Genomic DNA, 41644 nt, shown 5'->3' with positions numbered 1-41644 from the left:
GATAGCGCAAGCACGTCTACAAGTGATTCATTGAGTACTTCTGTCTCCGATAGCACGAGCACTTCTGTAAGTGAATCAACTAGTACTAGTACATCTACTTCGCTTTCTGATAGTGCAAGCACTTCGACAAGTGACTCTACTAGTACAAGTACTTCTACGTCTGATAGTACAAGTGCTTCACTAAGTGATTCGACTAGTACATCAACATCACTCTCTGATAGTGCAAGCACGTCGACAAGTGACTCTACTAGTACAAGTACATCGACGTCCGATAGTACAAGTACTTCTCTAAGTGATTCTGCTAGTACTTCTGTCTCTGACAGCACGAGCACGTCTGTAAGTGATTCATCTAGTATGAGTACTTCTACGTCGCTTTCTGACAGTGCAAGCACGTCTACGAGTGACTCATCTAGTACAAGTACGTCTACGTCTGATAGCACAAGTACTTCTCTAAGTGATTCTACTAGTACTTCTACGTCACTCTCTGATAGTTCTAGTACGTCATTGAGTGATTCTGCTAGTACAAGCACTTCGACATCTGATAGTGCAAGTACGTCTGTAAGTAATTCTACTAGTATGTCTATTTCTGCTAGTACGAGTACGTCTGTGAGTGATTCATCTAGCATGAGTACTTCTACGTCACTTTCAGACAGTGCAAGCACATCGACAAGTGACTCAGCTAGTACAAGTACGTCGACTTCTGATAGCACAAGTACTTCTCTAAGTGATTCTGCTAGTACAAGTACTTCGCTTTCTGATAGCGCAAGTACTTCATTAAGTGATTCATCTAGTACGAGTACGTCGCTTTCTGATAGTTCTAGTACTTCTATGAGTGACTCAGCTAGTACACAAACGTCTCTTTCTACTAGTACGAACGAATCAATGAGTGAATCATCTAGCATAAGTTCTTCATTATCTAATAGTGTAAGTACTTCTACTTCAGGTAGTACTAGTACATCATTGAGTGGTTCATCTAGTACGAGTACGTCACTTTCTGACAGTTCTAGTACGTCATTGAGCGACTCATCTAGCGTGAGCACTTCTACTTCGGTTAGTACGAGCACTTCTCTAAGTGGTTCGACAAGCACGAGTACGTCGCTTTCTGATAGTTCTAGTACGTCATTGAGCAATTCATCTAGTGATAGCACTTCTATTTCAGATAGTACAAGTACTTCGTTAAGTGATTCTGCTAGTACAAGTACTTCACTTTCTGACAGTACGAGTACTTCATTGAGTGGATCAGCTAGCACAAGTACTTCTACTAGTACGAGCACTAGTACATCGCAAAGTGATTCTACTAGTACGAGCACGTCACTTTCTGACAGTACAAGCACTTCATTGAGCGGTTCGACTAGTACGAGTACGTCACTTTCTGACAGTTCTAGTACATCATTGAGCGACTCATCTAGTGATAGTGCCTCTACTTCGGATAGTACAAGTACTTCATTAAGCGATTCATCTAGTACGAGTACGTCGCTTTCTGACAGTTCTAGTACGTCGCTAAGTGGTTCATCTAGCACAAGTACTTCTACTTCGGTTAGCAAAAGCACTTCACTAAGTGATTCTACTAGCACGAGTACGTCGCTTTCTGACAGTTCTAGCACTTCTCTAAGTGGTTCAACTAGTACGAGTACGTCGCTTTCTGATAGTTCTAGTACGTCATTGAGTGAGTCTTCTAGTGATAGTGCCTCTACTTCAGATAGTACAAGTACTTCATTAAGCAGTTCTGCTAGCACGAGTACGTCACTTTCTGATAGTACAAGCACTTCTCTAAGTGGTTCGACTAGTACGAGCACGTCACTTTCTGACAGTTCTAGTACGTCATTGAGTGAATCATCTAGTGACAGTGCCTCTACTTCGGATAGTACAAGTACTTCATTGAGTGGTTCGACTAGCACGAGTACATCACTTTCTGATAGTACAAGCACTTCTCTAAGTGAATCATCTAGTACGAGCACGTCACTTTCTGACAGTTCTAGTACGTCATTGAGCGACTCATCTAGTGATAGTGCCTCTACTTCGGATAGTACAAGTACGTCATTGAGTGGTTCGACTAGCACGAGTACGTCACTTTCTGATAGTACGAGCACTTCGTTAAGTGAATCATCTAGTACGAGCACGTCACTTTCTGACAGTTCTAGTACGTCATTGAGTGGTTCAGCTAGCACGAGTACGTCACTTTCTGATAGTACAAGCACTTCGTTAAGTGAGTCATCTAGTACAAGTACTTCTACTTCGGATAGTACAAGCACGTCATTAAGCGGTTCTACTAGTACGAGCACATCACTTTCTGACAGTACGAGCACGTCATTGAGTGGTTCGACTAGTACAAGTATTTCTACTTCGGATAGTACAAGCACGTCATTGAGTGGTTCGACTAGTACAAGTATTTCTACTTCGGATAGTACAAGCACGTCATTAAGCGGTTCTACTAGCATGAGTACGTCACTTTCTGACAGTACGAGCACGTCATTGAGCGGTTCTACAAGTGCAAGTACTTCAACATCAGAGAGCACGAGCACTTCTCTAAGTGGCTCAACTAGTATGAGTACGTCACTTTCTGACAGTACAAGCACGTCATTGAGTGGTTCTACAAGTGCAAGTACTTCAACGTCTGATAGCACGAGCACTTCTCTAAGCGGTTCTACTAGCACGAGCACGTCACTTTCTGACAGTACAAGCACGTCATTGAGCGATTCTACTAGTACAAGTACGTCACTTTCTGATAGCACTAGTACTTCATTGAGTGGTTCTACTAGCACAAGTACATCGCTTTCTGGCAGCACGAGCACTTCTCTAAGTGGCTCAACTAGCACAAGTACGTCACTTTCTGATAGTTCTAGTACTTCAACTAGTATGTCTATAAGTGAAAGCTCATCTATCAGCACAAGTACGTCTAATAGCGACAGTACAAGCACTTCTGTTTCAGATAGTACTTCCACATCTAATAGTATGAGTACTTCCATAAGCGACTCTGCTAGTACAAGTACTTCGATCTCTGACAGTACATCTACGAGTGATAGTACGAGCACGTCTATAAGCGATAGTGCAAGCACTTCAACGTCTGATAGTACTTCAACATCAACATCTATAAGTCAGTCACAAAGCCATACAAATAGTACTTCATTCAGTGATTCAACAAGTGCTAGTACGTCTACGTCTGAACCAACAAGTCATAGTGATTCAACTAGCGATAGTAGATCAGCAAGCAATAGCCATAGTACGTCTGAAACACCAAGTCATAGTGACTCATTCAGTCATTCAATGAGTGGTAGTAACTCAACTAGTAGTAGCACATCAACATCTTCGTCTATTAGACCAAGTGAAAGTGCATCTACATCTCAAAGTCAAAGTATGAGTACATCAACATCAGACAGTACATCTCAATCTAACTCATCAAGCATGAGTACATCATCTAGTGAGGCAAATATCATTGATCCAACACACCAATCATCTGAAACACAACATCACAATACTAAAGATGATTCAGAAGCATTACCTAATACTGGTGAAAATGATAACCAATCTAAAGGATTATTATCTGGACTATTGTCATTGATTTTTGGTCTTGCTATATTTAGAAAATCTAGAAAAGATAAAAAAGATCGTAAAGAAGATAAAAATAACTAAGTAAAATAAAATAGAGGCGAAAGCATTATTATTTCAAAGTACTTTAATGACTACTAAATAATGAGCGCTTTTGCCTCTTTATAATCATTTTAAGAAGAGGATTATTATGGGAAATAAGATGAACTTCAAAAACATTAAAAATATTGAATATAAAATTTTATATAAACGGATTCTTTTCACCCTAATGATTATTTTCATATACATATTGGGCAGTAATATTAAAATTGCTGACATGAAATCATCACCACATTCACAAGGTTTTTTGAATCTAGCCATTTCAAATGTTGGTGGCGATATTACAACTCTAAATCTATTCTCATTAGGTTTAAGTCCATGGTTAACTACAATGATTATCATGACTTTACTCACATATAGAGATATTGAAAAAGGTCAAAAACAAACTCGCCTAGAACGTAGTTACAAAGAACGTTTTTTCACTATTTTATTAGCCATTATCCAAGGCTATTTCATTTTAAGCGAGTATATTAATAAAGGTATGATATATCATGCAAACTTTGCTTTATTGTTACTTATCCTATTAACAGGAACAATGTTACTTGTATGGTTAGCTGATCAAAATACAGTTTATGGAATTGCCGGGCCGACGCCTATTGTATTAGCAAGTATTATTAAATCTATTTTTCAAAATAAACAATTCGAGCATATTGATGGAATAACCATAATCATAGGTGGCATTATGCTTTTTATCGTACTTGTACTTTTATTATTTATAGAGTTAATTGAATATCACATGATTTATAAAGATATTATGAATATTAGTACTTCTCAAAAAGATACTTACGTTTCTTGGAAGTTAAATCCCGCTGGAAGTATCTCAATCATGTTTAACTTTTCATTATTTTTCTTAGTAGGCGTATTAGTCCATTTAGCTGGTAGATGGATAACGGGTAATGCTAAATATCGTCCTTCATTTTTGGAATTGGATAATCCATTAGGCGTTATTATTTTCATTGTGATGCTCATTGTTTTAAATTATTGTTTATCAAGAATGATGTTAAATGTGAAACGTATAGCTAAAGATTTCCAGAAAAGTGGTAACTATTTTGAAGGTATTTATCCTGGTAAAATGACCCAACATTATTTAAATCATAGAGCTAAGCGAATTAGTGCAATTGGTGCATTTGTCATTGGATTTATTATTAGTTTACCTTTAATCAGTTCGATTTTTATATCTGGTATTTCAGCACAAATTTCGATATTCACTCAATTTATTATTTTGATTTACATTACGATTAATATTGTAGAAACAATACGAACATATTTATATTTTGATAAATACAAATCATTTTTAAACAAATATTGGTAAGGAGTAAGGTATGAAATATTTTGTTCCAGCTTGGTACAACGGAGATAAATGGTGGCGTAATCTTAACCAGCCATTTTACTTAAAAAGTGCAATGATTGAATTTGATGATTCTATTAGTTTAATGTCTATGCACGAAAAAAACGACGAACCTTTCAAACTTTTACATTTAAGTTTTAACCCAAATTTGCGTTTATTTTTGCATAAATATGATTTATATGAAGCGAATGTTTGGTCACTATTTGATGAGATTCAAGATTTCGATCAACTACCATCTCGATCATTTCAATTTGAAGATTTAGAGTGGCCTGAGAATACAGAATTCTTTTATTCACCTTATTTAATACAAGCTATGAAAGATAACTATGAATCTCGCATTTATTTCAATCAAGATGGCTATCTAATAGTAGTAGATGATTATGAAAACAGTATACGTGTACGCAGATATATATTCGATGAACGTGGTTATTTAAGTGCTATACGTTATTACTCAGAAGGTAAAGAGGCATTTCAAGATTATCTAACCGCTTCTGGTGACGTGATTCTACGCGAGAATCTCGAAACAAACCATGTTGAAGTTATGTCCAACCACCAATATAAGTTCAATTCAAATTCCTATCCATCAATGGTTGAGTTAATCGAAGAACGTTTTAATGCATACTGTAATGATGAAATGAATTCGAACGATCAACTTATTGTCGCATCAAATACTTTGCATAATAAAATATTCAACACTATCAGACCTGACGTTCGTGTATGTTATTCCGTTTTTAATAAACGAAATCATACAATTGATGAATCCTTTATTCAAACTATGGCTCACAGTAATAAATGGATTGTTGATACTAAAGAAAATGAAAAAGCATTGAAAAATCTAATTACGAATCAATCATTAAGTCCTGAAATATTAAGACTCACCCCCTTCGATACTCAAACATTATCCAATCTTAGTAGTCAACTAAATGAAACTTACATTGGTCTTTGGATAGATGACATGAATGATAATGATTTACAAAACGTATTACATCATATAATTACGTATCTTAAACGCCATACATCATACAGATTAATCATTTTAACTAAAAAGGATGCTACGCAACTTGAGCAATGGTTATTGAATTTAATTAATGATGTTAACGAAAGCTATAATGAATCTGATGACAATGACCTTGCCAAATCAGAATTAGTACAAGCAAAAGAACCTGAGGAATTTGAAGAACTGATTCAAATTCAATCAGTCCCATTTGAAGAGGATTTGATTAAACTATTATCACGTCTAAGAATTGTGATAGATTTAAGTGATGAACCTAATTTATACTTACAAATTTCAAGTATCAGTGTTAGAATTCCTCAAATCAATATTCATCAAGGTAGTTATGTCATACATCTTGAAAATGGCTATATCATTCATCAATATGATGATGTTCCATTTGCATTAGATTACTTTTTAAGTACATTAAAGCATTGGAATCACGCTTACACTTATAACACTAATATGATTAATGACTTAGGATCTGGTCATATTATCCAACAACTTGATCGATTTTTAGAAGGTGAGAAATAATGCCACGAAAATTTAAAGCATTACAAATTGGTGGTTCTGATTTAGAACATTTATTTAACCATAGTCCAGAAGTATCTTGGGATTACTTTGATCCGAAGTTGTTCGAATTTGAAAGTAACTATATTGAAAGTATTGAGGAAATTGTTGAAGAGAATGGACAATTCGATCTAGTCTTTATCCAAACCAATTTAACTGATCATTTAGCTAACTTAATTAACATTGTTAGTCGTCCTTATAATACGCTTGTAGATGAAATTTATTGGCCAAGTGGATATGAAGAATTAGATTTAGTACAAAAATATCTTATCCGCCCTATTCATTACAATACAACTGATGAATTACACGATAAACTATTGTCGATTTCATTTCCTGGGCAATATGGGGATAAGGTTAGTCCTGCTCTTACCCATGTGTTTTCACCTAAACATATAAATGTGACTTACTTTGGAAATAAAGAAATACAATTCCAAGGTGATTTTGGTGACCATTTCATACCTATTCTTAATTGGCAACAAAATCTTATCTATGATAAAGATAAAGTCATAGAAGTATGGCCAGAATTTCATACTGAAGGCGATGTATCACTAGAATATACCTTTAGATTAGTATCATTTAACCCAGAAGAAGGTATACTTGAAACATTTGTACTGAGCGAAGAAGAACTTGAAACGCCATTTTATCTAAGACGAAGACCATACTCTGCTTATATTTCAACGTCTGTCAAAGCGAAAGGTAATGGCACTATTCATATTGGTGCAGTTCATAAACGTCTGTCACATATTGAATTTGGTCATCTCCTTCTAGGTAGCCAACGTTTTGTTGATGAAAAGCGAGAAGAATTCTTTTATTACTTTAATCCTGGTGATTTTAAGCCACCACTTAATGTTTATTTTAGTGGTTATCGTGAAGCAGAGGGGTTTGAAGCTTTCTACCTAATGCAACAATTAGGTGCACCCTTCTTATTAGTCAGTGATCCACGTATTCAAGGTGGCGCGTTCTATTTAGGATCTGAAACCTATGAAAAAGGTATAAAACAAGTCATTAATGATACATTAAATCAACTCGGTTTCAATAAAAGTGATTTAATCTTATCAGGATTATCCATGGGTTCTTTTGGCGCTTTATATTATGGTGCACAGTTAAATCCTAAAGGTATTAATGTCGGAAAACCATTAGTCAATGTTGGTACAATTGCGGAAAATATGAAGTTATTGCGACCTAATGATTTCGAAACGTCTTTAGATATCGCCCTATCATCTGACTACCAATTGTCTGACTCAGATGAAATAAATCATATAAAACAATTAGATAATAAATTTTGGAACATTTTTTCAAATAGTCATATTAGTGATACAACTATTGCAATCACCTATATGGAAAACGATGACTATGATCAATCTGCGTTTGAAGACTTGTTACCTATATTCAGTCAACAGAATGTCCATTTAATGAATAAAGCTGTGCCAGGACGACATAATGATGACACACCTACCGTAGTTAATTGGTTTATGAACTTTTACCATATATTACTTAAAGATCATTTTGGGAGAGACAGTCATGCAGAATAATCAAAGATTAGAAGTAAGATGGCGAAAAGTAACACGTCATACTTATCAACACGGCGCTACAATACAATTCCATGATAATTACACATATTATGAGAACCAATTGATGCCCTCAGGATTGCAAATCAATTTATGGGAACCTTCAACGTTATTTGATAAAGATGGACATCCGCCTAAACTTCCCATGTTAAAAAGGGGCTATCATTATCATATTTCGTTAAATATCGCAGCAGTTCCTGAGCATAGTGTGTATGTTATTGTGACTTTTTATTTAAAGAATGGCACTCAACTTGAACAAGTCATTATCAAAGAAGATGAAAGTGAATTTAAATATACTAATGAAGCATATAGTTATGACATTCGACTTATGAACGCAGCATGTCATCATCTTAAATTTAAAAATATTATATTAACCGAATTAGACCATGCAACCGCGATAAGTGATTCTTCAAAGGAACCTCAAGAAAATATTAATGATAAAAACAATGACAATCAGACTTTACTATCACATCAAAACGTGACATTGGTCAATCAAATTATGCGACATACTCGTATGAATAGTGATTATAATTAATCTTCGCAATATCACTAAATGAAAGGAGGATAACTATGAATCTCAATGTAAATACCGCCATTAACCATATTAGACTAAAAAAACTATACAAATTGTTGAATCAAATCAATAGCTATAGTGAAGAAATGAAGCAACTCACTGACAGCCAATTACAACAAAAAACACTAGATTTTAAACAGCGTTTAAATAGTAAACAGAATACACTCGATGATTTATTACCAGAAGCCTATGCCGTTATACGTGAAGCTTCACAACGTGTATTAGGTATGTATCATAAAGACGTCCAAGTATTAGGTGCCATTGTGATGCACCAGGGCAATATTTCTGAAATGCAAACTGGTGAAGGTAAAACATTAACAGCTACCATGCCTTTATACTTAAACGCTTTATCAGGCAATTCTGTTTTTCTTATTACAACTAATGATTACTTAGCAAAACGTGACTATTTAGAAATGAAACCATTATATGAATGGTTAGGTCTCAATGCATCATTGGGATTTATAGAGAATCCTCAAGGTCCTATATCTAACCAAGAGAAGCAAGCGTTATATAACCATGATATTATTTATACTACCAACGGAAATTTAGGGTTTGATTATTTAATCGATAACTTAGCAGATACTAAAGAAAGTAAATTTTTACCTAAATTATACTTTGGCATCATTGATGAAGTAGATTCAATTATATTAGATGCAGCTCAAACACCATTAGTCATCTCTGGTGCACCAAGAGTTCAATCTAACCTATTCGAAATAGTTAAAGCATTCGTCGCAACACTTGAAGAAGATAAAGACTTTAAAATGAAAAAGACCAAACGTGAAATTTGGTTAACTGAAGAAGGCATTGAGAAAGCAAATACTTACTTTAATGTACCAAATATATATGGAGGTCCATATTTAGATTTAGTAAGGAATATTAACCTTTCCTTACGTGCTAAATACCTGTTTGATATTAATCTAGATTATATTGTTATGGATGGCGAAATTATGCTGATCGACCGTATAACAGGTCGTATGCTACCAGGTACAAAAATGCAAGCTGGACTCAACCAAGCATTAGAGGCAAAAGAAAACTTAGATATTTCAGATGATATGAGTGTCATGGCAACTATCACCTTCCAAAATCTCTTTATGCAGTTTCAACGATTTTCAGGCATGACAGCAACTGGGAAACTAGCTGAAAAAGAATTTTTCGATTTATATTCAAAAATTGTTATCCAAATTCCAACTTCCAGACCAGTTATAAGAGAAGACTTGGCTGATAGAGTATTTGTTAATGAAGACATTAAAAATGATGCCATATTAGAAGAAGTGATTAATTATCATAAAGAACAACGACCTGTCCTTTTAATTACAAGAACTGCAGAGGCAGCAGAATACTTTTCAACTGAATTATTTAGTCGTCATATTCCAAATAACCTATTAATAGCACAAAACGTTGCTCGTGAAGCACAAATGATTGCTGAAGCAGGTCAATTAAGTGCGGTAACCGTTGCAACAAGTATGGCTGGTAGAGGTACTGATATCAAACTTTCAAAAGACGTACATGCTCTTGGTGGTCTAACCGTATTAATTAATGAACATATGGAAAATAGTCGTGTAGATAGACAATTAAGAGGACGTGCTGGACGACAAGGTGACCCAGGACAATCACAAATTTTTATCTCTTTAGATGATTACCTAGTACAACGTTGGAGTGATTCAAAATTAAAAGACAATCCAACATTAATGAAACAAGATACAGACTATCTATCTGATAGCCCTACTTTTAATAACAAAATCAAGCGCATCGTTAAAAAGGCTCAACGCATTTCTGAAGAAGAAGGAATGAAAGCACGTGAAGCTGCAAATGAATTTGAGAAAAGTATTAGTACACAACGTCAGTTAATTTATAGCGAGCGTAATCGCATATTAGAAAGTGAACATTTAGATACATTAGACTATGACAGTATTGCACGAGACGTATTCAATCATCACTTTAAAAATTATAAAAATATAACTGAAAACGACATCACCAAATATATTTATAAAAACTTAAGTTTTAGCTTTAATAAAGATGATTTTGAAATTCATAACCATGATTATGAAGCCATTATCGAGTTATTAATTTCTCAATTTAACCACCAACTAATGCTAAATAAAAATAAGATAAATGATGAGGAATTATTCCAACAATTTCTTAGAAAATCAGTACTCAAAGCGATAGATTCTGCGTGGATAGAGCAAGTAGACTACTTACAACAATTAAAATCAAACGTAAATCAACGTCAAAAAGGTCAGCGAAATTCCATTTTCGAATATCACAAAGTAGCCTTAGATTCATTCAAACAAATGGAAGATATCATTAAACATAGAATCATTAGAAATTTATGTTTAAGTATTATTGATCAACAAAAAAATAATGATTTAACAATTCATTTCCCATAGAAAGGAGGTCTATTGATGACAATATATAATATCAACTTTGGTATAGGTTGGGCGAGTAGTGGTGTTGAATATGCTCAAAGTTATCGTGCCAAAATGCTTCGCCACTTAAAAGATGATGCAAAATTCATATTTTTAGACTTTATTTCATCAGAAAACATACAAACGTTAACACAAAACTTAGGATTTAAAGATAGCGAAGTTATTTGGATGTATCAATATTTTACAGATATTCCAATCGCCCCTACGACGTATACTTTAGAACAGCTCAAACATGATATTGGAAATACCATTACACGAATTGAAGTAGATGCTCAAGGTAAAATCCAACGTCTTTATTTAGATCATCAATCACAAACTTTTGTAACTTGTTATATGAAAAATGCAAATAAACCTTATGTTGATCGTGCTGAATTTGTAGTTAATGGCATGCTTATTCGTAAAGATTTCTATAGCTATGTGCGTGTCTTTTCTGAATACTACGCACCATATGACAACTATGCGAAACTATATATGCGACAATTTTATAATGAAAATGGCACTATTGCTTATCAAGAAATCATAGATGGCGATGCGCGTTCTTATATATTTAAAGATGCACGTTTTTATAGTAAAGAATCCTTTGTTGCTTATTTTATTCAACAACTGAATTTAACTAATCAAGATATAGTAATATTAGACCGAGCCACTGACATTGGACAAGCTGTTCTACAAAATAAAGGAGAAAGTCATGTAGGTGTCGTCATACATGCTGAACATTTCAGTGATAATATCACAGATGATACTAATATATTATGGAATAACTATTATGAATATCAATTTACCAATGCAAAGTACATTGATTTCTATGTCGTTGCTACAGACCTACAAAATCAAATATTGTCTGAACAGTTTCGTCACTATACTGCAGACCGCCCTCGTATCAGAACAATACCTGTCGGAAGTCTCAATCAATTAAGTTTACCGAACGGACATCGTAAACCATACTCAATACTAACCGCTTCCCGATTAGCATCTGAAAAGCATGTGGATTGGATTGCACTCGCAGTTATTAAAGCGAAACAATCTTTTCCACAATTGGAATTTGATATATATGGTCATGGTCCTGAAAGTGATAAAATTCAAGAAATCATACATGATTATCATGCTGAAGATTTTATTCACTTACGAGGTCACGTTAATCTTGATGACATTTATTCACAATATGAATTATTTGTATCTGCTTCACAAAGTGAAGGATTTGGATTAACACTTATGGAAGCTGTTGGTTCTGGATTAGGTATGATTGGATTTAATGTTAATTATGGAAATCCAACTTTCATTGCAGATGGTCAAAATGGTTACTTACTAGACAAACCGTCTAAAGACGAGTCCATTGAGGAGATTACTGATCGTATGGCTGCTAAAATAGTTCAATACTTTAAAAATGGTCCCAAAGACCCTCATCAGAAATCATATGATATTGCTACGCCATTTGAGACCAATGAAATGATTAAAAGATGGCAACATTTAGTCGACGAGGTGCTATATGATTAATTTATTTGAATACTATAATCAACCAACACAATTATTACACCAAACATTAGAATTATCGGGTAATCAACATTTTACTATTTGTATCGAAGATGATGGATTCTTACCTGATGAAGTCACATCCCCATATCAATTCTTTGCGGCTAATCAACTTCATGATAATGATCGTCCTAAATTCTTTAACGAAGTGAGTGTTCCCCCATTTTGGGAAATTAACGGTGATGGTCAATCAGCTCAAATTAAAGATATGGGTCATATTAGAGGTGAAATCGTTTATCGTCCACACTTTAAGACAAGGATTGTTAGTCGGGTAAGATGGCTAGATGATAAAGGGCGTCTACGTTCAGAAGATCATTATACAAAGAATGGCTTTAAATTTGCGGAAACGATTTATGATTTAGCAGGAAAAGCAATATTGAAGAAATATTTAACAAGAGAAGGTAAAGAAGTGATTTATGAGAACTTTGTTACTGGAGATTATGTTTTAGATTGGCAAGGTCAATCTCATTTCTTCGCTTCAAAAGTCGAATTTATCACATACTATCTACAACAAATTCAAGTCGATTTATCAGATATTATTATTAATTCACTATCTACACCTTTCTTAGTATTACATCATATGAATACAGCTGGTAGGGGTATCTTGTTCTGGCAAGAAAATAGTCAAGGCCATGTCCCAGGAAATATGTTGTCCTTACTTGATAATACATTGCAACGTGCATTCTCTGTCATGATTCCTGACTATAAAGAATATGACACTATCGTTTCGCAACTTAATCAAGAACAAGCTTTAAGCGTATTTCAATCTGGTTATTTGTATGATTTTAATAAAACTAATCAATATTCAAATCATGCGTTAATTCTGACAAATTCTGATGATATTCCACAACTTGAGACTTTAATTATTACACATCCAAATATACAATTTCACATTGCTGCTGTGACTGAGATGTCTTCCAAATTAATGGGATTCGACCGATATCATCACGTACATCTATATCCGGCAGCTACAAAAGATATTTTTGAAGCACTATATCAACGATGTGATATTTATCTTGATATTAATCAAGGAAATGAAATTGAAAATGCTGTTACTCGTGCTTTCCATCATCAACATGTCATCTTTGCTTGGGACGAAGTGATACATCAACGTACATTTATTGCACCAGAAAATATATTCACTTTGTCTGATGTGGAAACATTAAATCAAGTATTAACTGATATCACTTCGAATAAACAACACTTTGATCAGCATCTTGCATATCAAGCGAGACATGCAAACCAATCAACAGTAGAAGATTTTACCAACACAATGCATCTTGCATTACATGAATAAATTCTAATAAATATGTTAAAGGCCACTTCTATTTCAACTAAAAATAGAAATGGCTTTTTGTATACTTATTCATTTTAAATTACATCATTATTATACGTCTCTCCAAACAATTGATAATGAACAAACGCTGCAAGTTCTGTTGATTCAACTAAGATGAGTATTGTATCATTGCCTCCCACTGTTCCTAACACTTCATTTAAATTCATTTGATCAATATAAAAATTCACACTTTGTGCAAATCCGGGAGACGTTTTAATAATAAGATAATTATCTTTAATCGTTACCTTCTCAATTTCTTCTTTATATAAGTTAATAAGTTTTGTTTTTGCTTCATTTTGAGCATTATCATTAAATTTACGATAATAACGCTCATTATTTGCAGAAGGCATTTTATAGATTTTCAACTCATTTAAATCTCTTCCAATCGTTGCCACACTATATTTAATACCAAAATGTTTATCGATATAATCTACAATTTCAGCTTTCGAATGAATGTCATTGTCCTTAACGATTGTTGATATTAAATCTAATCGTTTACTTTTTTTCATATTTTATACTCCTTTATCTGCATATTTTATAAAATACAGACAAAATACGTCCCAATTACCATAACAAATTTCCCTTCAATGATATGTGAAGTTTTTCTCATAATTAACATTTATTATAAACTTTTTTATAACAATATTGAAAATGTTTATTAAAATGTATAATTAATTACTCTCTCATGACTATAAATACATTCAAACGAATAAAAAATAATATTATATTAATCACGCTATATAATATTAATCGAATATACATGTACATATAGGTTTTATGCGTAAATAATGCATAATTTATCATCATATTGCATTGAATAAATATTTTATATGAAGTTTTAGACATTAACTTTGTGAATTTTTTCTCAAGATATTACTTGAAAGCGCTTTATACTCTAGGTGTATTAAATCAAAGGAGGAAATAACAATGGAAACAGGACCTATCCACGTAAACAGTGAAATCGGCAAATTAAAAACGGTATTACTTAAACGACCAGGTAAAGAACTTGAGAATTTAGTACCTGATCATCTAAGTGGATTGTTATTTGACGATATTCCTTATTTGAAAGTTGCTCAAGAAGAACACGACCGTTTTGCACAAGTATTAAAAGACGAAGGTGTTGAAGTTGTCTATTTAGAAGATTTAGCTGCTGAAGCAATCGCAGATAAATCTGTACGTGAACAATTCATTGACGATATTTTAAAAGAATCTCAAAAGACGGTACTTGGCCATGAGAATGAAATCAAAGAATTATTCGCTAACTTAAATGATAAAGAACTTGTAGAAAAGGTAATGGCTGGTGTACGTAAAGAAGAAATTCAACTTGAAACAAACCACCTAGTAGAATACATGGACGATCGTTATCCTTTCTATCTAGATCCAATGCCAAACCTTTACTTCACTAGAGACCCTCAAGCTTCTGTTGGTAGAGGAATGACAATTAACCGTATGTACTGGCGAGCACGTCGTCGTGAATCTATCTTTATGACATACATCTTGAAATATCATCCTCGATTCAAAAATGATGATGTTCCTGTCTGGTTAGATAGAAACTCTCCTTTCAATATTGAAGGTGGAGACGAATTAATCTTGTCTAAAGACGTCCTTGCAATAGGTATTTCAGAACGTACTTCTGCACAAGCTATTGAACGATTATCTAGACAAATTTTGTTTGATGACAAATCTACATTTACTAAAGTACTTGCCATTGAAATTCCAAATAGTCGTACATTCATGCACTTAGACACTGTCTTTACAATGATTGATTATGACAAATTTACAATGCATGCCGCTATCTTCAAAGAAGAAGATAATATGAACATCTTCACAATTGAAAAGGATGAACAAGGCAAAGACATTAAAATCTCACATTCTAGCAAATTAAAAGAAACATTAGAAAATGCATTAAACATCGATAATATTGAATTTATTCCAACTGGTAATGGAGATGTTATTGATGGCGCACGTGAGCAATGGAACGATGGTTCTAATACGTTAACTATTCGCCCAGGTGTAGTTGTCACATATGACAGAAACTATGTATCTAATCAATTATTACGAGACAAAGGTATTAAAGTAATCGAAATTACTGGTAGTGAACTAGTTCGAGGACGTGGAGGCCCAAGATGTATGAGCCAACCACTTTATAGAGAAGACATTTAACCAAACCAATATAAACGATTTACTAAACTTTTAAAGAAATGAGGAATGAATCATGTCAGAAATTCAACAACCACTTAACTTAAAAGGTAGACATTTATTAAAAGAAGACGATTTTACTAAGAAAGAATTTAGCGATTTAATCGACTTTGCAATTACTTTAAAAGATTATAAGAAACAAGGTATTCAACATCGATATTTAGACGGCAAAAATATTGCACTTCTATTTGAAAAAAATTCTACACGTACTCGTGCAGCATTCACTGTAGCATCAATCGACCTAGGTGCACATCCAGAATTTTTAGGAAAAAATGATATTCAATTAGGTAAAAAAGAATCAGTTGAAGATACTGCCAAAGTATTAGGTAGAATGTTCGACGGTATTGAATTCCGTGGTTTCTCACAAGATATGGTAGAAGATTTAGCAAAATATTCTGGCGTCCCTGTTTGGAATGGTTTAACTGACGCATGGCATCCAACTCAAATGTTAGCAGACTATATGACAGTTAAAGAAAACTTCGGTCATTTAGATGGAATTAAATTAACATATGTCGGTGACGGACGTAATAATGTAGCAAACTCACTATTAGTAGCAGGTCCAATGCTAGGTGTAGATGTAACTATTTGCTCACCAAAAGAACTCTTCCCTTCTCAAGACTACGTTGATATTGCTGAGAGACGTGCTAAACAAGACGGAGGTTCTGTAACAATTACAGATAATATTGATGAAGGCGTTAAAGATGCAGACGTTATCTATACAGATGTATGGGTATCTATGGGTGAAGAAAGTGAATTTGAATCACGTATTAACTTATTAAAAGATTATCAAGTCAATAAAGCAATGTTCGATAAAACTGGTAAAGACAGTACTATATTCTTACATTGTTTACCAGCTTTCCATGATACAAATACAACTTACGGTCAACAAATTAAAGATGACTATGGTTTATCTGAAATGGAAGTCACTGATGAAATCTTTAGAAGTAAACATTCTAAAGTATTTGATCAAGCTGAAAACCGTATGCATACCATTAAAGCTGTAATGGCTGCTACGCTTGGATAGTTAGCAAAAAAGTACATGCAGGTTTAGTTAAGATATCCTCATATCACTATACATCCAAATACGTATCACTAACTGAACCTGCTTAATTATTCAAAGGAGAAATGACACATGAGCGAATCAGATACAAATAAACTAAGTAAAACCTCCTTGATTGGCCTCGTCATTGGTTCAATGATTGGTGGCGGTGCATTTAACATTATCTCTGACATGGGTAACCAAGCAGGTGGTTTAGCTATTATTATCGGTTGGATCATTACTGCAATTGGTATGATTTCCCTAGCCTTTGTCTTTCAAAATCTAACAAATGAAAGACAAGATTTAGATGGTGGTATTTATAGTTATGCACAAGCTGGGTTCGGTGATTTTATTGGATTTTCAAGTGCTTGGGGCTATTGGTTTGCAGCATTTCTAGGTAACGTTGCTTATGCCACATTATTAATGTCAGCAGTCGGTAACTTCTTCCCTATTTTCAAAGGCGGAAATACACTCCCAAGTATTATCGTAGCTTCTGTCTTATTATGGGGTGTTCATTACCTTATTTTAAAAGGAGTAGAAACAGCTGCCTTTATCAATAGTATTGTTACTGTAGCTAAATTAATCCCTATCTTACTTGTCATTGTATGTATGATAGCAGTCTTCAACTTTGACACATTTAAAGCAGGTTTATTCGGTATGACATCTGGAGATACTGGTATGTTCAGTTGGGGTGATACTTTAGGCCAAGTGAAAAGTACCATGCTTGTAACTGTATGGGGCTTCACAGGTATAGAAGGTGCGGTTGTCTTTTCAAGTCGTGCTAAAAGTAAAAAAGACGTTGGTACTGCTACCGTTATTGGCTTAATTTCAGTATTAGTCATCTATTTCTTAATGACAGTACTAGCACAAGGTGTTATACAACAAAACCACATTTCTGAGTTATCTAACCCATCAATGGCAGCAGTATTAGAACATATTGTCGGACATTGGGGATCTGTGCTAGTCAATATAGGATTAATTATTTCAGTTCTAGGTGCATGGCTAGGATGGACATTATTAGCTGGAGAGTTACCATTTGTAGTTGCCAAAGATGGACTATTTCCTAAATGGTTTGCTAAGGAAAACAAAAATAAAGCACCTGTTAACTCTTTATTAATCACAAATATACTAGTACAAATTTTCTTAATCAGTATGTTGTTTACAGAAAGTGCATATCAATTTGCCTTTTCATTGGCATCTAGTGCCATTCTTATACCATATATGTTTAGTGCTTTCTATCAAGTTAAATACACATACTTAACTAAGGATCGTGCTACAACAAAACAATGGGTAATCGGTATTATATCTTCTATTTATGCGATTTGGTTGATTTATGCTGCGGGAATAGACTACTTATTATTAACCATGTTGCTCTATATTCCTGGACTGTTCGTTTACCAAACCGTTCAAAAAAATAATAAAAAACCTTTAACAAAATTAGATTATATATTCTTTGTATTAATCACAATTCTAGCAATCATCGGTATTATCAGATTAATAACTGGTGCCGTAGATGTATTCTAAGTAAGGAGTGAAACTTTATGGACAACAAAATTGTCATTGCCTTAGGTGGAAATGCCATTCAAACTGACGATGGTTCCGCTGATGCACAAAGAAAAGCAATACGTTCAACAATGCAAGCGCTCAAATCTTTATTCAATACAGACGCTGATATTGTTATATCACATGGTAATGGACCACAAATTGGTAGTATGTTAATTCAACAGGCTAAAGCTGATAGTCCGCAAACACCTGCCATGCCACTTGATGTTTGTGGATCTATGACACAAGGTATGATTGGTTTTTGGATAGAAACTGAAGTAAACAGAGTGCTTTCAGAGATTAATAGTCCTAGACGCGCAGGTACTGTCATTACGCGTGTAGAAATTGATGAACATGATCCTCGTATGTCTAATCCTACTAAACCAATAGGACCATTTTACACTAAAGAAGAAGCTGACCAACTACAAAAAGACAATCCAGAATCAACATATAAAGAAGATGCTGGACGTGGCTACCGTAAAGTGGTACCTTCACCTTTGCCAGTGTCTATTTTAGAGCATCAACTCATTAGTACATTAGTAGAAAATCAAAACATCATCATTGCATGTGGTGGCGGCGGCATTCCAGTTATTAAGCGAAATGACACATATGAAGGTGTGGAAGCTGTAATAGATAAAGATTTTGCCAGCGAACGCTTAGCACAACTCATCGATGCTAATACGCTAATGATATTAACGAACGTAGAAAATGTTTATATCAACTATAATCAACCTAACCAAGAGGCATTAACACAAGTTAATGTAGAAACTTTAAAAGACTATGCTAAAGCAGGTAAATTTGCTGAAGGCTCTATGCTCCCTAAAATTGAAGCAGCAATTGATTTTGTTGAAAGCGGTGAAGGCCGACGTGCGATTATTACTAATTTAGAACATGCTTATGACGCTTTCAAAGGACAAGTTGGCACACAAATCAAGCATTAATCACTAAGGTGGTGCGTTTATGACAATCAACCAATCTAGAAACACAACAATCGACAATTCATTAATCACAAATCGTAGTGAGCAGTGTCTTGAGCGTTTAGCCGCATTTATAAACATCCCTGCCGTAGCTCTACAACCGTATAAAAATGAATGCATTGTTAGGCAATACAATAAAGGACAAGTTATTTACTATTCTTCTGACGAATTAACTCATGTATATTATCTCATCGACGGTTATATACTAAGAGAACATTTTAATATGAATGGTGATGTATACAGACTCTTAAATAAAGATGATCAATTGTTCCCCATGCACAATTTATTTCAAGACAAAACAACTAATGAAATGTGTACTGCTATCACAGACTGTATTATGATTGCCATTCCTATTGAATTTCTCGAATACCTTTGTAGAAATAACGATAAAGTGTTTATTAGAATCTATCAATTGTTATGTGACAACCAAAGACAACAAATTGAATATCATATGGCTTTAAGTTCTAAAAGTGCAAAAGCACGCGTGACTAAGCTATTAATCTACTTATGTCACATGATTGGTTATGATAACGATGAATTTTATGAAATCAAATCATTTTTAACAATTCAAATGATTAGTGATCTTGCTAGCATTTCACGTGAAACAACTGGACATATTATTCAAGAATTAAAAGAACACAATGTTTTACTTAAGCATCATAAAAATTGGATTATAAGCAAACAAATTTCAGAGTTGTAATTTTATTCCCATGAATTCATACTTTATCCCATTTATACGTAACAATGATTCAATATGACCTCCTGTTAAATTAAATGATTGTTATAAGTAAAGCACGCCTCGGTCAGAATTAGCTGAACCGAGTCGTGCCTTTAATTTTTATCTTAACTTATCGATGAGGTATCACTGGAACGTGTGATATTAAATTTCTAGTATATGTCTCTTGTGGTCTTTCAATAATACTTTCAACATCATTTACTTCTACAATTGTTCCATATTGCATAACTGCAACACGATCACACATGTCTTTAATTACACCCATATCATGTGTAATAAATATATATGTCATTCCTAAATCATCTTGAAGTTGTTTCAATAATTGAATGATATCCTTTTGTATTGAAACATCTAATGCAGACACCGCTTCATCGCAGATTAATAATTTAGGTTTAATGGCAATGGCACGTGCAATACTAACACGCTGACGTTGGCCACCCGATAATTCATGTGGATATCGATATAAGAAACTTTCATCTAACCCTACACGTGTTAATAAACGTTTCACTTCTTTAACTAATGCTTCATGTGTTGTGACAAATCGATATAATTTTAAAGGACGACCGATAATATCTATAACTTTAAATTTAGGATTAATAGAGGAATAAGGATCTTGAAAAATCATTTGTATATCCTTACGCAAAGACTTCATTTCTTTAGCAGAAAATAAATTTAACGGCAAGTCTTGATACCAAATCATTCCTTCAGAAACATTGTTTAAACCAACTAATGCTTTAGCTAAACTAGACTTCCCTGAGCCAGACTCACCTACAATTCCTAATGATTCCCCTTCTTTAATTTCAAGATCAATATTTTTTACTGCTCTAAATTCATTGCCATTACTCTTAATATAATCGACACTTACATTTTCGATTTTCAACAATGTTTGATCACTTATCGTTCTAGGTTGTTTAGGTGCGTGCAAATCCGGAATGGCATTAATAAGACGTCGCGTATAGTCAGATTTTGGATTTTTGAAAATAGTTTTGACATCACCAGTTTCAACAACTCTGCCCTCTTTCATAACAATCATTTCATCGCAAAATTGATACACAATACCTAAATCATGCGTAATAAATAAAATAGACGTTTCGATATGTTTATATAATCGCTTCATTAATTCTAAAAGTTGATTTTGTGTGCTAACGTCAAGTGCTGTTGTTGGTTCATCTGCAATTAAGATTTGTGGCTCTAATACTAATGCCATTGCAATCATGACACGTTGGCGCATCCCACCAGAAAATTCATATGGATAAGCATGTAATTTATCTTGAGCATTTCTAATGCCTACACTTTCTAAAATATCAATTGTCATTGCTTTCGCGCGTTTTCTATCAATATTACGATGCTTTAAAATCACTTCCATAATTTGACTACCTATTGTCATTCTGGGATTGAGCGATGATAAAGGATCTTGAAATATCATGGCAATATCTTTTCCTCGTATACCTTGAAATGCTTTATTAGAAAGATTTAATAAATTTTTCCCATTAAATTTAATTTCCCCAGTTAAAGTGTGCTGAGGATAATCAGGTAATAATCCCATAATCGATTTAGCTGTAATACTCTTTCCAGAGCCTGATTCACCCACAATAGCTAACACTTTCTTTTTATCTAATTTAAAACTTACGTCTTGAACTGCTTTAACGGAATGTTGTTCATATTCGAATGATACTCCAAGGTGTTTAACTTCTAAAAAAGATGACATAATCATTCCTCCCTATTCACAAATTACAATTTTTATTCTATAATACTTTTATTATATATCATAGTAATTTAATCAAGATTATTTTTCAAGGAGTGATGCCCATGTCAAATTATCGAAAAGTCTTTTTAGTTCTTTATAATAAAGGACTTTATAAAATGATTTTTTCAATTCTTAGTCTTCCGATATTTTTGTATGCTAGTTTAGTTTATTTGTTAAAACACCATCAAAAAACAACATTAGTGCAAATTCAAGACGAATATAAATTAGAACAAGCACTAAAGAAAAAATATCAATTTCTAAATCGGCGTAAATCTCGAGCGCAACTCCAGAAAGAAGCTAGAAATATTTATCACAGCCATCATCGCCGTGATAATCAATATACTGCAACTGATTTTCCCACTTTATATACAAACATCTTATTCGGAAAATTTCCCATTATAAAAATAATTTTAGCTTTACCATTGTTTATTGTGTTGTCTTTTTATCTCAATCCAATCGTACGTTATATTTTCGAACGCATAATTATGACGCTAGTTGTCATTATTGGTGTAGTCATTGTTGTTTTTACAATACTATATTTATCACCTTTAGATGCGGCATATAGTATTTTAGGACCTAATGCGACAAAAGAACAATTTGCAAAATTTAATCAACTACATCATTTAAACGATCCATATCTTATTCAGTTATGGGAAACGATACAAGGTGTATTTACATTTGATTTAGGTACTACCTTTAAAGGTAATGAAGTTGTTTCTGATGCTGTAGGATCTAGAATACCTATTACATTAACAATATCTGTGTTGGCATTAATTGTAGCGCTAGTCATTGCTATACCTATTGGGATTATTAGTGCATTTAAACGTAATAGTTGGATTGATATTACGTTGATGATTATCGCTTTAATTGGATTATCTATTCCTAACTTTTGGCAAGGATTACTGTTCATTTTAGCTTTTTCACTTAGGTTAGATATTTTACCACCATCGTATGTTCCCAATGATCCTTTATCGCTAATATTACCTGTACTAGTCATTGGTACTGCAATTGCTGCATCTATTACGAGAATGACACGTTCATCTGTATTAGAAGTGATGCGCAATGATTATGTGATGACTGCATATGCTAAAGGTATTTCTAAATCTCAAGTTGTCATAAAGCATATTTTAAAAAATGCACTCATCCCTATTGTGACACTTATTGGAATATTATTTGTAGAATTGTTAGGCGGATCAGCAGTAACTGAACAAGTATTCAATATTAATGGAATAGGTCGATACATTGTTCAAAAGCAATTTGTGCCAGATATCCCAGCAGTTATGGGTGGTGTTATTTACATTTCAATTGTCATTTCACTCATCAACTTAGTTATAGATATTTTCTATGTCATGATTGACCCTCAACTTCGTGAAGAAATTAAGGAAAGGGTGTAATTATATGCCACAAATTTCAATAACAAAACTCAGTTCACTACAACTGTTTACCATTTCTGCAGTTTCTGTATTTGTATTAACTTTTGTCACTACTTTGCTCAATTTATTCAAAGGTAATGTTTCAAATACGTTTTACATTGCACAGTTGATATTAATTATTTTGACGCTCGTAGTGGCTGCTATTGGATTTTCAGAAAGTAAAATAAAATCTCATAAAGTATATCGTTGGCTTACCTATGTCGTTCTCATATTAACGACAATTACCGGTAATCTATTCACATTGTTAATGTTCGTGAGTCTATTCCGTTACGAACATACATCAAAATACAATATATACAATAGTTGGGAAGCGTTTATAAGCAAGATTAAACAACATAAAGTCGCTTTAGTGAGTTTTGCTTTATTAACTTATCTTCTAACATTGTCAATTACTGGTATTTACACATTTAATACTTCTTTAGCAACCCAAAACCAATTCAATGAATTATTAAAAGGTCCAAGCTTAGCTCACCCTTTTGGAACTGATGATTTTGGTCGTGATTTATTTACTAGACTCGTGGTGGGTACTAAATTAACTTATTTTATTTCAATCACATCAGTAGTAATTTCAGTTCTGTTCGGTGTCCTTTTTGGTATGATTGCAGGCTACTTTACTAAAGTGGACAATACGGTGATGCGCATACTTGATATTATTTTTGCGATACCAACATTATTATTAGCAGTTGCGATTATCGCATCGTTTGGCGCTAGTACATTAACATTAATCATTGCTTTAAGTATTGGTAATATACCTTCCTTTGCTCGAACTATGAGAGCAAATGTACTCGAAATCAAACGACAGGAATATATACAAGCAGCTCAAATTACCGGAGAAAGTCATCGTCGTATTTTATGGAGTTACATCTTACCTAATACTCTCGCACCTATGATTGTCAGATTTTCATTAAATATAGGTGTCGTTGTACTAACTACAAGTGGCTTGAGTTTCTTGGGATTAGGTGTAGCACCAAATGTTCCTGAATGGGGAAACATACTCAGAACTGGAAGTAACTTTTTAGAAACGCACAGCAATTTAGCCATATTTCCTGGGTTATGCATCATGTTACTTGTCCTCGCATTTAATTTTATTGGGGATGCTGTCCGTGATGCACTTGATCCGAAGATTCAATAAGATAGGATGATTTTATATGAAAAGAATTTTATTAACATTAACAGTAAGTTTAACTCTGATACTAAGTGGTTGTGGTGTACCTGGTAAGGATGATACGAAAGATAAAAACAAACAAGTCAACGTTAAAGGTACTAAACCGACGATTCGCTTTTTAGGTCAAGCGAGCTATCAAAATGATATGAACATTGTTAAACAACAATTAGAACGTGCTGGTTTTAACGTAAAGATGAATGTTCAACCTGATTACGGTAGTTACCGTACACAACGTCAAGCTGGTAATTATGATATTCAAATCGATGACTGGACAACAGTATTTGGCGATCCTAACTATGCAATGAATGCAATATTTAGCTCTACAGGCTCAAATAGTTTGATTAAAGACCCTAAAATCGATGCATTAATCAATAAAGCATCTAAAGAAAATACTTCTGAAGCTAAAAATACATATAAAAAGTTAGAAGATAAAGTGATATTCAACGAAGGATTCATGGCACCTTTATATGGTTCGAAGAAAAATCTCGTTTATGACAATAAAATTTTAAATAAAAATAGTGTTGGTTTACCTAATTCTCGCGCACTTATTTGGCAACAATTTGATTATAATGATAAAAAATTACGTAATACACGACCTTTAGTGATGACACAACCTGATGGTGAATTCCAATCTCTAGACCCTATTCGTTCTATTGCGCCTAATGTCTACAATATCAATATGAACATGTATACACGTTTATTAACACTTAATGATAATGACAAAATCACAACTGATGGATCACTTAGTCGTAGCTATACATCTAACAAAGATAACAATGCATTTTATTTCTTATTAAGAGACGATAACTATTTTGTAAAAGTAAAAAATGGCAAAGCAGAAAATACACATGAAAAAGTATTAGCAGACGATGTCCTATTCAGTCTCAACCGTGCTAGAGATAAAAATGCTGTTCCTAACCATGTGACTTATAATATGCATAAACATATTAAAGATATTACTGAGTTAACAAATGATGATAAGAAAAAACTTAAGAAGACTAAAACAGCATCTGGCAAATCGGTATGGGATACATTAACTAAAGGTTATAAAGTTAAAGATATAACAAATCAAGATAGTGAAGTTAATAATGCTGAAGGTAAATATCAAATTATTAAAATTACAACTGATCAACCAATGCCTAAAGAAGTTAACTATTTAACACACTCATCAGCAGGTATTTTATCAAAACATTATGTTGAAAAGCTGAAAGAAGAAGGCAAAGATTTTGGAGCACCTAATACTGTACCTAAATCTGATGACGGTCAAAATGAACTCGTTACTAGTGGTGCGTACATTATGACTAAAAAAGACAATTATCAAGCTACTTTCCAACGTAATCCAGGTTTTAATATCGATGAAAAAGACAGCTACGGTCTAGCTAAAATTAAGAATATTATTTTGAAATTCAATGGTGACCCAGCAAGTGCACTGTCCGAATTAAGAAACCATGCAATCGATATACTTGCTGACATAGATCAAAAACATTTTGAATTAATAAAATCTGATAAAGATTTAAGTATGATTAGTAAACATGGACGTAAATCAGTATTCTTAATTTTAAATAGTAAGAGTGGTGTATTTAAAGACAATCCACATTTAAGAAGAGCTGTGGTTAATGCTATAGACCAAGATCAATTCATTAAGTTTTACCGTGGAGATAAATTCAAAATAAGTTCACCTGTTACACCATTACTTGATACAGGTAATGAGCAAAAACAAGATTTAGATAAAGTTGAATCTGAGATTAATCAAAGAAAATAACTCATATCAAAGATTTCTATTTTAGAAAGAAGGCACTATTCGATGTCGGACACGCATTTCAAACATCATTTAACTTCACAAGAAGGCTTGGTTTCAGTGTCACATCCACTAGCAGCTAAAGTGGGAAAAGATATACTTGATAAAGGTGGAACTGCCGTAGATGCAGTGGTGGCTATTCAGCTAGTCCTTAATGTTGTTGAACCCTTTGCCTCTGGATTAGGTGGCGGTGGTTACTTATTATATTATGACAATACAGTCGGCGATATCATTGCATTTGATGCACGTGAAACTGCCCCTAACAATGTAGACAAGCACTTTTATTTAGATGAAAAAGGACACTATAAAAGTTTTTTAGAATTAACGACACATGGCTCTATCGTGGGGGTTCCAGGAATTGCAAAGCTCTTTGAATATTTACACAAACATTATTGCAAATTGAATTTAGCTAACTTGATCAACCCGTCGATTGAATTAGCCGAACACGGTCATCGTGCTAATTGGGCGATTGAAAAATATTCACAACAACAACTTAAAAGAATTAACAAGTACGATGAAACACGTCGTGTATTTACTAAAGAAGATGATAATTATATCCATGACGGGGATTGGATTAAATCTCCAGAAATAGCTCGTACATTACGCTTACTAAGAGATAAAGGGTTTGGCGCATTTTATACTGGCAATATCGCGAAACAATTGGTAAATGTTGTAAACAAATATGGTGGGACAATTAATGAAGAAGATTTAAAGCATTATAATATTCGTATCAAACAACCTATAACTGCCCAATATCGAGACTATCAAATACATTCTATGGGTCCTTCAAGTTCAGGTGGTATCACATTGATACAAATTTTAAAAATCCTTGAATTTTTTGATTTAAAAAGTATGGGATCCCGTTCCATCAATTATTTACATCATCTGATTCAAGCAATGCAAATTGCCTATAGTGACCGTGCTAAATATATTGCTGATGATGACTTTTACGAGGTACCAGTTAGCGAGCTTATTGATGAGGATTATTTAAAACAACGTAGCGAAATCATTGATCAACATATTGCTAATTTTAATATTGAACATGGTGAGTTAAGTAATAGTTCTCGTGTAGAAAGTCATACTCATATAGATGAAAACCATACCGAAACGACACATTTTTCTGTAACAGACCGATTTGGTAACGTAGCTTCTTTCACTACATCTATAGGAATGATTTATGGTTCTGGTATTACAGTTCCAGGTTACGGTGTTTTACTTAATACCACAATAGATGGCTTTGATGTTGTTTTAGGTGGTATTAATGAAGTCGAACCTCGTAAACGTCCATTAAGCAATATGGCCCCCTCAATCATCACTAAAAATGGCCATCCTATTATGGAAGTTGGCGCACCAGGTGCAATTAGTATTATCGCTAGCGTCGTACAAACCATTATTAACGTTTTAGACTTCGGGATGTCTATCCAGGAAGCAATTGATGAGCCAAGAATATACACAAGTAACCCTTCTCGTATAGAATGGGAACCACAATTTGATCAAACACTTATTTTGAAACTTATTGCCAAGGGGCATGCTTTTGAACATCGACCTGATCCTTATATTGGCGATGTACATGGTTTACAATTTTTGAAAAATGGTGTTATCGGTGGCGCTGATAATACGAGAGAAGGAACGGTTGCAGGTGGCCCTATCTATGATGTCAGAGAGAAAGAGAATGATTTAAATATCGATGATTTTACGCAGTATCATATTGAATACAATCACGTGAGACTACCTTTATTTAAGAACCAGATTATTAAGGAACATGGTGATTTTTGGTTAAGAAATGATGTTGTCGAATTGCTATTTGATATTAATGAAAAAGACTATGAAGTCGAGTATTTTATTGAAAAACAAGGTCAGGATAGTCGTTTTATCAATATTGAACAACTTGCTCATCAATTAAATTATCAATTTCATAAAACTGAAAATGGTATTTCTATTTATAAAGATACACAACAACGCATTACCGAAACACAAGCCAAATACTATCGATACGATAGAGACAGTATCACAAGATAACAAACAAGCTGAGTACCACGAATTGGGTGCTCAGCTTGATTTTTGTTTTTTTATTTATATATCATTTTGAGATATTATGTAATAACTATAGCCTTATATTGATTATGAGATATTTGTGTTTCCATCATAACCATAAACATCATAAGCAAACATATTTTGTTCTGCATCTAATAAATATTTCTTTTGTCTACATATTCAATTAGTTTATACCCGACATACTATAAAAAATAGTTACTTTTATTAATTTCACCATATTATTTTATTCAATACTCACTTCATTATCCTCTTCGTCTTCTGATGGTGTAAATTCGATGATATCTGTATAAGTTATGGTTTCTTTGTCATTATCTACAAAATTATATTCTATATGTTGGTCACCTATTTTACGAGCACCCATGTTTCCTGATTCATCAAATAAAACTTTTGGCGCTTTATTCGTATTAATATCAAAACGGTTTTTAATCTCTTTTACATTTTTATCTTTATTATCAAGTTGATATTCTGCGGTATAAGACGGTCTATCACCATAACTATAAGTTATGGTTCCATTTTTATAATCTTTAATATCACTATAATCAGCAAATTCTACTAAAAATTTAAAATTATTTATCTTCTGTTCTAATGATTTACTAATCCCCTTTTCTTTTGCTTCTTTAGTTAATTTAAGCTTTTTGTTTTTATATTCAACGGGATAATGTTTTTCCTCTTTATCATGTTCATAAGTCTCACTGTTATAATTATCTTTATCTATAAAGTAATAACCACTAGCATCATGAGTCTGTCTATTAAATTTCATCTCAACACCTTCAGTTACAGTGTCCCCTTCTTCACCTTTACGTTTCGTTGTAAAGGATTTGAGTTCCCATACACCTTTGTCGTCGGCTTCTAATCCCCTGCCACCTTTTTCTTCAGCTCTTATCCCTTGTTTATCAAATAAAACATCAAGATTTTTCATAGGAAGTGGCTTAAATATATGTGAAAGACTACCTTTAATTGCGTTTTCTTTAGTAATTTTAAATCCATAATAACCACTTATAATGATGATTACTGCAATGATTGGTAGTAATATAACACTCAACAATTTTTTAGAAATCAACTATAAGTCACTTCTTTCTGTATTTTAATGAGTCAATCCACCTTGTTCTTTGTGATTTACATTTTCAATTTTTAATAAAATCTTTTCATGTAAGTACTAGACCTGTTTTAGCGAAACATTAATATGTTCTTATAATAATTTTTCTCGTCGACTGCTTTTTCGAAAGGAATATGTTATCTACTGTAACCTCCATTTATCTCAACTATCACTTTATTATTTAAACAATATATAAAAATAATTGATGAGTATCATAACACCAATAAGCCCATTATGAATCATATGTACTGTCATACTGTCTTTAATATTACCTCTTCTTGAGTAAGCAAGATAAAAAATCATACCCATTATCATATACATTAAAAATGCAATAATATTATTAATGCCATGTTGTGAGGCGAAGACAATCGATGAAAGTATGAAAGGCAGCCAGAATACTGATTTTCTAAATAGTGTTTCTTTAAAAATGCCTCTATAAATCAATTCCTCTAGATATGGAACTAAAAAAGTAAGTGTAATCACAAATATAATTACGGGAAATACTTGTCCAAGTTGACTAGCGTCTTGTGCTTGAGCATTGACGTCACCAAATAGCAATTTATCATTATCTGTTTGCATTGAACCAGTGGTTAATTTTAGTAAGTATGTGAATCCATATACAACTAGTCTTAATATAATTGCCCAACCTATGGCTATACCTAAGTCTTTACGACTAAAACCTTTTGTTTTTTCATATGTATGATTTAAGTAGTATCGTCTTATTAACCAAATCACTATAGCAATAACAAAAAGATATAGAATAGTACCTATTGTTATACTTAAAACCTCAGCTTTAACAGAAAGACTTACAAGAGTTATTATTGCAATAACTGGTAATTGTGCTAATATCATCCAACCTATAAATATTAAAATATTTAGCGCAAGATTTCCTTTAGGTTTGATATCATTACTTTGTTCTTGATTAAATTGATTTCTATTTACATCTACATTATCGTTATCAAATCTATTTTCTTCCATATCAAAACCACCTTATATATCTTAATATTTAAAACTAATTAATTATATAATTAATATAACATTGCTCCTAAATAAAAAATAGTTGATTAGTATTCTTTATTTTTATAATTATCATTAAAAATTGATTAGAATGATTTTTCAAAACAAAATAAAAAGCTCCCGCACGTTAGTACGAGAACTCCTTAATTTAAATTCCTATTTAATTTTCATATTCCGTCGAACTTAAGTTCCAAATCTAATGATCCCAATTTGAACGTAAAATACATGAACAGAAGTTATTTTGAGGATATTCTGGTTCAAAATATTTAATAACATCAGATTTGATATTACCAAATGTTGTTTCTGGTTTATGTTTGAAACCATCGTAGAATGCTCTAATAACATCGTGTTTAAAATTACCACGTGGAAATTTATCTACGACTGCTTTTCGAATTTCATCAGAATATTGATTCCAATTATCTCCCATCACATCCATACCAACACCATGGTATAACAGTGCTACGTTATTCTCTTTATGCTCTGCTACTCCAAGTGTCGTATGCAATGCAATAGAATCCCATGCTAATTGTAAATCTCTTTCATCATAGTTATACGTTTCTAAAAATTGTCTCACCGCATTAGCGCCGTCTACTTCAAAACGCAAATCATCGCTACTATATTGATTAGTTAGACCTAAATCATGGAATAAAGCAGTAATATATAGTAACTCTTTATCGTATTTGAGTTTATCTTGAATACCTTTAACTTCTCCAAATAAATATACTCTATTTGAATGATTCCAAATTAATTCATTACCATATTCGTGAACAATACCTTGTGCATCTTGAACAATCTTACTATCTGGAACAGTGACTTCATTAATATCTCTAATCATGGTTATACGACCCTTCTTATTGTGATATTACATCTATTCCACTAACCAGGTATTGTTAACCAACAATCGTGTTGTAAAATTACTGTTGAAGAAGGATTTCCTATGGTTACTACTTCAGAACACATTTTCATATCAAAAAGTAGACAATCACTTAGTTTAAAAAACAACCGCTTAATATTTCTAATTCAATGACTGCGTCTAAAACAGGCCTTTCTATTTAACATAACGCGTCCCTTTAAACACACTCATCACGATCATACACACAACGAGCAATCCGCAAATGGTATACATCCAGCTAAATCCTACTAAATCTGACAAAGGGCCCATCAGACTTCCACCTAATGACACACCTAAGTCTGCACATGCAATAAATAAACCTAATAGCATATTACGACCAACTTTCGGTAACACAAAACTTAAATACGACGTTAGAGTTGGATAAACAAGCGCTTGTGTCATACCAATCAATACTGCACTACTATAAAATATAACCGCATGTATGTGAGGTCCAATAGCGACTAACATCGCTGCAATGGCAAGTAACATCAGTACACTTACCATATACAATGGATGCCACAATCCATCTGATGGAATGTATTTACGTAAATAAATTCTAGCTAATACAACCGCTATCGCTTGAATCGTTAAAAATATACCAGCATCTGCAAATCCGAATTTTACAGTATATAATGGAACAAATGTACTCACGGCTCCAAAGACTATCGACACAATAATCATAATTAATCCACTCGTTAACAGCTCTTTATTTTTAAAAAATTGTGCAAACACAGTCACACCATTAAAGGGTAAACGTTCAACTTTATGACTAGTATCAGGCTCCTCACCTGCAAATGAGACACGATAACCAAAGAATGTTGTCGTTAACGCTATAGCAATCATGACTACGGCAAATACTGACATTCGATCCAGATGCCAAATACCTATAGCAATGAGTGGTCCTACTAGATTAGGTATCGTTGAAAATAGAGAGTATAAAGAGACACCTTCTGAGCGATGTTCTTCAGGTAAAGCATCTATAATACCTAGTTGTAGCGACATCGAAAAGAACGCCGTACATACACCCTGCATCACTCTTGCTAAAAAATATCCCTCTAATCCAGTAAATCCATATAATATCAGTGCACAAGCATTAATAATCAAAATAATATGTAGTACTTTAATTGGACCAACACGTGCAATAATTTGTCCTGCCCATGGACGAAAGACCATTGCAGTCAACATGTAGGCACCCATAACGATACCTATCATTGTATTGGTTGCACCTAAATCATGACCTCGTAATGGAATGAACACATTCAAAATGGCATTCGCACTAAAGAACATGAGAGTTAGTATATATAATCTTAGAAATGGCCAAGCCATTGCACCTTTCATTAACTCACTCCTTAGAATGATAGTTGTTTCTCTATTAACGCTTTTGTATAAGCATTACGTGTTGTATTTAAATGGCATGTGGGAAGGCTTTCCACAATTTGACCATTTTTAAAAATCACTAATTGCTCACATAAATACGTTGCTGCTTGAATATCATGGGTAATAAATATATAGCTTAAGTTCCGTTCTTCTTTTAACCGTTTCAATAAATCTAGAATTTGAGTTTGTATCGACATGTCTAGCGCACTAATCGCTTCATCAAATAAGATATATGTCGGATTAATGCATATCGCCCTTGCAATAGCAACGCGTTGTGCCTCTCCGCCCGATAACATATTAGGATATTTTTCTAGAAAATCACTAGATAATCCTACCTCATCTAATAATTGAATTGCCGTTGTTTCCATTTCTTTCAAGCTTTGTTTATCGTACTGGCACATGACTTCAAATAAAATGTCTCTTACAGTTTGAAAAGGATGTAATGACGATGTATAGTCTTGAAATACTGCACTAATTTGATGACGTCTTACCTTTTTTATATACATCGGTTGCTCATTTAATGTCACGTTACCTTTGTCTGGTCTTTCAATGCCTAATATCATACGACTTAGTGTAGACTTACCACTGCCACTCTCACCGATAATAGCGATAGATTGACCTACAGGACAATCGAAGCTTACATCTTTAACGATAGGTTCTGTTTTAGAGCTAAATCGCGTTCGTTTGTCATAATGCTTTTCAACATTTGATATTTTAAGCATGACAATCTCCTCTCATTACACGTTGAAAATAATCATTCACCTTTTGCTTTGTGGATAATAAATATTTCGTGTACTCATGTTGAGGATCATGCAAGACCGCTTCTTTAGTTCCTTCTTCAACCAATTGTCCCTCTTTCATAACGAGTACATTATCTGCAACTTTATGAATAACTGTTAAATCATGCGAAATAAATATCATGGCACAATCAAAATGTTGTTTAATATCTTCAAATGCTTCCAACACGTCAAATTGATTAATCGTATCCAATGCAATTGTTGGTTCGTCTGCAATAATGAGTTTTGGTTTTAATGCTAATGCTAAAGCAATCATTAACCGTTGCAGCATGCCACCTGACAACATATATGGATAAGATGCCAAAATGGTTTTAGGATCTTTTAAATTCATATACGTCATATATTTAATAAGCGTTTCTTCAATTTCTTGTGTTGATAAAGACGTATGTGCTTGCATTGTTTCCATCATTTGTTTGCCGACTCTTGATGACGGATCAAAAGCTCTTGCACCTTGCTGCATGACCATCGCAATATCTTTACCTCTATATTGTCGTAATTGTTGCTCTGACAAATTCAATAGTTGTTGACCTTCAAAACAAATGTCTCCAGTAACTTTAAGACGATTAGGATTAAGTCCAATTAATGATTTACAAGTAATGGATTTACCACTACCACTTTCACCTATTAAACCTAGTGTTTCACCATGTTCAACTTGAAAGTTAATATCATCAACAAGTACATTACCTGTCCAAGAATCTATAATTGTTAAATTATTTACTTTTAACAACGTCATTCATGCATCACGCCTTTCTTAACTGCACGTAATTTTTCTTTTGAAGAAATGCGTGGATCTATTGCCACTTGCAACGCATCTGATAGAAAATTGAATGCCATAACAATAATGACAATAACAATACCAGTAGTCACCATTAATTCAGGATGAGTAAACATCACTTTACGTGCTTCATTTAACATCATGCCCCACTCCGCTGTTGGTGCTTTTACTCCTAAACCTAAAAATGAAAATCCTGACATTTGTAATATCATAGAACACATGGCACTACTAGAAATAACGGCAATATCGCCTAATGTTAATGGAAGAATATGTTTACGAATAATCAATAAATGACTCATACCAATCGTTTTAGCAAATTTTACATGATCGGCTGCGGTATATTGCATGACACTAGTACGTATTACACGGCAGAACCATGCCCAACGTGTAAGTATAAATGCCAGAATAATATTTTCCACACCCATTCCGAATAATGTAATTAACGCTAAAGTGACAACGTAACTTGGGAATGCCAACATGACATCACAACATCGCATAATCAATGCATCAATATAACCCCGGAAATATCCAGATATAAATCCGAGTATGGCTCCAATTGCGACCGATACAAATAATGCAATCAATACATATAATAAGCTTGGTCGAATAGCATAAATAATCCTCGTCAATATATCTCTTCCTAAATGGTCTGTGCCTAACCAATGTGATGTGCTAATACCAGCAAATTTATTCGCTGTATCGATATGATTGGGTTCATGGACTGTAATGAGCGGTGCTGTTAACCCGAGTATGATATAAGTCGCTATAACAATTAATGCAATTACTGCACCTTTATCTTGTAATAATCGTTTTAAAATCATCATCTTGTCGCCTCCCTCAACCTAGGATTCAACAAGGCATTAATAATATCTGCCAGTGTGTTAAAGACAATAAATAATACTGCAACAATTAACACGTAAGCTTGTATAACTGGAAAATCATGTTCGACAATTGCTTTAATACTCAATTGTCCTAATCCTGGCCAAGCAAAGACATTTTCAACAACGACTAAACCACCCATAATCATAGGTATCGACATACAGAAAATAGATACAGCGACTTTTAATGCATTGCGTAATACGTGTTTTAATAAGGTTATAGTATGTACACCACTCGCTTTTAAATACATCACATACTCCTCATTAAGTTGTTCAATCATCGCTCGTCGTACATTTCTAAAGTAAATACCTGCATATGTCATTGTGATAACTACTACTGGTAATATATAACTTTCTGGTCCTGTTAATCCTGATGTTGGTAATAAATTTAACTTAACTGATACAAAAATAATGAGCATTGATGCTACCCAATATGATGGTAAAGCTGTTAAAAAGAATGCTATCAATCGTATTACTCGATCTGTACTACGACCTCTAGTTAGTGCACTCACCACTCCTAAAAAGATAGATGTCACCATAACTGATAGACTAGAAATTAATGTTAATTTTAATGTATTCATAAATGCAGGACCTATACGTTCTGAAACCGGGTCTCCTGTAATATAGCTCGTCCCAAATTTAAATTGTATTGCTTGTTGTAACCATTCTTTATATTGAATAAGAATAGGTGCATCAAGACCATACTTCTTTTTCGTCTCAGTAATTAATTGCTCTGTAACATTCGGTGTTCCTTGTGCATGTAGAATTGTTACAGCAGGATCTTCATTGGATAGGTACGTCATCATAAATGTCATAAAACTCACTACAATCAATAACGGAAACATGAGTGCAATACGTTTTATTATTAATTTGAACATTTAGATGCTCCTTTATTTATATTGCATTTCATTAAATGGTAATTCATATTGTGATTGCGTGAAGGATACATTTTTTAAGTCTTTAGGTGCTACTACGGTCATACTGCCATGAGAAATTGGAATAAAGACACCCTCATCATCGACTTGTTTTAAAATGTGTTGATAAGCTTTTGAACGTTCTTTCGCATTTTTAATTTTGAATGCATTGTCGATATTGTTATATAACTGTTGTTTGTCTTTAATACCTGATGTAGCAGTTTCATAACCTGTTTTTGATTTGAATGCAGCAATAGTACTTTGTGGATCATAAAGTAATCCCCATGTCTGATTGAACATTAAATCATAGTCACCAGATGTACGACGTTCAGCAATTTTATCTGATGTTTCACCATTTATATTTAATTTGACGCCTAACTTTTTAAATTCTGCTTCTAAAAATTCTGCCTGTTCTTTCTGACTTGTTGAGTCTTTGTCATAGTACATTGACATAGCTAAGTCTTTACCGTCTTTTTGACGTACGTGTTTATCTTTATTTAACTTCCAGCCTGCTTTATCTAATAATGCTTCAGCCTTTTTCTTATCAAATTGACGCGTAGGCATATTAAAATTAATATCTGTCACGTTCTTTGCAAAAAGTTGTGTAGCTGGTTTTTCTTCTCCATCAAGAATGTCTTTGGCGATTTTATCGCGGTCAACCATGTGTCCAATGGCTTGTCTAACCGATTTGTTACTTACCGCACTATCTTTCTTACCAGCGTTAGCAACAATCATTTTGGTATTCATCGGTTGGCTACGTTTGACTTGGTAATTTCCAGTTTCTTTGAGTTGTTTTAAACTATCATTATCTAAACTATCTGTACCTCGATCATCAGTAAATGCAAAGTTAGTCTCACCTTTTTTCATAGATAAGAATGCTGTTTCTCCTGCTGGTTTAACCTTTGCTTCTACCTTATTTAATTTAGAAGATTCTCCCCAATAGTGTTGGTTTTTATTAAAGGTAGCAGATTCATCTTTCTTATGTTCGCCCATTTTGAACGGACCTGTACCATCAAACGATTTCACGCCATCTTTAGTCGTTCCATGTTTAAAGTCTTTAGGTGATACAAACACATATGGACGAGGCATTGCTAATTCTGCTAATGCAGGTTGATATGCTTCTTTCAAATGAATTTGTACCGTGTATGTATCTTTCACTTTGACATCATCAATTAATGTCGAAATCTTTAACCATGAATGTAACTTTTTGTTTTGTTGTATGGCGTCAATATTTTTCTTCACAGCGTCTGCATTAAACTTTGAACCATCATGGAATTTGACGTCTTTTCTTAGATGAAACGTATACGTCTTGCCGTCTTTAGAGATGTCCCATTTCTTAGCTAATAATGGTTTGATACCATCTTTAGTGTTACGTACTAATGGTTCATATATCATACTTTCCGCTGACATTGATCCACCATAAACATGAGGGTTCATATCACCAATATCCTTTACAGTTGTATAGGATAATGTCTTTTGATCCTTTTTATCTTGTAATGCCTTATCGCCACCGCATCCCGCTAATACAATTCCTGATGCTAATAAAATTGCGCTTATTTTAGTTTTTGTTTTCATTAATTTTTCCTCTTTCTATATTGAAAAGTGTGTTGTCTCTTCTTAAAACCTCAAATCTTTAAAAAATCCCTATTGCATTGCTAAATAAGTCTTAATGAGTGATATATCCTGTTGGAAATGATTAAGCTCAAATTGAGAAGATAGTGATTGATGCGGATGTTGACTTTGGTAATGTCGACAATATGTTTTATATCTCTCTAACAATTCATCTATCATAGGTGTAGGCACTTCTAAAGCTTTACCAATAGACTGAATAACCGTTGTACGATAATAATCTTCACTAGGCATTCTTGGTATATGTACGACACCCTCTTCGTTTTGATATAACTGTTTGAACGGAACCGCTGAAAAGTCGAAATAGCGACCCTCTTGATCTGGTTGTGAAAATGGATCAATTAATATAGCTGAATATCTCACATAGAGTAGATATTCTTGTTTTACGCTAGGTAAAGATTTAAATTGACTGATATCCACCTCTTTTAACGTTTCTGGTCTCACTGGATAATTTTCTTTAACCATAAATTTCAAAAGATTGACTGAGGGCACACTTAATTTCTGTAATATTGCCATCATCTCTTGCCACATCTGACGCATTTCACTAATTAGCGTCATTGTAATTGGTCCTTCTGGAAATAATTTATATACATAAACAGGTACGTCTGTACCTTCGAAAATAGCTTTTAATGAAAAATCATTCATAAACAATGGCGGGTGTACATATAGTGAACTATTACGTATTTCCGCATGTAATGGTGTATTCATCACTGAAAGCTTTATATTTAATCTCTTAAATAATAACTGTAATTGATTCATTAAATTTGATGATTGTTTATTCGAACCTACAAATAACTTCGATTTCACTCCTGTTGTAAGTACACAATGAGGTTGAGCCGAGTCAATGACTCTTGTATCTCCTAGGTATGTTGAAAATGAAATGATCTCAACATCCTCATTCTTGTCTTTCATTAATTGTTCTATCATCATATGCGAACCAAACGTCGGCGACACTAATATAATATGTTTGATCTTTTGCAATGTATTGGAATCTAATTGACGCAGCATAGAACAATACGCATCGGCAGTACATGCCAAAATGATTGTGTCGTATAGTTGATTCACATGTTGAATGTCTTTATAAAAACGACGAATTCGGAATTCCCCTGCAAATTGACTATGAGCTTCATTTTGCGTTGTAACTTTGAACATACCGTCGTGTTGATAACCGTTATAGACTGCTAACGATTTCTCGGATGTAGTAGCACGACCAACCATATCTATATCTTTAATTGATAATTGATGACAAATTTGTGCTAGTTGTACGCCAACAGGACCACTACCAATAATTAGTACATTAGACATACGTTTTATCCTCTTTTAACAAAGGCTTTTGATATAATGCGATATCAAAAATTTGATTCTCTTGTACTAATCGATAAACACATTGCCAATGATGCGTTAATGTTGGTTGTGAGGGATAATTAAATATCGATTTCAGATCATCGCCATAACGCATAGCTACAACCACGTTATCGTTCGTTAATTCAAATAGTTGGTCTAAGATGTCATATTTAACAGGTATGGTTGAACTAAAAATAATATGTGTCACTTCATTGATATCAGGTATTTGATCTACAGTTTTGTTTGATATTTCAATATTTTCGTTAGGTGCTAATACATTAACGACACGTTGACCTAAGTCCACAGCTTCACTATCAATATCAATACCAATAACAGAAGCACCAGTTTCTTTAGCAACTTGTATTAATGTCATTGGATACGCACCTGATCCAACAAGTAACAATTTATCATCCTTACCTATACGCCATTGTCCAAATTCTTCATCAATGCAATGTTCAATATTGTCAAAGTATCCTGAGGTAGACGTCTTACCGTCTAACAATCGTCTTGCTCTTATCATTTCAACTTGTTTTACACACTGTGCTGTAATGTCTTGTAGTTGTTGCGTGAGTTGATGTTTTCTCTCTTCATCTTGCCAAGCTACAAATTGTTCTTGCTGTGTTGAATTCAATATGAATTGACTATAGCTATCAACCAATGTTTCTAACTTATTAATGTCATTTGGATTCTGAATCACATCTTGATACACCTTTTCAAATTGATTTAAATATTGTTGTAAAAGATGATCTATCTCTATCTTTGAATTCATCAATTTACCATCGTCTCCTGTTCTATATAAGCTTTTCCTGATGCAACAGTAGATACGCTACCTTTAATTGAAGTATGATATCCATGAGTCGGGCAGTACTTAGATGTTACTGAAATACTGCCACCTGGTTGATATACAATATAATCAGTACAAGATTTTTGACTTTGATAATTATTAAATACACCTATAGTAGCCGCGCCAGAACCACAGCTATTCTCCCAAATTAAACTTTCCACTTCTGGTATATAAATTAAAGGGTGGAGAAATTGTTTTTGCACATGAAATAACATGATGCCAATAGTTTTATATTGATGATCCCACTGCTGATTTTTAACATATTGCTCTATTTGATGTTTAATGGACGGCGAAATCTCTTCTATTGGAATGACATAATGTACATATGAGTCATATGTCACCTTTATCGCTTGCCATACCTGTTGCCCAATATGTAAATATTCCTGTGATACTTGCTGTACTTGGGGCATGCCAACTTCATATAATTGATAATCATGTATCGTGCAAGGTACTAACTCTTCACATCCAGATACATCGACATAACATTGTTTTGATGTCAGTAGTTTGTGCTCCTTTAAATATTGAATGTAAGACATTGTTGCATTGCCACAAAATTCATTTCCACTCATTACTAAACGAAGTGTTTCACCATTGTCTTCTGTCATAGATTCTATAAAACCTACTTGTTCACAACATACATGTGTAGATGCCATTAGTTGATTGGCAATCCTTGCATAGTCACTTGGACAATGTTGTGAATGTACAAGAATAGTCATATTTCCAGACGGATTATACTTAGAAAATTCAACAACTTGTCGTTGCATATAATACTCCTTTATGTTGTAAATTCTTTTTACATTTATTGATATAAGCCAGTTCTGACCTATATATCCAAAAATGCAAAACAGTTGCACGAAACAAATAGTAATTATTACGATTTAAAGAAGATAATATATGACTAAGATATTATTGTCAATATAATTGATAATAATTTTCATTAAAATTCCATATATTTATTAAATTTGTGCCTTTAAATATGGGATTGATACTGATATATTAAACCCATCAAAAATGTCTATTCTATATACAAAAAATCACCTTACTATGTGTCTTAGTAAGGTGATCTTATGCGCGTTTTAATAATTTATTTTATTATTATAGATATGTGTAACATAATAAAAATAGTGCCATTCTAAAAATAATTTCCTTGATACTGATGTATTTTAAATTCTTATTAGGCAAATACTGTGTTAAAAATTTTATCAATAATTAAGGTTAATTCTTTAGGTGATTCTTGTCTGCCACGCTTTACCCAATCTTGTAAAACACCAAAGACTGCATTGCTCATAAAAATAATTAAAAAATATTTTTCTTTAGTCGTTAATGTTTGAGTATTGACGATAGGTATTAACTGTACTTCAATATTTTGCTGTAAATTCTGCTTCATTACTTGATGAATAGT

Annotated in this window: 32 protein-coding genes (1 of these 32 running past the window's edge); 17 read left to right on the top strand and 15 right to left on the bottom strand. The window is 33.4% G+C overall.

Annotated elements, in window-relative coordinates; translation table 11 throughout:
• The 8 genes from CD121_RS00480 to gtfB all read left to right on the top strand — a co-directional run.
• On the top strand, nucleotides 1-3630 hold a 3630-nt coding region (locus tag CD121_RS00480), incomplete at its 5' end, for an LPXTG cell wall anchor domain-containing protein (RefSeq protein WP_126567259.1).
• 118 nt (nucleotides 3631-3748) lie between these two features.
• Nucleotides 3749-4957: an accessory Sec system protein translocase subunit SecY2 gene (gene secY2, locus CD121_RS00475; protein ID WP_026083508.1), complete on the top strand. Its 1209-nt coding sequence runs from the start codon at nucleotides 3749-3751 to the stop codon at nucleotides 4955-4957.
• A gap of 10 nt (nucleotides 4958-4967) precedes the next feature.
• Nucleotides 4968-6518, top strand: coding sequence for an accessory Sec system protein Asp1 (gene asp1 / locus CD121_RS00470; RefSeq protein ID WP_070451651.1), 1551 nt, complete (start codon nucleotides 4968-4970; stop codon nucleotides 6516-6518).
• Nucleotides 6518-8086 carry an accessory Sec system protein Asp2 gene (gene asp2, locus CD121_RS00465; protein WP_126567256.1) on the top strand — a complete coding sequence of 523 codons (1569 nt, stop codon included), beginning with the start codon at nucleotides 6518-6520 and terminating at the stop codon, nucleotides 8084-8086. The genes asp1 and asp2 overlap by 1 nt, the downstream gene beginning before the upstream one ends.
• Nucleotides 8076-8657 carry an accessory Sec system protein Asp3 gene (gene asp3, locus CD121_RS00460; protein WP_126567255.1) on the top strand — a complete coding sequence of 194 codons (582 nt, stop codon included), beginning with the start codon at nucleotides 8076-8078 and terminating at the stop codon, nucleotides 8655-8657. Before asp2 ends, asp3 begins: the two co-directional genes overlap by 11 nt.
• Before the next feature lie 35 nt (nucleotides 8658-8692).
• Complete coding sequence (secA2, locus tag CD121_RS00455) at nucleotides 8693-11083, top strand: accessory Sec system translocase SecA2 (RefSeq protein WP_126567254.1); 2391 nt, start codon at nucleotides 8693-8695, stop codon at nucleotides 11081-11083.
• A 15-nt stretch (nucleotides 11084-11098) separates the two neighbouring features.
• Nucleotides 11099-12616 carry an accessory Sec system glycosyltransferase GtfA gene (gtfA, locus tag CD121_RS00450; protein ID WP_017637756.1) on the top strand — a complete coding sequence of 506 codons (1518 nt, stop codon included), beginning with the start codon at nucleotides 11099-11101 and terminating at the stop codon, nucleotides 12614-12616.
• Complete coding sequence (gtfB, locus tag CD121_RS00445; RefSeq protein WP_126567253.1) at nucleotides 12609-13949, top strand: accessory Sec system glycosylation chaperone GtfB; 1341 nt, start codon at nucleotides 12609-12611, stop codon at nucleotides 13947-13949. The genes gtfA and gtfB overlap by 8 nt, the downstream gene beginning before the upstream one ends.
• Nucleotides 13950-14023: 74 nt before the next feature.
• Here gtfB and CD121_RS00440 read toward each other — a convergent pair whose 3' ends face one another.
• Nucleotides 14024-14497 carry an arginine repressor gene (locus tag CD121_RS00440; protein ID WP_046467240.1) on the bottom strand — a complete coding sequence of 158 codons (474 nt, stop codon included), beginning with the start codon at nucleotides 14495-14497 and terminating at the stop codon, nucleotides 14024-14026.
• A 418-nt stretch (nucleotides 14498-14915) separates the two neighbouring features.
• Between CD121_RS00440 and arcA the strand changes: the two genes are divergently transcribed.
• From arcA to CD121_RS00415, 5 genes are all read left to right on the top strand, one after another.
• Entirely contained in the window at nucleotides 14916-16151 is a 1236-nt protein-coding gene (arcA, locus tag CD121_RS00435) for an arginine deiminase (protein ID WP_126567252.1), read from the top strand.
• A gap of 52 nt (nucleotides 16152-16203) precedes the next feature.
• Entirely contained in the window at nucleotides 16204-17211 is a 1008-nt protein-coding gene (argF, locus tag CD121_RS00430; protein WP_017637760.1) for an ornithine carbamoyltransferase, read from the top strand.
• Between the two features lie 108 nt (nucleotides 17212-17319).
• Entirely contained in the window at nucleotides 17320-18750 is a 1431-nt protein-coding gene (gene arcD / locus CD121_RS00425; RefSeq protein ID WP_126567251.1) for an arginine-ornithine antiporter, read from the top strand.
• A gap of 17 nt (nucleotides 18751-18767) precedes the next feature.
• Nucleotides 18768-19709 carry a carbamate kinase gene (gene arcC / locus CD121_RS00420; protein ID WP_126567250.1) on the top strand — a complete coding sequence of 314 codons (942 nt, stop codon included), beginning with the start codon at nucleotides 18768-18770 and terminating at the stop codon, nucleotides 19707-19709.
• Between the two features lie 19 nt (nucleotides 19710-19728).
• Nucleotides 19729-20445, top strand: coding sequence for a Crp/Fnr family transcriptional regulator (locus tag CD121_RS00415; RefSeq protein WP_126567249.1), 717 nt, complete (start codon nucleotides 19729-19731; stop codon nucleotides 20443-20445).
• A 148-nt stretch (nucleotides 20446-20593) separates the two neighbouring features.
• Here the strand turns inward: CD121_RS00415 and CD121_RS00410 are convergent, their stop codons facing one another.
• Nucleotides 20594-22189: an ABC transporter ATP-binding protein gene (locus tag CD121_RS00410; RefSeq protein ID WP_017637764.1), complete on the bottom strand. Its 1596-nt coding sequence runs from the start codon at nucleotides 22187-22189 to the stop codon at nucleotides 20594-20596.
• A 101-nt stretch (nucleotides 22190-22290) separates the two neighbouring features.
• Here CD121_RS00410 and CD121_RS00405 point away from each other — a divergent pair, with 101 nt between their 5' ends.
• The 4 genes from CD121_RS00405 to ggt are packed head-to-tail and all read left to right on the top strand — an operon-like array spanning nucleotide 22291 to nucleotide 28643.
• Nucleotides 22291-23622, top strand: a complete 1332-nt coding sequence (locus CD121_RS00405; RefSeq protein ID WP_126567248.1) for an ABC transporter permease — start codon at nucleotides 22291-22293, stop codon at nucleotides 23620-23622.
• Between the two features lie 4 nt (nucleotides 23623-23626).
• Nucleotides 23627-24793, top strand: coding sequence for an ABC transporter permease (locus CD121_RS00400; RefSeq protein WP_126567247.1), 1167 nt, complete (start codon nucleotides 23627-23629; stop codon nucleotides 24791-24793).
• 16 nt (nucleotides 24794-24809) lie between these two features.
• A complete protein-coding gene (locus CD121_RS00395; RefSeq protein WP_126567246.1) occupies nucleotides 24810-26588 on the top strand; it encodes an ABC transporter substrate-binding protein in 1779 nt (592 codons plus the stop codon).
• 42 nt (nucleotides 26589-26630) lie between these two features.
• Nucleotides 26631-28643 (top strand): gamma-glutamyltransferase, encoded by a 2013-nt coding sequence (ggt, locus tag CD121_RS00390; RefSeq protein WP_126567245.1) that lies wholly within the window; start codon nucleotides 26631-26633, stop codon nucleotides 28641-28643.
• Between the two features lie 259 nt (nucleotides 28644-28902).
• On the opposite strand, the gene CD121_RS00385 is transcribed toward ggt, so the two are convergent.
• The 13 genes from CD121_RS00385 to CD121_RS00325 form a co-directional block, all read right to left on the bottom strand.
• On the bottom strand, nucleotides 28903-29739 hold the full coding sequence (locus CD121_RS00385) for a Csa1 family protein (protein WP_126567244.1): 837 nt from the start codon (nucleotides 29737-29739) through the stop codon (nucleotides 28903-28905).
• A gap of 213 nt (nucleotides 29740-29952) precedes the next feature.
• Complete coding sequence (locus tag CD121_RS00380) at nucleotides 29953-30753, bottom strand: CPBP family intramembrane glutamic endopeptidase (RefSeq protein WP_126567243.1); 801 nt, start codon at nucleotides 30751-30753, stop codon at nucleotides 29953-29955.
• Between the two features lie 235 nt (nucleotides 30754-30988).
• Nucleotides 30989-31627 (bottom strand): HD domain-containing protein, encoded by a 639-nt coding sequence (locus CD121_RS00375; protein WP_017637771.1) that lies wholly within the window; start codon nucleotides 31625-31627, stop codon nucleotides 30989-30991.
• A 213-nt stretch (nucleotides 31628-31840) separates the two neighbouring features.
• A complete protein-coding gene (gene cntE, locus CD121_RS00370; RefSeq protein WP_126567242.1) occupies nucleotides 31841-33022 on the bottom strand; it encodes a staphylopine family metallophore export MFS transporter CntE in 1182 nt (393 codons plus the stop codon).
• A gap of 11 nt (nucleotides 33023-33033) precedes the next feature.
• Complete coding sequence (locus tag CD121_RS00365; protein WP_126567241.1) at nucleotides 33034-33783, bottom strand: ABC transporter ATP-binding protein; 750 nt, start codon at nucleotides 33781-33783, stop codon at nucleotides 33034-33036.
• Complete coding sequence (gene cntD, locus CD121_RS00360) at nucleotides 33776-34591, bottom strand: staphylopine uptake ABC transporter ATP-binding protein CntD (protein ID WP_126567240.1); 816 nt, start codon at nucleotides 34589-34591, stop codon at nucleotides 33776-33778. Before cntD ends, CD121_RS00365 begins: the two co-directional genes overlap by 8 nt.
• On the bottom strand, nucleotides 34588-35457 hold the full coding sequence (gene cntC, locus CD121_RS00355) for a staphylopine uptake ABC transporter permease subunit CntC (RefSeq protein ID WP_107999825.1): 870 nt from the start codon (nucleotides 35455-35457) through the stop codon (nucleotides 34588-34590). The genes cntD and cntC overlap by 4 nt, the downstream gene beginning before the upstream one ends.
• Nucleotides 35454-36389, bottom strand: a complete 936-nt coding sequence (gene opp1B, locus CD121_RS00350; RefSeq protein WP_126567239.1) for a nickel/cobalt ABC transporter permease — start codon at nucleotides 36387-36389, stop codon at nucleotides 35454-35456. The genes cntC and opp1B overlap by 4 nt, the downstream gene beginning before the upstream one ends.
• Nucleotides 36390-36401: 12 nt before the next feature.
• Complete coding sequence (gene cntA, locus CD121_RS00345) at nucleotides 36402-38000, bottom strand: staphylopine-dependent metal ABC transporter substrate-binding lipoprotein (protein ID WP_017637777.1); 1599 nt, start codon at nucleotides 37998-38000, stop codon at nucleotides 36402-36404.
• A 69-nt stretch (nucleotides 38001-38069) separates the two neighbouring features.
• On the bottom strand, nucleotides 38070-39359 hold the full coding sequence (cntM, locus tag CD121_RS00340; protein WP_126567238.1) for a staphylopine biosynthesis dehydrogenase: 1290 nt from the start codon (nucleotides 39357-39359) through the stop codon (nucleotides 38070-38072).
• Nucleotides 39352-40167, bottom strand: coding sequence for a staphylopine biosynthesis enzyme CntL (gene cntL / locus CD121_RS00335; protein ID WP_126567258.1), 816 nt, complete (start codon nucleotides 40165-40167; stop codon nucleotides 39352-39354). Before cntL ends, cntM begins: the two co-directional genes overlap by 8 nt.
• Nucleotides 40167-41006 carry a histidine racemase CntK gene (gene cntK / locus CD121_RS00330; protein ID WP_126567237.1) on the bottom strand — a complete coding sequence of 280 codons (840 nt, stop codon included), beginning with the start codon at nucleotides 41004-41006 and terminating at the stop codon, nucleotides 40167-40169. Before cntK ends, cntL begins: the two co-directional genes overlap by 1 nt.
• Nucleotides 41007-41416: 410 nt before the next feature.
• A protein-coding gene (locus CD121_RS00325; RefSeq protein WP_082082900.1) for a TetR/AcrR family transcriptional regulator crosses the window boundary here: on the bottom strand, nucleotides 41417-41644 show its 3' portion. The gene runs 333 nt beyond the window's last position; the window shows 228 of its 561 coding nt (coding positions 334-561); its start codon lies beyond the right edge, outside the window; its stop codon occupies nucleotides 41417-41419.

This window comes from Staphylococcus pasteuri (assembly GCF_003970495.1).
GTDB classification, from domain to species: Bacteria; Bacillota; Bacilli; order Staphylococcales; family Staphylococcaceae; genus Staphylococcus; species Staphylococcus pasteuri.
The sequence above is the reverse complement of the archived record's forward strand: the minus strand, read 5'-3'. Positions and strand labels throughout refer to the sequence as shown.

Excerpts from the sequence above, each read along its gene's own strand:
- arcC (WP_126567250.1), top strand. The coding sequence starts at position 18,768 with ATGGACAACAAAATTGTCATTGCCTTAGGTGGAAATGCCATTCAAACT.
- asp1 (WP_070451651.1), top strand. The coding sequence starts at position 4,968 with ATGAAATATTTTGTTCCAGCTTGGTACAACGGAGATAAATGGTGGCGT.
- cntA (WP_017637777.1), bottom strand. The coding sequence starts at position 38,000 with ATGAAAACAAAAACTAAAATAAGCGCAATTTTATTAGCATCAGGAATT.
- secA2 (WP_126567254.1), top strand. The coding sequence starts at position 8,693 with ATGAATCTCAATGTAAATACCGCCATTAACCATATTAGACTAAAAAAA.
- CD121_RS00395 (WP_126567246.1), top strand. The coding sequence starts at position 24,810 with ATGAAAAGAATTTTATTAACATTAACAGTAAGTTTAACTCTGATACTA.
- cntE (WP_126567242.1), bottom strand. The coding sequence starts at position 33,022 with ATGAAAGGTGCAATGGCTTGGCCATTTCTAAGATTATATATACTAACT.
- ggt (WP_126567245.1), top strand. The coding sequence starts at position 26,631 with ATGTCGGACACGCATTTCAAACATCATTTAACTTCACAAGAAGGCTTG.
- argF (WP_017637760.1), top strand. The coding sequence starts at position 16,204 with ATGTCAGAAATTCAACAACCACTTAACTTAAAAGGTAGACATTTATTA.
- asp3 (WP_126567255.1), top strand. The coding sequence starts at position 8,076 with ATGCAGAATAATCAAAGATTAGAAGTAAGATGGCGAAAAGTAACACGT.
- CD121_RS00415 (WP_126567249.1), top strand. The coding sequence starts at position 19,729 with ATGACAATCAACCAATCTAGAAACACAACAATCGACAATTCATTAATC.
- asp2 (WP_126567256.1), top strand. The coding sequence starts at position 6,518 with ATGCCACGAAAATTTAAAGCATTACAAATTGGTGGTTCTGATTTAGAA.
- CD121_RS00405 (WP_126567248.1), top strand. The coding sequence starts at position 22,291 with ATGTCAAATTATCGAAAAGTCTTTTTAGTTCTTTATAATAAAGGACTT.
- cntD (WP_126567240.1), bottom strand. The coding sequence starts at position 34,591 with ATGACGTTGTTAAAAGTAAATAATTTAACAATTATAGATTCTTGGACA.
- secY2 (WP_026083508.1), top strand. The coding sequence starts at position 3,749 with ATGAACTTCAAAAACATTAAAAATATTGAATATAAAATTTTATATAAA.
- cntM (WP_126567238.1), bottom strand. The coding sequence starts at position 39,359 with ATGTCTAATGTACTAATTATTGGTAGTGGTCCTGTTGGCGTACAACTA.
- CD121_RS00380 (WP_126567243.1), bottom strand. The coding sequence starts at position 30,753 with ATGGAAGAAAATAGATTTGATAACGATAATGTAGATGTAAATAGAAAT.
- gtfB (WP_126567253.1), top strand. The coding sequence starts at position 12,609 with ATGATTAATTTATTTGAATACTATAATCAACCAACACAATTATTACAC.
- gtfA (WP_017637756.1), top strand. The coding sequence starts at position 11,099 with ATGACAATATATAATATCAACTTTGGTATAGGTTGGGCGAGTAGTGGT.
- cntC (WP_107999825.1), bottom strand. The coding sequence starts at position 35,457 with ATGATGATTTTAAAACGATTATTACAAGATAAAGGTGCAGTAATTGCA.
- CD121_RS00410 (WP_017637764.1), bottom strand. The coding sequence starts at position 22,189 with ATGTCATCTTTTTTAGAAGTTAAACACCTTGGAGTATCATTCGAATAT.
- CD121_RS00400 (WP_126567247.1), top strand. The coding sequence starts at position 23,627 with ATGCCACAAATTTCAATAACAAAACTCAGTTCACTACAACTGTTTACC.
- arcA (WP_126567252.1), top strand. The coding sequence starts at position 14,916 with ATGGAAACAGGACCTATCCACGTAAACAGTGAAATCGGCAAATTAAAA.
- CD121_RS00375 (WP_017637771.1), bottom strand. The coding sequence starts at position 31,627 with ATGATTAGAGATATTAATGAAGTCACTGTTCCAGATAGTAAGATTGTT.
- CD121_RS00440 (WP_046467240.1), bottom strand. The coding sequence starts at position 14,497 with ATGAAAAAAAGTAAACGATTAGATTTAATATCAACAATCGTTAAGGAC.
- cntL (WP_126567258.1), bottom strand. The coding sequence starts at position 40,167 with ATGAATTCAAAGATAGAGATAGATCATCTTTTACAACAATATTTAAAT.
- cntK (WP_126567237.1), bottom strand. The coding sequence starts at position 41,006 with ATGCAACGACAAGTTGTTGAATTTTCTAAGTATAATCCGTCTGGAAAT.
- arcD (WP_126567251.1), top strand. The coding sequence starts at position 17,320 with ATGAGCGAATCAGATACAAATAAACTAAGTAAAACCTCCTTGATTGGC.
- opp1B (WP_126567239.1), bottom strand. The coding sequence starts at position 36,389 with ATGTTCAAATTAATAATAAAACGTATTGCACTCATGTTTCCGTTATTG.
- CD121_RS00365 (WP_126567241.1), bottom strand. The coding sequence starts at position 33,783 with ATGCTTAAAATATCAAATGTTGAAAAGCATTATGACAAACGAACGCGA.